Origin of the sequence: Paraburkholderia sp. BR13439, assembly GCF_040948805.1 — a bacterium.
GTDB lineage: Bacteria > Pseudomonadota > Gammaproteobacteria > Burkholderiales > Burkholderiaceae > Paraburkholderia > Paraburkholderia youngii.
This window is the reverse complement of the sequence record NZ_JBFPKN010000011.1, coordinates 168,662-226,332: the sequence shown is the minus strand read 5'-3', so window position 1 is coordinate 226,332 and position 57,671 is coordinate 168,662. Positions and strand designations below refer to the sequence as shown.

Here is a 57,671-nt window from a genome sequence, read left to right as displayed (position 1 = left end):
GCGCAACCCGTTCCGCTACTTCGAACTTCACGCATTCCGAACTCTTCAGCCATTTGGCCATGGTCGATTCTCTCCAAATGAGGCGATTGCCGTTCACTGGGCAAACTGCTGGCGCAAGCTCACCTTGCTGATCTTGCCGGTCGGCAGTCTCGGCAGCTCGTCGACGAAGGCGATGGCCTTCGGACATTTGTAGCTCGCGATCAGGCCGCGGCAGAACTCGATCAGCTCGGCTTCGCCCGCTTGCTCGCCCCGGCGCAACACGACGATCGCTTTCACGCACTCTCCCCACTTCTCGTGCGGCACGCCGATCACCGCCACGTCGATGACCGCCGGATGCTGCCCCAGCGCATCTTCGACTTCACGGCTATAAATGTTTTCGCCGCCGGAAATGATCATGTCCTTCTTGCGGTCGACGAGGAAGATGTAGCCGTCCTTGTCCTGGTAGCCCATGTCGCCCGAGCGGTACCAGCCGTCGCGCAGTGCTTCCACCGTCGCCACGCTGTTGTTCCAGTAGCCGCTCAACTGCGTCTGCGAGCGCAGCCAGACCTCGCCTGTCTGACCTTGCGGCAGATCGTTGCCGTGATCGTCGACGATGCGCAGGTCGATGCCGGGACACGGACGTCCGACCGATGCGAGGCGCCGTACCTGTTCCGGCGACCCTTGAGGCTTCACCTCGTGCGCCGGCAGCCAGCAGGCGTTGCTCTCGGTCATCCCGTACTGCACCGAAAACACGGGGCCGAGCACCTGAATGCCACGCGCAAGCAGTGGCGGCGGCACCGGTGCAGCCGCGGTGACGATGTTTTCGATGCTCGACACGTCATAGCTCGCCAGCTCCGGCACGTCGAGGACCGCCTGAAGCATGGCGGCAACCATGAACGTGAAGGTGATGCGCTCTTGCGCGATCGTCTCGAGCATTTGCTTTGGATCGAAGGCGCGATGTACGACCGTCGTGCCGCCCATCCACGCGACTGCATTGACGAAGCCGATCCCGCCGACATGGAATGCCGGCGTCGTCTGCAGCACACGCGTCTCGCCGGAAAACTCCGTCACGAGCGCGCAGCTTTCCGCGGTGACGCACATCGCATGGTGCGTGCGCACGACACCCTTGGGACGCCCTGTGGTGCCGCTCGTGTACATCAGATACGCGTAATCCTCGGGATTCGAGCGGATCGGCGGCCCTTCCACTGGGCCGGCTTCCATCACCGCCTCGAATGAAACGGCCCAATCAGGCGCGTCGCCGATGCAGATGTACTGCTCGATTTCGGGCAGCTGCGAACGCAGTCCGTCCACGACATCGGCATACTGAGCCTCGAAGACGAGCGCTTTGGGCGCCGCATCCTTCAGAATGTAGAGAATCTCCGCGGGCGCCAGCCGAAAATTGACGGTCGCGAGAATAAAGCCGGCCCACTCGCACGCACGGTAGCTCTCGTAGTACTCCGCGCAGTTCATTGCGAGGATCGCAACCCGATCCTGACGCCGCAGGCCACGCTGATATAGCGCGCCCGAAAAGCGTCTTGCACGCTCCGCCAACTGAGCGTGCGTCAGACGCCGTTCCGCATATACGAGCGCCGTGTGGTCGGCATGCAAGCGAGCGTTTCGCTCGATCATCTCGCCAAGGGTTCTCATCTCAATCCCGTCGTTGTTGTGTCAGATCGTCTGTTAACCTGCGAGCGTCTGCGGATCGGCCAGCACGGTGCCGATGAATGCAGCGAAGCGCGCCGCGTCGGCTCCGTTGATCACGCGATGGTCGTAGCTGAGCGACAAGGGCAGCATCTTGCGCCAGCTGACGCCGCCGTCATCCGCCGGCGCGGCCGCCAGCCGGGTTTTAGTCACACCGAGAATCGCCACTTCGGGCGCATTGACGATAGGCGTAAAGCCAGTCCCGCCGAAGCCGCCCAGCGAGCTGATCGAGAAGCAGCCCCCCGACATCTCTGCCATCGATAGTCCCTTTTCGCGGGCCTTCTGCGAAATTGCTGCAAGTTCCACCGAGAGTTCTTCGACACTCTTCCTGTCGCAATCACGCAGCACCGGCACGAGCAATCCAAAGCGCGTGTCCACGGCGACCCCGATGTGGAAGTACTTCTTCAGAACGATGTTTTTGCCGTCACCGTCGAGCGACGCGTTGAATTGCGGGAACTCCTGCAAAGCCCGCACCACGGCTTTGATCAGGAAGACGAGCGGCGTCAGCTTGACCGCCGGATTCGCGTCGTTGCGCGCCTTGCGATAGCTTTCGAGCGACGTAATATCGGCATCGTCATGATGGGTCACATGCGGAATCGTCAGCCAGTTGCGCGACAGAAAGGCTCCTGTGAGCTTCTGGATGCGCGACACCGGCTTGACCTCTACCTCGCCGAATTCGGCGAAATCGACCTGCGGCCAGGGCGGCAAATGCGCACCAAATGCTGGGGCTGCGGCCTCGCCCGAACCAGTATGCACGTTGGACTGCGCTCGGGTAGCTACGGATTCGACACTCATCGCGGATGCCTCTTCAAACGACTCTTGAATAAGGTGACCGGCCTGGGGCCAATCAGACGATTTCCGCCAGCACCGTGCCGACGGGATACACTTCGCCAACCTGGGCGACGATGCGCAGCGTGCCCGACGCCGGCGACTCGACCTCCTGAACCGATTTGTCGCTCTCGAGCGCGTAGAGAATCTGCCCTTCGCTCACGGTCGCGCCGTCTTCCGCCAGCCATTCGGCCAGCGTGCCTTCATTCATGGAAAAGCCCAGTTTGGGCAGCAGAACTTGTGTGGTCATGAGCTTGCTCTATTGATGATGGAAATTCCGGGAGCGCGTGCTTGTCATTTCAGCGTCGCGCGAACCGCCGCTTCGATGTCTGCCACGCCCGGCGCGAACGCGTCTTCGAGCGGCTTGGAGAACGGCACGGGGCAGAATTGCGCGCCCACGCGCTGCACCGGCGCCTTGAGTTCGCGAAAGAGGGCCTCGTAGATGCGAGATGCGATTTCAGCACCCACGCCGAACGGCTTGACGGCCTCGTGCACCACGACGGCGCGCCCTGTCTTGGCAACCGAAGTCAGGATGGTTTCGGTATCCAGAGGCGAGACCGTGCGCAAATCGATCACTTCGCAGGCGATCCCATCCTTGGCGAGCGCCTCCGCGGCGACCATGACCTCTTGCACGCGGCGGCTGTAACTGATCAACGTGACGTCCGTGCCTGCGCGCACGACGTTGGCCTTTCCAAGTGGAATCGCCACGCCGCGCTCCGGCGCATTGCCCGGGTTCCAGTAGGTCGGCATGTTCTCGATGAACAGACAAGGGTCGTCATCGCGGATGCAGGACAGCATCAGGCCATACGCATCGGCAGGATTCGAAGGCGCGACCACCTTGATGCCGGCGACGTGCGCGAACCACGCTTCAAGATAGTCCGCGTGCTGACCACCCGTGCCGAAGCCGGCACCGGTCATCGTGCGGATCACGATCGGCACATTGGTCTGCCCGCCCGACATGAAGCGCAGTTTCGCCGCGTGATTCACGATCATGTCCATCGCGACGGTCGTGAAGTTCATCAGCATGATTTCCGCCACCGGGCGCATGCCGACCATCGAAGCGCCGATTGCCGCACCGATGATGGCCTGCTCCGAGATCGGCGTCGAACGCACGCGCGACGTGCCGTATTTCGACGACAGTCCCTTCGTTACGCCGACAATGCCGCCTTCCTGACCGTCGGCAACGTCTTCACCCAGCACGATCACGTTGACGTCGGCGGCCATTGCATCGTCGAGCGCGAAGTTGACGGCCTGGATAGTGTTGATGTTGGTTGGCATCTGGCTCATGCAAGCACCTCGTCCTTGAAGATGTCGCGACGAAGCTCAGCGACATCGGGATATTCGCTCGACAACGTGAATTCGACCGCAGCGTCGATCTGCGCCTCGTGCCCGGCTTCCATCGCAGCCAGTTGCTCTTCGGTCGCATGCTTTGCATCGATGAGCCACTGGCGGAAGAGCGGCACGGGGTCCTTGGCGACCCAGGCCGCCTTTTCGTGCTTGTCCATGTACGCGTCCGGATCGCCAAATACATGGCCCTGAAAGCGGAACGTGTTCGCTTCGATGAGCGTCGGGCCGCCACCGTCACGCGCACGCTCGACCGCCTCGCGCGCCGCCTTGTGCATCGCGATCGGATCGTTGCCGTTCACCGTCACGCCGGGCATCTGGTACGCGACCGCGCGTTGCGCGATATTGGACACGGAGGTGCCGTAAGCGTATTTGGTGTGCTCGGCGTAGCCGTTGTTCTGGCAGACGAAAATCACCGGCAGTTTCCAGACGGACGCCATGTTCAGTGACTCGTGGAACGCGCCGATGTTGGATGCGCCATCGCCGAAATAAGCGACTGCCACGTGCCGTTCACCGCGAATCTGCGCGGCAAGCGCCAGGCCATTCGCAATTGGCATCGAACTGCCGACGATGCCGGTCGTGACCATCACGCCGGAAGCGGGATGGGTAACGTGCATCGGACCGCCCTTGCCCTTGCAGGTCCCGGTCACTCGTCCACCGAGTTCGGCCCAGAGTTCCTTGAGCGGCACACCTTTGGCGATCATGTCGTGAACACCGCGGTAGATCGTGCAGATGTAGTCGTCATCGGTGAGACACACCGACATCGCCGACGGAATCACTTCCTGCCCGCGCGGCGAGTAGTACGGCATGACCAGCTTGCCGGCCTTGATCACGGCGCGAAAGCGCTCATCGTTCTGCTTGATGAGTGTCATGCGCCTGTAGATGTCGACCAGGACTTCGCTGCTGGGCGGCTGATAGGCATTCATTCGTCACTCTCCTGTGTCACCAGATCTTTTGCGCGCCGCTCGAATGCAGCGCCGCGATGTAACCGAACACAAACGATGCGCCGATGCTGCTGCCGGCGCCCGGATAACACCGGCCAACCACGGATGCCGTGCAGTTGCCGGTGGCGTACAGCCCAGGGATTTGCGAACCGTCGTCCTTCAGCACACGTCCGAACTCGTCGGTCACGAGACCGCCTGCAGTGCCGACATCGCCTGGATACATGCGCACCGCGTAGAACGGGCCCTCCTCGATCGGCCCGAGATTCGGGTTCGGTTTGATGGTCGGGTCACCATGGCAGCGATCGAATGCACGCGAGCCGCGGCCGTAATCTTCGTCGACGCCCGTTTTGCAGAAGCCGTTGAAGCGCTGGACCGTCTTGAGCAGACCAGTACGGTCGATGCTGCATTTCGCGGCCAGTTCTTCGAGCGTGTCAGCCTTGATCATGTATCCGCTGTCGAGCCACTTCTGCGGAATCTGGCCCGGCATCGCCGTACCCCACGGGTAGTACTTGCGCTGGCGGCTGTCCATCACGACCCACGCGGGCACCGCTTTTCCAGTCTGCTTGTGGCGCTGGTACATGCGTTGACCGATTTCCATATACGCTCCCGCTTCGTCGCAAAAGCGCTCGCCATCCTGATCGACCATGATCGAAAACGGCAGCGAGAGGTCGAGGTGATGCATGAACGGCAACGGCGAACCATCCGGAGCGCGCGCACCTTCCGGCAGTTCCTCGTTGGGGCCGAGCGACGTCACGACCCACCACGCTTCTTCCATGCAATCCACCGCGCCGCCGAGCGCGATCGCAGCTTGCAGGATTTCGCCGGTATCGCCTGGATTCGCATTGGTCCAATCCGCGGACGACGGCTGCGGCTGGTACTTGCGGCGCATTTCAGCGTTGTGTGAAAAGCCGCCCGTATTGAGCAGGACGCCCTGGCGAGCGCGCACGCGCAACTCCCGGCCGCTGCGCACTGCGACAATGCCGACCACACGTCCGTCCTCGACGATGAACTCGCGCACTGGCGTGTCCGTCCAGATCGGCACGTTCGCGCGCAGCGCCATCTGAAGCATGCGCCCCTGAATCGCCGCACCGTTGGCCACGAGCTCCTTGCCGGTGATCTTCTGGTAAAGCATGCGGCCGCCGAGCTGCATCGCCTTGCGCTTGCCGCCCCACGTCCGCTTCATCAGAAACAGTGTCGGGTACTCGTCCGAGTTGGCTGGCATCGACGGGCCTTTATAGCGCGACAAGCGCGGTGCCCATTCGCCCAGTTCCTTCACGTCGAACAACTTCGCCAATAGCGAGCGGCCACGGGGCTCCCCGCCGGGCAGCGTGTCGTAGTAATCGGACCAGCCGTCCGCGTACACGAACTGCATCCCCTGCTGCTCGAGAAACTCGGCCATCTTCGGCCCGGTGCGCAGGTAAGCCTCGCGTCGCGCATGCGAGGTGCCCGGACCTTGATACGTCACCGCGGCGTCGAAGTACTGCCGTGCGCGCTCATACGAATCGCTTACGCCGTGGCGCTTCATCACGTGATTGTTCGGCAGCCACCAGACACCGCCCGAATAGCCGGTCGAGCCACCGACCTTCGCCTGCTTCTCGATGATCAGCGCTTCCTTGCCCACCGACTTGCAGGCAAGCGCCGCACACATCGAACCACCGCCGCTGCCGACCACCACGAAGTCGTACGTTGCGTCCCAGCTCGTCGACATCACTCCTCCCGCGCGATGAAGTCGCGCAGCGCGCGATGGAAGTTCGAAACCGACGTTTCCTGCAGCGGATTCGTGCGCGAACCCTTGAAGCCGCGCGACTTCATCCCCTGCTGCACGTTGGTCATGTTCTGGAAGTCCTGCCACAGGATCAAGCCGAAGTTTTCCTGAGCGTTCTCTTTCCAGTCATCAACACCGTAGTAGAACTCGCGCTTGAGCGGCGGCTCCGCGCCCGGCGCGAAGCGCTGCAGCGACCAGATGTCGTAGATGCACGAATCGGGGTTATCGCCGTCCGGGCGTGCGCGGTAAAAGAGCGCGCCGTCGGGGTACGGAAGAAACACGAGGTTCGGGAAGACATGCCAGTCCGCTCCCGCGCGACCGAGTTGCTCGAACGTGATCTCCGGCCAGCCGGCGCCCTCGGCGATCGCCGCTTCGCGCTGGAAATCCATTGCCTTTGCGAGGACTTCGAACTGGTTACCCGAGGGCGACATTTCCGTCATCAGACGCTTCGCCGCTTCGTAGTCGCGCGCGGTATTGATTGCTTTCAGGGTCTCTTCCATCACACGGAAGAAGTTGACGAGACCCTGACGCACGTCCTCCGGCATCGGCTTGCCGGTTCGCGGTGACGGCGCGCCGATCATGCGCGTGGCCGTCGAGTAGCCGAACATGCCGTGGCGGCCGTAGGCGAAGCTTCGCGTTACGTCATCTCCCGCGACATCCAGCAACTGAGGATGTGTTGCCGCGACGTGATAACCCTCGGTGAACGCTTCGAGTGCAACCTTCCAGTTGCACGGAAGACGAATCGACTTGTACCAGCGGTAGCGCATCTTCTCGAACTCGAAGCAGTTCGTGATCTCCGGTACCGGATCGAGGAATTTAGCGAGCGGCTCCGCGTTCGGGTCCATGTTGATGAACACGAAGCCGCCCCACGTGTCCACCAGAACATCGGTGAGACGCAGATCACCGTCAGTCATTTCCTCGCAGCCCGCCCAGTCGTCACGATCGAGCACGCGCGCGATGCTGCCATCCAGATTCCACTGCCATCCGTGATAGGCACAGTGAAATTTCGAGGCCTTGCCGCTGCCGTTGGTCAAGCGACGGCCACGATGCTGACAGACGTTGAAAAAGGCCTTGATCTGATCGGCCGCCGTTCGCACCACGATGATCGATTCGCCGGCCACGTCGAAGGTGACGTAGTCGCCGACGTTGGGAATTTCTTCCAGCCGACATGCAACCTGCCACACGTGCGGCCACAGGCGCTCGTTCTCCCGCTCGAGAAATTGCTTCGACAGGTAACTGTCCTTCGGCACAAAATCGAGACGGACCGTGTGTTCACCCGAATCGGGACCTCTGTTACCCATTGCTATCTCCTTCGTGATGTGGCCGGCGTAGGCGCCGGTTCCGACTCTTTATGTTGTGGCCGGGTGGTTCGCAATCGATATGCAACGACCGGTTCAATTGTTGTGAACGGCGTTCAGATGCTAGGCTGACGCCCGGATTGCTGTCAATCCGGGCGAACGTCAATCGAGCGCTGCGGTCAGCGCCGGAACAGCTTCGAACAGGTCCGCGCTGAGACCGTAGTCGGCCACCTGAAAGATCGGTGCCTCTGCGTCTTTATTGATCGCGACGATGACCTTCGAATCCTTCATGCCGGCGAGGTGCTGAATCGCTCCCGAGATGCCCACCGCGATATACAACTGAGGCGCGACGATCTTGCCCGTCTGACCGACCTGATAATCGTTCGGCACGAAGCCGGCGTCGACCGCCGCACGCGACGCGCCCACGGCCGCACCAAGCTTGTCCGCAAGCGCGTCGAGGAGCTTGAAGTTGTCACCGTTCTGCATGCCACGGCCGCCCGACACCACGATGTTTGCCGCCGCAAGCTCCGGCCGGCTCGATTTCGTGAGTTCCTGCCCGACAAAACGGGCCTTATCGAAAGCCGGCGCCGATGCAACAGCGCGTGACGGCGCGGTGGTCGAACCGGTCGCTGCAGCATCGAACGCGGTCGGCCGAATCGTGATGACTTTGATCGGGTCGGACGATTGCACTGTTGCTAGTGCATTGCCGGCATAGATCGGACGCACGAAGACATCGGCAGCCTTGAAGGCAACGACATCGGAAATCTGCGCGCTATCGAGCAGCGCGGCCACACGGGGCATGAAGTTTTTGCCCACCGCCGTGGACGCTGCGATCACGTGTGTATAAGCGCGGGCCAACGAGACCACGAGTGCGGCGAGGTTTTCCGGTAACCCGTGCGCGTATTCGGGTGCTTCCGCGACGAGCACTTCGGCGACACCGGCTACGTTCGCGGCTTGCTCGACGACGGCCGATGCGCCGTGGCCCGCCACCAGCACATGAATGTCGCCACCCACTGCGCCCGCCGCCGCGATGGCGTTGAGCGTGGCGCGCTTCAGGGTCGCATTGTCGTGTTCGGCGATAACGAGAATAGTCATGGTCAGATCACCTTCGCTTCGTTTCGAAGCTTTTCAATCAGCGCTGCAACATCCGGAACCATCACACCGCCTTTGCGCGCCGGTGGCTCGGTCACTTCGAGAACCTTCAGGCGAGGCGCGACGTCAACCCCCAGCGCTTCAGGATTCAGCGTATCGAGAGGCTTCTTCTTCGCTTTCATGATATTGGGCAGCGTCACATAGCGTGGACTGTTCAGGCGCAGATCCGTCGTGATCACCGCAGGCAGATCGAGAGCGACGCGTTCGAGACCGCCATCGATTTCACGCGTGACGAGCAGTTGCTGACCATCCACTTCCGTCTTGAACGCAAACGTCGCTTGCGGCCAGCCGAGCAATGCGGCGAGCTTCTGCCCGGTTTGGCCAGCGTCGTTGTCGATGGCCTGCTTGCCGAGCAAGAACAGTTGCGGGTTTTCCCGCGCGGCTACGGCGGCCAGCAGCTTTGCGACCGCGAGCGGCTGCAGATCCGTATCGCTCTCCACTAGCACCGCACGATCCGCCCCCATGGCGAGTGCCGTACGCAGTACCTCCTGCGATTGCGCGGTGCCCGCCGATACCACGACGACTTCAGTCGCAACGCCTGCTTCCTTGAGGCGCACCGCCTCCTCCACCGCGATCTCGTCGAACGGGTTCATGGCCATTTTTACGTTGGCCAGATCGACGCCCGAGCCGTCGGACTTGACCCGAGGTTTCACGTTGTAGTCGATCACGCGCTTCACCGCGACCAGTATCTTCAATTTGACGCTCCGAACGCTTTGTTGAACAATGTTCTATATTCTGAACCGTTCTTTTTGTAGCTGTCAACGAGAAGAATGAGGAAAGCGTCACTCGGCGATCAATTCGACGCCCTCGTTCAACACCAGGGAGACGACAAATGAAGCTCTATCGATGTGAGCGTTTCGAAGGCATTGCGGGACTGGCGTTATGCGAGGAACCCGATCCGGCGCCACCTGGCGCTCATCAGGTATCGGTGCAGGTCAACGCGAGTTCGCTAAATTTCCGTGAGTTGCTGCTGATGAATGGAGCGTTTCGCGACTGGATGGCACCGAACTTCATTCCGGCCTCGGACGGCGCGGGGGTCGTGCTCGCGGTCGGCGCAAGTGTACGGCGCTTCAAACCGGGCGACCGGGTGATGGCCAATTTCGCGGAGAACTGGCACGGCGGAGCGCGCCCGCAACACGCAGATACTTTGGGCCGCGGCGCGATCGTCGAAGGGATGCTTCGCGACAAAGTCGTACTGAGTGAGGAAGAGCTGATTGGTGTTCCCGAGCACCTTTCCGACGAGGAAGCCGCGACACTGCCGTGCGCCGCCGTCACCGCATGGAACGCACTGTGTCAGCATGCGCCCCTGCTGCCGGGCCAGACCGTCCTCGTGCAAGGTTCCGGCGGCGTATCGATCTTTGCTCTTCAGCTAGCACGTCTTTTCGGCGCCCGCGTGATCGCCACTTCGTCCAGCGAATCGAAACTGAAACGCCTGGCCGAACTGGGCGCAGACGCGACCATCACCTACCGCGACACGCCCAATTGGGAAGACGCCGTGCTGCGCCTGACCAATGGCCTTGGGGTCGATCTCGTCGTCGAGGTGGGCGGGGCTCAAACGTTCGGCAAGTCGGTTGCTTGCACACGGGACGGCGGCCGGATCAGCGTCGTCGGACTGCTGACCGGTGCCCCCTCCACTGGCGAGGGATTCTTCACGCGCGGACTGACGATCGCACCGATCCGCGTCGGCTCGCGCCAGGACTTCGAATCGATGAACCGCGCAATCGCGTTGCACAAACTGCGGCCGGTGATCGACTCGGTCTATGACTTCGCGCATGTACCGGATGCGCTTCGGCACCTCGAAAGCCAGAAACATTTCGGCAAGATCGTCATTCGCCACCAGTAATCAGCCTTCCCATCATCCACGGGAGTCAGACAATGAAACTCTTTTCACTGGAAGGACAAGTCGCGCTCGTCACGGGCGCATCGCGCGGTCTCGGCTTTGCGATGGCGAGCGCCCTGGCGTCTGCGGGCGCGCGCGTGATTCTTTGTGCGCGATCGCGCGGGAGCCTCGAGACCGCGGCGGAGTCGATTCGCAAAACGGGCGGCACCGTCGATATTGAACCGTTCGATCTCACCGATCACAATGCGATCAGAAACGGCGTGCGCAACGTTCTCGCTCGTCACGGCCGCATCGACGTACTGCTCAACAATGCGGGCATTTGCGAGTGGAGCGATTTTCTCCAGTCAAGCGTCGATATGTGGCAAAGAACGATGGATACCAATGTCACGGCCGCATACCTGCTCGCGCAGGAAGTGGCGCGCCCGATGATCGAACGCGGACACGGACGCATCATCAACGTCGGGTCTTATGTGTCGGTGCTCGGCCGCGAGAAGCTTCAGGCGTACGTGGCCAGTAAGCACGCGGTTGTCGGACTCACGAAATCGCTCGGTGCGGAGCTGGGGCGACACGGCATTCGTTGCAACGGGATCTGCCCCGGCTACTTCCTCACGGATATGGCTGAGCCCGTCACATCGAATCCGCAAATGAAGGAGATCGTGCGCTCGCACATTTCGGTTGGCCGTTGGGGCAATCCCGAGGAACTAGGCGGCGTCGCCGTGTTTCTCGCGTCGCAGGCCAGCTCTTACATGAATGGCCAAATGCTGATGGTCGACGGCGGAGTCTCGGAGATCCTGAGCTTTTCGATGTCCGTGGTGTAGGGCCGAGCGGCCAGCGGGCCAACTTATTTGTGCTGCGAGGCGGTGCCGCGCGCAACGCGCGGCACCGCCACATACTCGCTACCGCAGCGTGACCTCGCCGCTACAAGCTTCGACGTTCGCCGAACCAGCCGCTACGCCCCTCGCCACCGCCTTGCGCGAAATTCCCTGCAGAAGAAAATGCGACAGCGCCGGGATCAAGATCAGCGCACCGATCATGTTCCACAGGAACATGAACGTTAGCAGGATGCCCATGTCGGCCTGAAACTTGATCGGTGAAAAGGCCCATGTCACAACGCCGGCAGCCAGCGTCACGCCGACCAGCGCCACGACCTTGCCCGTGAACTGCACCGCATGACGATAAGCTACGCGCAGCGGCTGCCCCGCACGCTGATACGCGAGCTGCACGCTCAGCAGATAGAGCGCATAGTCGACGCCAATCCCCACGCCCAGCGCGATCACCGGCAGCGTCGCCACCTTCACGCCGATGCCGAGCTTGACCATCAGCGCCTCGCACAGCACCGAGGTGATTCCGAGCGGCACGACGGCCACCACGACCGCGCGCCAGCTGCGGAATGTGATGAAGCACAGCAGGATCACCGCCGCATACACCATGAACAGCATGGTGCGGTTCGCTTTTGCGACAACCACGTTCGTCACTGCATCGATGCCAGCCGAGCCGGCAACCATCAGGAACTGGTGGTCGGCGTCGCTATGTTCTTTCGCGAATGCCTCCGCCGCCTCCATGACACGCGAGAGCGTCGCGGCTTTGTGATCGGTCAGATAGGCGATCACGGGCGCCGTGCCGCAAGTTTGGCTCAGTAGGTCCGGATGATCGAGCAGGATCTGCCACACCGTCTTGTTGACGATCGAAGGCACGCGGTCGACCGTGTACCACTTCGGGTAGCCCTCGTAGAAGCCCGCCGTCACCCAGCGCGCGAGGCCACCGACCGAAGTCGTCGTCTGCACGCCCGGCACGTTGCGCAGTGTGGCTTCGAGTCGGTCAGCCTCGAGAACGAGCGGGAAATTGTTGGCGTCGCAAGTGCCGTGCGACGACTTGCCAACCACGACGAAAAGATCGCTCGACAGGCCGAAATGCGCATTGACGTAGGCGTTGTCGAGGTTGTAGCGCGAGTCTGGACGAAGCTCAGGCGCGCCCGAATCGAGGTCGCCGATCTGCAGATGCTGACTGATCGACCAGCCGAACGCCGTGAGTGCCGCCGCGCAAACGATCGCACCCACGGCCCAGCGGCGTTCGGTGAAGCGGTCGAGCAGGTTCCACAGCGCGCCTGCCGACGAGGTTCCGCGCGCCTCGTTCTGTTCGCCGCGCACGCTGCGTCGTGCCGCTGACGGACTGACGCCAATGTATGAAAGCAGTACCGGCAGCAGCAGCAGATTGGTGAACACGAGCACGCCCACGCCAACGCTCGCCGTGAACGCCAGATCCTTGATCACCGGAATGTCGATGACCATCAGCACCGCGAAGCCAACCACGTCCGCGAGCAACGCCGTGAGACCGGCGAGGAAAAGCCGCCGGAACGTGTAGCGTGCCGCCACGTAGCGATGTGTGCCGCGCCCGATGTCCTGCGTGATCCCGTTCATCTTCTGTGCGCCATGCGATACCCCGATGGCGAAGACGAGGAACGGGACCAGTACCGAATAGGGATCGAGCACATAGCCGAGCGAGCGAATGATGCCGAGCTGCCAGACGACGGCAATCAGCGAACATGCCACCACCAGCAGCGTGCTGCGATAGCAGCGCGTGTACAGAAAGATCACGCCGAGCGCAATCGCCGCGGCCACGCCGAAGTACATCGCCACCAGCTTGAGGCCGTCGATCAGGTCGCCGATCAGCTTCGCGAAGCCCACCACGTGCACGTGCACCTCGCCGTGACCCTCCTTCTTGATGACCTCGTCGATCTGGTGCGAGAGCTTCGCGTAGTCGAGCGCCTTGCCGGTATCGGCATAGTGACCGAGCAGCGGCAACTGGATCATGCTCGAATGCAGATCATTCGACACGATGCTGCCCACGATGTTTGCGCGCGCCACGTTCGTGCGCAGCTGTGCGATGGCCCGCGCGGACGCGTCGAAGCCGTCAGGCATCACCGGGCCGCCCGCGAAGCCATTCTCCGTGACCACGTTCCAGCGCACGATCGGCATCCAGATCGACTTCACGCCAGGACGGTCGACGCCCGGAATCAGGAACAACGCATCATTGACGCGTCGCAGCGCGGCAAGATACTTCGGATCGTAGATGTCGCCCGAGGGGTTCTCGACGACGATCCGCAGGGAATTGCCGAGCCCTTTAAGGTCCGCCTTGTTGGCGAGATAGTTCTTGATGTACGGATGCGACAGCGGAATCATCTTCTCGAAGCTCGCATTCACATCGAGACGCAGCGCCTGAAACCCTAGCACCGCCGTGATGATCGCGCAGATGACGATGAGCCAGGGACGGCGGTTGAAGATCAACCGTTCAAGCGCGTTGCCCGAACGTGAATCGAACTGGGCAAGATCCGCCACAACGGGCATCTTGTCGAATTGGGCATTGTTGCCGCCAGCCATGTCTGCTCCCTTTTAGTTCGACTTCGACAATGTGATCCGCGACAGGCCGGCCGCACCAGCCAGCACCGCGGTGTCGCCGCGCAACGCCATCGCGAAGATGCCGCCCGGCTGGCTCGCGTGAAGTTTTTGAAACGTTGCCCCCTGATCGGCGCTCTCGAGCAGCTCACCCGCCTGGGTCGCGAGAAGAAGGTGACCGTTCGGCAGTTCAGCCGACGCCAGGATGCTCGCGCCGGTCGGCAGCGTGATCTTGTCCCAGGTCGCGCCGCTGTCGATGGAGCGATATGCGTTGCCGAGCAGACCGTAGACGATCAACGCGTTGCCCGTGGAAGCGAGACCGAAGAGGCTGCCCTTCGAGGGCGTAGGCACCGCGACGAAACGCTGCTTGCCCGGATCGAGCTTGAGCAGCCGCCCCTGTTCGCCCACGATATAAAGCGTTCCGTTGATACGGCGCATTGCATGCAGGTTCAACGCGTTGGGATTGTCGACGCGATCGAACCAGGGCACCCAGTTCTTGCCGCCGTCGTCGGTGTGAAAAATGATGTTGAACGAGCCGATGACCCAGCCCGAACGCTCATCATCAAACCAGACGTCGAGGAAAGGACGTCCCCCCTGGTCTGCTTCGAAGCGCTCTGCCTCTTCGCGCGACGCCTTCAGATCGGGGGAATCGCCCTGCTGCTTCGCGTAGTAAGCGCTCATCAGCTTCGCCGCCTGTTGGCCGTCGAGCTGCCGCGTCCAGGTATTGCCGCCGTCGGTGGTGTGCAGCACCTCGCCGTCGTGTCCGACCGCCCAACCGAGCGCGGCCGACTTGAACGTGACAGCGACCAGATCCGAACTCACCGGCACCTGGACCTGGCGCCAGTGCATGGCCATGTCGTCCGAAACCAGAATCGCCCCGCGCGGGCCTACCGCGACCAGACGCTGTCCGGCCTGGGCCAACGCGATCAGCGGTTCATGCGCGGCCTGCAGGTTGATCACGGCAGGCGAACGCATCGGATCGGCGAATTCGGCATGGACCGACCCGCTGGCGGCGCATGCCGCCGCGACGAGTGCCAGCCAACGAAACAGGGTATTGCGCATTGTGTCTCCTTCACAGTAACTGGCGATCGGTCACGCGAACAGTCCTGGATTTTTATGAAACTTCTCTGTGCGCCATGCGATACCCGGCATAGCGCACGTACTGCGCCCTTCCTTGCACCTGTATCGGCTATCGCACGCCGGTCGACTGCATATGCTCAGGTGTAAAGAAGTCCTTCGTGAAGCTCGTGTTGAACATGATCCCAGGCGAGTCCGCCGGATGGCTGCCGAAAATATAGATGCCGCTGTTGAAGTCGTAGAACCAGTTGCCCAGCGAATACGGCACCTTGTAGTCGTACGCAGGCGCCGTGGTCTCGAAGCCACCCCGATACAGCTTGCCCGACTGGTCATAGGCGTCCATCATTCCGCCGCCACCGTCCTCGTCGAAATAGAGCGTCTTTTTGCCATACACGTGACGCGAGCCCTGCTTGAGCGTCAAGTCGACGACCCACACACGGTGCAGTTCCCAGCGCACATGATCCGGGCTGACGAAATGCGGCGTCAGGATCTTGCTCGCCGGCGTTTCGTACTGTTGCTTGTAGTCGTTGTACGGGATGTACATCTCTTTCTTGCCGACGAGCTTCGCGTCCCAGCGATCGATGCGTCCGTAGAACAACTGGATGTCGTCCATCGTGATCGCGCCCGAATAGCCGGGGTTCGGCGTGTCGTAGGCAAGGTCGGGCGCCACCCGCACGCGGCGCTGACCGGGGTTGTATTCCCACGATTGCTGGTTGTGATCGGCCGTGTCGGTGAAGAACCAGTAGAGCGTGGTGTCGCCGATCATTCGCGCCGGTGCAACGAAATCGTTGTTGATGTATTGCCAGATCGCGAGACCGCCCTTCTTCCTGAATTCGCCTTCCTGTTTCAGATCGAAATATGGGTAGTACAGTGAGCTCTTGAATTGCGCGGCGAGGATCGGCGTGCCTCTCGAATCAACCAGCCACGTCTTGACGTTGTTGCGCTGGGCCGTACCCACGTAGCGCAGTTCCCAGTTCCACAATGCTTCCTGACCGTTCTTCGGCACCGGGAACGGCTTGCCGCCGAACGCACCGGAAACGAACAGGCCATTCTTTTCGAGCTTCGCGTTCTGCGCGTTCTTTTCCGAATTCTCGAGATACCAGTCCGGATACGACACCGAGCGATGCGTCGGATAGACGTCCATCCGATAGGTCGGATAACGCTTGAACAGCTCGATCGAACTCGCGCTCAGCTTGTCCGCGTACTGCTGATAGTTCTGGTTAGTGATTTGCAGCACTGCCTTCTCATCCGGGAACGGGTCTGCCCACTTTCCAGAATCTGCCTGGAATCCGGTCGGAAACTGTGTGATACCGCCTGTGTAGGCGGGAATCGTCCCGTCCTTGTTCCCGGCGATTTCGGCCCCGAAAGGCGTGATCCCGTTTTCGATCGCATTCGACATCGGCGCGGCGCAAATTGCTGCAGCAAGCGCGAACGCGTTAATCAACAGCCGGTGCTTCTTCAAAACTGTCTCCATCACTTTCCAGATTGGTCCAATACCAAAAGCAACCACACTACTTTCGATGCGTGCGACTCGATCCAGCCACTGCTGGTGAGACGTCCCGCCAGGCAGGCCGGGCGGGACGTCTCACTCAATACCTTATCCTCGACTCAGCGCGCAATTAGCGCACACCCGCAGATTGCATACGCTCCGGCGTGAAGTAGTCGTTCGGGAAGCTCACGTTGAACATGATCCCCGGCGACTCCGCCGGATGGCTGCCAAAAATATAGATGCCGCTGTTGAAGTCGTAGAACCAGTTACCGAGCGAATACGGAACCTTGTAGTCGTAGGCGGGCACCGTGGTTTCGAAGCCACCGCGATACAGCTTGCCCGACTGGTCATAGGCGTCCATCATTCCGCCACCGCCGTCCTCGTCGAAATACAGCGTCTTCTTGCTGTAGATATGACGCGCGCCCTGCTTGAGCGTCAGGTCCACGACCCACACGCGGTGCAGTTCCCAGCGCACATGATCCGGATTCACGAAATTCGGCGTGAGGATCTTGCTTGCAGGCGTATCGTACTGCTGCTTGTAGTCGTTGTACGGGATGTACATTTCCTTCTTTCCGACCAGTTTTGCGTCCCAGCGGTCGATCTTCCCGTAGAACAACTGGATGTCATCCATCGTGATCGCGCCGGAATAGCCGGGGTTCGGGGTGTCATAGGCGAGATCGGGCGCCACGCGCACGCGGCGTTGGCCCGGGTTGTATGCCCACGATTGCTGATCGTGATCGGCCGAATCCGTGAAGTACCAGAAGAGCGACGTCTCGCCGATCAGACGGGACGGTGCAGCGTAGTCGTTATAGACCTGATACCAGATCGCAAGGGGACCCTTCTTGCGAAACTCCGCTTCATACTTAGGCTCGAAATACGGATAGAGCAGCGAACTCTTGAACTGTGCAGCAAGAATCGGAGTGCCTCTCGAATCGACGAGCCACGTCTTCACGTTGTTTTTCTGGGCCGTGCCCACATAACGCAATTCCCAGTCCCACAACGCTTCCTGACCGTTCTTCGGGACCGGGAACGGCTTACCGCCGAACGCGCCCGAAATATAAAGGCCATTCTTTTCGAGCTTGGCGCTTTGCGCGTTCTTCTCCGAGTTCTCGAGGTACCAATCCGGATACGAAACGGAGCGGTGCGTCGGGTAGATGTCCATCCGGTAAGTCGGATAGCGCTTGAACAGTTCGATCGAAGCGGCGCTCAGCTTGTCCGCGTATTGCTGATAGTTCTGGGCCGTGATTTGCAGAACAGGCTTTTCACCGGCAAAAGGGTCCGCCCATTTCCCGGAGTCGGGCTTGAAGCCGGCCGGGAAGTCCTTGATGCCGCCCGCGTAGGCGGGAATCGTGCCGTCCTTGTTGCCGGCAATTTCCGCTCCGAACGGGGTAATCCCGCTCTCGATTGCCAGCGTATAGGGTGAAGCCCAAACGGCGGCGAGTATCGCCAGCGCCTTAAGAAGCTTTGGGAGTCTTTTCACAGGTGCCTCCATCATCAAAACGTTGTCTGATAGGTGATGCCGATCCACGACTTGTCGCTATACGGTGCGCCTAGTGCAGTCGCGGCTCCCGTCGTAGAGTACCCCTTCTTGTTCATGTAATAGGTGTAGGTCACGTTCACCTGATGCTTGTTGTAAATCGTGAAATCAAGCCCGACCACGAACGTGTTCTGCCCTTGTGCTTCGGCCGCTGGCGTAATGACCGAAGAGTAGCCCTTCAGATTCAGATTGACGAACAGTGGCATCGTCAGATCGACCCCCGGGAACACCTGATACCACTGCGGGCTCGCACCAATGCCGATTCCAGCCCAGAAGCGCGTCGAGCAGTTGTTGAAGGGGTTGTTCCCCGATGCTGAGCATTGGCCGGTCGTGTCATAGCTGGAATTCGCAAAGTTGCCCGCGTTGTGTGTCACGCTCAGCAGCTGGTTGAACGCGAATTCAGCCTGAAGGAACATGTTGTCCCACAAGGGCGTCTTGCCGAACGACTGCGTGACGTTCAGCAGACCGTGCAGCGTGCGACCCGTCGGTGCGTCGTTGACCGTCGTGGTATTGACGGCTGTGAGCGGCATGTTCCAGCGATACGACAGTTCGCCCGCCACTGCCGCGTTGCCGATCGCGCTGTTGAAGCCAGCGCCGATCAGGTTCACGTTGTTGCCGTACTTCGCCGTAACACCGGGCAGGTTGAAGCCAGGGAAGAGTTCCGGTCCGGCACCCGGGAGCAGCACCGCCGCCCATGGCATCTTCATGGCGAAGTGGCGATACGTGAATTCATAGGTCGTTGCGAGCGAATCGACTCGCCACTTGCCGTTCAGGCCGATGTCGCCTATCTGACCTTTGGTCGGCGCGATGCGCGGAATCCCGAACGTGCCCAGCCCCGGAATGGTTTCGTAGCTGGCGATCGGAGGGCCGTAGAGGATCGGATCCGCACCGCCGAAATAGGTGCCGCCTTCAGGCAGCCGGTCGTGATTCCATTCGAACGTGTACTGTGCCCCGAGGGAAATCGTGTCGGTAATGTTCGCCGTCACGGCGGCCTGAGCCGTCGGCAACACGATTTCCTTGAGCGAAGCGCTCGGGCTCTGCGTCAGCTTCATCAGGTCGAGCGGCTGTTGACCGATCGCCACCGAGTTCGCACCACCCAGCGTAGCGAACGCCGACTGCCCCCAGGTAATCGCCGTCCGGCCGAGCTTGACGTTTACAGAGTGGCCACCGAGGTCGAAGGTGTTGAACACGAACGCATCACGCAGTTCGGCGCTCGGCCCCTGATAGTACTTCTTGATGTAGCTCGTGTACTCGTTGTTCGGATAGTTCGGCAGAAACGCCGGATTGCTCGTATTGTGATTCTTGAACGTCGGGTCGTACCACGCGTCCATGCTGATGCGGAAGCCGGAGGTTTCCTTGTACTTGAAATCGAACTCGCTGTAGAGGTTCAGCATCGCCTGGATCGTGCTGAACTTCGGCGTCGACAGATTGCCTTCATCGAACGTCGGACTGCTCGTGTAGAACTGGTCCGGGTTCTGCAGCCGGATGCCGTAGTCCGCGCGCACCGTGTTGTCCCATTGCATGTCGATGTCCGGGTTCGGCACATCGAAGTGAAATGCATTGGCGTTCGCGCTCCACAACCCGCATGCCGCGGCGATACAGGCGGCGTGTACGCCAAGGCTGATCGCCCTTGGCTTAAGACTCTTCTGTTTCATGCGTCTCCTCTTGTCTTTGTCGAACTGCCGCAGAAAAGGCCAAGGCCGTTGGATTCCCGCAGACTTAGCAATGAAGCGAAACCGGCCTCCTCCACCTCATCAGCATCGCGTTTCAGATACCTCCCACCACGTCACCAGAATACGAATGCTGTTCGCAAAGATAAACGCTCGAAACTCGACTGTCAACGCTCGCCCACCCCTACGCGATGCATTTTTTCGAACGCCGTTCGAAATTCGGGGTAAACGTGGGTTTGCGATTGGTGACGAATTCGAAGCGATGCGCGCATGACCGGAGCACGCATCGGTGCCAGATGCGTGGCCGAGCGCGTCGCGCAATCGAGATGCCGGCGACGCTTGCATTGACAAGGCATCCGCCTCGCCTGCGAGGAATGGCGATGCAAACCATGGGTGGCTTCCTGGCAATCCGCGAGAGCGGATCATGAATCGATCTGCAGGCCGTACGCGGTACAGATCAGGGACGAGGTAGTCTTTCGTCTCTCACTTCGAACGCGAAAGGAGGACGAATCGCGGAAGCAGCCGAAAACGCTTGTGCGATTGGGTCAGTTTCCTTGGCAGTGCATGTATTTATCCTGACCATGAATCGACAAGACAAATCCCTTATCCCGCTCCCGGGCAGGAGTGCATTTCTGGTTTTCGGGGAGGCGGTGGGAACACTCGCCAAGCTCCGTCGTCGTGCCGAAAGAAGAATATCGCGAGGGACCTCTCCGAGGCAGACGACCGCGCGAGCACACACCTCGTCTGACTCGAATTTGCGAAAGTACATCGGGTTACATGCACCGGTGTGGTCGCAGTTGGCGCGAGCCACTTTTCGATGAGCGAACGCAAAGAACTTTCTCCAAGCTTCATGTCCTGCTCCTTCAACCGCCCCGTGTGCGCCGCTGGCAATCACTGCCACGAACGCAAAGATTGGCGACCTTCACCGGCTCGGCCCGACACCTGCGCATCACCGCTCCGGCTCCCGGCACTGCGAGAAAAATCTGGTTCTACCGTAATGTGTCGTTTGACTAAATACTAGTAGTCAGCCGACCCATTATCAAGCCCAGATGGCACCAGGGGAAATGCTGGTATGGACAAAACCACGCTTCAGTGGAGTACGATATGTGACGTAGCAATTAAATGGATGAGACGCTATCTGAAAGTAATTAGTCGATGGACGAATATTTATTCGTCAGCTGACTATCATCAGATCAAAGAGTCGCGCCTGGCCGATCAGGATCGAACGATGCACGCATCAGGGTGGGGAATGGTCTGCAGATTTGCGCATCCGGGACTCACAACGCGCGCGCGACAGGCAGCAGACGCCAAGGAGAGCACAACAGATGAAAGACCTGACCATCTCATCGGCAGACCTCGACAACACGGCGGAAGACGGACCCAAACGGCGAGGAAATAGAACCACCCGTGTGCCCGCCATCATCGAAGCGGCGATCGAGGTCTTTGCATCGGAAGGTAACGCTGGGTTCACTCAACGCCGCATTGCCAGCGACGCGGGAATCCGACTGAGAACCTTGCAGCACTATTTCAGCACTCGAGAAGAACTACTGCGGGCCACGATCGAGGCTTTTACAAGTCGCTATTTCGAGCACTATCGGACGATCGCAGAAGACAAACGGCGGCCACCGGAGGCCCGGCTGGAAGTCATCGTCGACGAGGCGTTCTCCGTACTGACGGCCCCCGGCGGCAAGCGCGTTAGCGCCTTTGTTCTGGAGTCCTGGAGTCTGGCGGAGCACGAGCCCGCCTTGCATGCCTTGATGGCGAAAACCACTGCGGATTTCCAGGCTCTGCTGGCGGAACTGATCGCACAGGTAAACCCCGCCGTGGCGGCGGGAGAATGTACGCTGCGCGGTGCCCTGCTCCTTTCACATCTACAGGGCCTCGTCGTCTATCTTCGCCGGGCCGACACGAACACACTCGATGTCGACTCGTTCCGTCACGCCATGAAGGTTGTCTGGCGCGCGTTGAGCAAGGCATCTCCATAGAACGAGGGGCGCGCCATATGACGGGCGTACCGAGCCGTAGATAGTCTTCTACAGACCCACATGGTCACCATGGCCTGCTCAGGCCATCGCGACCGACCTTCAACGGGCCACGTCCCAGACAAGAGGCAAGTGGTACAGCGTGCCGTTCACACCTCCGTGGACACCCGCCTTCTCGCCAGGCTTGATCTGGAAATCGGGAATCCGCTTCAGCCACTCCTGAAGGAAAACTTTCAACTCCACGCGCGCCAGGAACGAGCCGGGACAACGATGCGCGCCATTGCCGAACGTCGAATGAATCGGCGTGGGCCGAGTGAAATCCACCGTCAGCGGATCGTCGAACTTTCGCTCGTCCAGACCGTGCAGCGTGGTCGGCATGACGATCATGTCGCCCGCCTTCATCTGCACGCCCTTGTATTCGAAGTCGTGTGTGATCCGCCGCCCCTGATTGACCACCGGGAAGCGCCGCAGAAGCTCGTCCACGGCCTTCTGCGTCAGTTCGGGGTTGTCGATCAGCTGCTTGCGGTGGGCCGGGCTGCCGGCGAGGAATCGCGCGATAAAACCCATTGCCGAGGCAACCGTGTCGAGGCCGCCAATCAGCACGAGACCGCAAAGCCCGCGCACTTCATCGTCGGTGAGCGCACGCCCGTCGATCTTCGAATGGACGATCTTGCTGATGAGGTCGTCACCCGGATTCGCGCGGCGCTCCGCGATCTTCACCCCCAGGTACTGGAAAATCGCACCGAGCGCCTTGAGCTTCTCGTTGGCATCGACGGGGCGGACCATCTTGTCGGCGAGGCCGAGCAAGTACTCGCGATCTTCGGCGGGCAGCGCCACCATGTTCATGAAGATGCCGATTGGCAGATGCTGCGCAAACCCCGATACGAATTCCACTTCGCCCTTGGGATAAAAACCCTCGATCAGTTCGATCGCCATTTCGCGCGCCTTCTCCTCGAGCTTGCCGATTGCCTGCGGCATGAACGCAGGCGCGATCAGCGCGCGATAGGCGGTGTGCTGCGGAGGATCGAAGAAGATCGGCGGCAACGGTTGATGCTCGACCAGCGGCACCGTCAGCTGCTTCGACGAGAAATTCTCGTAGTCCTTGAGGATGTGATAGATGTCATCGCCGCGCGTCGCGATCCAGTGTCCGCCGTTTCGCGGTGTCCACAGAATGTCGGGAATGCCTTCGGCGTGCAACTGCTTGAGCGACAGATGATAGTCGTCTTCGGCACCCGGCGGATTGTAGATATCGATGTCGAACACACGTTCGGGCAATACGTGCGCGGGAATCGGCGCGAGCTCCGGAGCCGCGCCATGAGCAGCTACTGACATCTGTTGTCTCCTTTTTCGAATCGACCGGTATCGGCGGTCGGGACCATTCTGGGTCGTCGGGCAAACTGCGATTACAGGAACGCGCCGTACAGTTCGAGATGGTGTTCGGTGTTTCCCCAGGTCATATCGATGCAGGTGAGCCGCTTCACGTACCACCCCACCGCCAGTTCGTCGGTCATGCCCATCCCGCCGTGCAGTTGCACCGCTTGCTGTGCCACGAAGCGCGCACTACGGCCGATCAGCGCCTTGGCGGCTGTAACGGCACGATGGGCTTCGCGGTCGTCGTCCTCGCCGAGCTTGGCGGCGGCAAAGTAGACGATCGATTTCGCCTGCTCTACCGCGGTCAAAATATCGGCGGCGCGATGCTGCAGCGCCTGGAACTTACCGATCGGCGAACCGAACTGCTTTCGCGTGCGCAGGTATTCAAAGGTCAGTTCGCTCAACCGCGACATCGCGCCGACCGCTTCCGCGCACAGCGCAAAAATGCCTTGATCGACCGCCCACTCGAGCAGTGGGTAGCCCTGATCGACCGCGCCGATGACAGCCTTTGCATCGACGCGCACGTCCTCCAGCACCACCTCGGCGACTCGCTGGCCATCGAGTGCGGGAAATCCTCTGACGCGGACGCCTTGGGTTCGCGCATCGACGGCGAAGAGTGTGATGCCGTGCTGATCGGTCTGCTCGCCCGCGGTACGCGCCGAAACCAGCAGAATGTCCGCACTGTCGCCGTGCAATACGACGCCCTTTCGTCCGTTCAGGACGAACCCGTCACGCGCGGTCTCGGCCCTCGTCGCAACATTCCACAAATCGAAACGCGCACCGGGTTCAAGCGTCGCCACCGCGGTCTTCAGGCTGCCGTCGGCGATGCCGGTCAGCAACTCGGCCTTGCGCGCCTCGTGTCCTGCGCGCCCGATCAGCTTCGCGCCGAGCACCGCGGTCGAAACAAACGGCTCCAATACGAGTCCACGGCCGAAGGCTTCCATCACGAGCATGGTCTCGATCGGCCCCGTGCCAAGGCCGCCATGATCCTGCGGCACGTTCAGTGCCAGCACGCCCATTTCGGCCAGCGTAGTCCAGTGCGCAGCCGACCAGCCCTCGGGCGTAGCGGCGAGACGGCGTCGCGCCTCGAAGTCGTATTCCTTTTCGACGAAACGGCCGACCACGTCGGCCAGCATCTGTTCCTCTTCAACCAGCGTGAAGTCCATGGCGTGTCCTCAGATGCCGAGCGCCTGCTTGGCGATGATGTTTTTCTGCACTTCAGTCGAGCCGCCGTAGATCGAAATCTTGCGCCAGTCCAGGTAGTGCGCGGCCAGCGCGTTGAGCAACTCGCCATTCGGGGTTTCGCCCTGCCAGTCCGCCTCCAGCGCCTCGCTTACAAAAGGCACCGCATAGGGACCTGCGCACTCCATGATCAGCTCCGTAAGCTCCTGCTGAATCTCCGAACCGCGGATTTTCAGCACCGAAGCCTCCGGTCCGATCGGACGTCCGGCGGTTTCGGCCGAGACGACGCGCAGCAGCGACCATTCGTGCGCGATCACATCGATTTCCACCCTGGCGATGCGATCGCGAAAGCGGACGTCCTCGATGAGCGGCTTGCCGTGCTTACGCTCGGCGCTGGCGATCTCCTTCAGACGTCGCATGAAACGCTTGCAGTTGCCAAGCCCCGCGATGTTGGTCCGCTCATGGCCGAGCAGATACTTTGCGATCGACCAGCCGCGATGCTCTTCACCGACGAGATTGCTCACCGGCACTTCCACGTTATCGAAAAACACTTCGTTGACGTCGTGGCCGCCGTCGAGCGTGCGGATCGGTCTGACCGTGATGCCGGGCGTCGACATATCGATCAGCAGGAACGAGATGCCTTCCTGCGGACGGCCGCTCCCATCCGTGCGAACCAGGCAGAAAATCCAGTTCGCCCACTGGGCAAACGAAGTCCAGATCTTTTGGCCGTTGACCACGTAGAACGACTGACCGTCGCGCTGGACGCGGTCCGCACGCGTCTTGAGCGACGCCAGATCGGAACCCGCCCCCGGCTCGGAGTAACCCTGACACCACCAGTCCTCCATCGAGACGATGCGCGGCAGAAACCGTTCGCGCTGCGCGTCGGTGCCGAACTTCTGGATCACAGGTCCGACCATCGAAAGGCCAAACGGCATCTGGCGCGGCGCGCCGGCGGTAAAGCATTCCTCGTCGAAAATGTTGCGCTGCGTGGCATTCCAGGCGGCGCCGCCAAATTGGACGGGCCATGCAGGTGCGCCCCATCCGTTCCCGGCCAGAATGCGTTGCCAGCGCACATAGTCTTCGCGCGGCACATGGCGGAAGTTCAGCACCCGTCCACGAATGTCGTCGGGCAAATGCGTCGCTACGAATTCGCGCACCGTGGCGCGAAATTCCTTGTCGGCGGAACTCTCTTTCAGATCCATTTCAGCCTCCCGCCGAGCCGCCCCAAGGGAGGCTGAAGCCCTCCCGGGGGGCCGCGAACAACAGTGAGCATGGGGGTCGTTTCATTTCAGGCTCCAGTCGCTGCCCGGCAAAGCACGTTGGCGTTGCCGGGCGCGGTTTCAGGCAATTTCCACGATGCCGTTGTTCAGCACCACCGCGTCGCGCGCGTCGACGCGCGCGCGCAAATGCAGGCGCGTGTCATTGTCCCGCCAGAACTGGAAGCGCACTTCTTCGCCGGGGTACACCGGCGAAGTCAGGCGCAACGCCAGTCGCTTCAAGCGCGATGCGTCGTTGCCCGCGAACCTGCGAATCGCCGCGTAACCCGCCATACCGTAGGTCGCGAGGCCGTGAAGAATGGGACGGCTGAAGCCGGCCTTTGACGCAACCTCCGGGTCCGCGTGCAGCGGGTTCGCATCGCCCGAAAGGCGGTAGATCAACGCAGCATGGGCACCGGTCGGGAACACATATTCCGCATCGGGTGCACGCTCCGGCACCGCCGGAAGCGCTTCGGGCGGCGCGTCGCTCGCGCCCGACTCGGCGCTGAACCCGCCGTCGCCACGCAGAAAGGACACCTGCCGGACTTCGGCAAGCTGTTCGCCCGTCGAGGCGTCGATGATGTCGCGCTTGAGTTCGACGATCGCGCCTTTGCCCGCGCCCTTGTCCGAGATGCGGCTCACCCGCGTCTTGCTGACGATGGTCGCGGCCACCGGCATCGGGCGCATGAAACGCACGTCCTGCTCACCATGCACGAGCTTCAGGTAGTCGATGCCGGTGCGCGGGTCGCGCATCCACGATTTCGGCCACGCGAACGCGGCCGCGCAGGTCGGCATCGCTTGCAGGTCCTTTTCGTACACGTAGCGCAGCTGTTCGGTGTCGAGCGGGTCTCCGCCCAGCCCGAGACCCAGCGAATACAGCATCACGTCGCGCTCGCTGTACGTCTGCGTAACATCCTCGATCGGCCAGTTCTTGACGACTTCGTAGTTCAGCATGAGGTGATAGTCCTATGTGTGCTCAGTGGTCCGTGAAGTTGGGCTTGCGCTTTTCGAGGAAGCTGGCCATGCCTTCCTTGTAGTCATCGCACTGGTTGGCGATCGGCATGTCCAGTCCGGCGTACATCACCGCCTCGTGGGGCGTCTGGAATGGCACCTCCCAGACCTGCTCCTTCATGATGCGCATCGAGCGCGGCGAGCAGTACTCGGCCATTTCGCGCGCGTAGGCATAGGTCTCCTCGACGAGCTTGTCGGCCGGGATTGCCCGATTCACGAGTCCCATCCGTTCGGCTTCACGTCCCTTGATCTTGCGTCCCGACATCAGCAGGTCGAGCGCGTGCGCCTGGCCGACGTGGCGCGCGAGTATCCAGGCCATGCCGTATTCCGCGGTCAGGCCCCGGCGCGCGAACGCCGTCGTGATGGTGGCGTCTTCCGACGCAAAGCGGATGTCGCAAAAGAGCGCGTGGATCAGGCCAATGCCGACCGTCGCACCGTTGAGCATCGCGATCACCGGTTTCGGGATGGCCGGATAGTACGAGCAGCGCGTCTGCCAGTCGGCGCGCTTGCGCATGTCGAACGGGCGCGGCAGCTTCGTCATCAGCGCGGCCGGGTCGCCGCCAAAGCTGTGAATATCACCGCCCGCGCAGAACGCCTTGCCAGCACCGGTGAAAACGATGACGCGCACGCCATGATCCGCGCCCGCCGCCTGCATCGCCTCGTACACCTCGGTCGCCACCTGGTCGTTCCAGGTGTTCATGTGTTCAGGACGGTTCAGCGTAATCGTTGCAATACGGTCCTTGACGTCGTACAAAATGGTCTCGAAGCGCATGAGATCCCTCCAAAGCTCAGAATGAACGCGGCAGGTCGAGCACGTGCTCGGCGACGTAGGACAGAATCAGGTTCGTCGATATCGGCGCCACCTGATAGAGGCGCGTTTCGCGGAACTTGCGTTCGACGTCGTATTCGCAGGCGAACCCGAAACCGCCATGTGTCTGCAGACAGGCATTGGCGGCCTTCCACGAAGCCGTGGCCGCGAGATGCTTCGCCATGTTCGCTTCCGCGCCGCACGGCTGATGATTGTCGAACAGCTCGCAGGCCTTGTAGCGCATGAGGTCGGCCGCGCGCACGTCGATGTATGACTCGGCAATCGGAAACTGAATACCCTGATTCATGCCGATCGGCCGGTCGAACACGATGCGCTCGCTCGCGTACTTCGATGCGCGATCGACGAACCAGTAGCCGTCGCCGATACACTCGGCGGCGATCAGTGCGCGCTCGGCATTGAGTCCGTCGAGGATGTACTTGAAACCTTTGCCTTCCTCGCCGATCAGGTTCTCTTCAGGGATTTCCAGATTATCGAAGAACAGTTCGTTCGTCTCGTGGTTGACCATGTTCGGAATCGGTCGCACGGTCAGGCCATTGCCGATCGCCTGATGCAGGTCCACGAGGAAGCACGACAGCCCATCCGACTTCTTCTTCACGTCCGACAGCGGCGTGGTGCGCGCGAGCAGGATCATCATGTCCGAGTGCTGCACGCGTGATATCCACACCTTCTGGCCGTTGACCACGTAACGGCCATCTTTTTTTACAGCGTTGGTCTTCAGCTTTGTCGTGTCCGTTCCGGTGGTCGGCTCGGTCACGGCCATCGATTGCAGACGCAACTCTCCGCTCGCGATCTTCGGCAGGTATTTGCGCTTTTGCGCTTCCGAGCCATTACGCAGCAGCGTATTCATGTTGTACATCTGGCCGTGGCAGAACCCGGAGTTGCCGCCGTTGCGGTTGATCTCCTCCATGATCACGGACGCCTCGGTCAACCCGAGGCCGGAACCGCCATACTCCTGGGGAATCAGCGCAGCCATCCAGCCGGCCTTCGTCAGTGCGTCGACGAAGGCCTCCGGATAGACGCGCTCATGATCGATACGGCGCCAGTACTCGTCCGGGTACTCCTTCGAGAGGTCGCGCAACGCGTCGCGCAGTTCCTGATATTGATCGGGTTTGGAAATTCGGCTCATGAATGGATTCCGTTTGCTTGGCTGGACGCGCGGCTCACGCTGCCGCATCGATCAGCCCGCCGGCATTGGCGAGCTGGGTCAGATGATGTTCGGTCGATCCGAACTGGATATCGATCACGCTCAGGCGTCTCAGGTAGTGGCCGATCTTGCACTCCTCGGTCATCCCGATGCCGCCGTGAAGTTGCACGCCTTGCTGACCGACGAAACGGCCCGAGCGTCCGATCTGCACTTTCGCCGCGGACATACTGCGATCGCGTTCGGCCGCATCCGGCTCCTCGCTCATCATGGTCGCGAACAGCGCCATGCTGCGCGCCTGCTCCACCATGACGAGCATGTCGACCGCGCGATGCTGGAGCGCCTGAAACGATCCGATAGGCACGCCAAACTGCTTGCGGACCTTCAGATACTCGACCGTTTCTTCGTGCGCGGCGGCCATTGCGCCCACGGCTTCCGCGCTCACCGCCGCGATGGCGTGCGCAACGACCGCTTCGATCAGCGGCAACGCGGCGCCCGCCACGCCCAGCACGTCGCTATCCGCAATGCGCACGCCTAACAATTCGATATCTGCCGCACGCAACCGGTCTTGCGTCGGATACGAGTGGCGCGTCACGCCCGCCGCGTCGCCCCTGACCACGAACAGACCGATGCCGTCGCGCTCGCGTCTGCCGCCCGACACGCGCGCCGACACCACCAGAAGATCGGCGCTGCCGCCGTGCAGCACCACGCGCTTGGCGCCGTCGAGCACCCAGCCGTCGGCGTCGCGCCGTGCGGTGGTCGCAACGTCCGCAAGGTCGTAGCGCGACTGCGCCTCGCTGTGGGCGAACGCCATCTGCAGCTCACCCTGCGCAATCTGCGGCAGAATCGCCGCACGTTGCGCCGCGTTGCCGCCGAGGCGCACGAAGCCGCCGCCCAGCACGACCGTCGCAAGATACGGTTCGACTGCGAGCCCACGGCCCAACGCCTCCATCACGATCATCGTTTCGACCGGGCCGCAGTTACTGCCGCCGTATTCCTCGTCGAACGAAAGGCCCAGCAGACCCATGTCGGCGTAACGCGCCCAGAGCTCCCGGCTGAAACCGTCAGGCTCAGCGAGATACTTCGCGCGCTGCTCGAAGCCGTATTCGTCCTTGAGGAGCCGCTCGACGCTGTCCTTGAGCATGCGTTGCTCATCGGTGAAATCAAAGTCCATATCTGATGCTTCTCCGCAGTTCGCCGGTCGCTCAAAGTCCGAGTACGGACTTGGCGAGAATGTTCTTCTGAATCTCGTTGGAGCCGCCCACGATCGAGACGTGGCGCGCGAAGTAGTGATTCGGCGCGATCGTGAGCCCCCATTCGGGTTCACGAACCGGATCGCCAAGCCCGCGCAGGAAGTCGAGATCGAGCGGCAAGGCGTCCGGCCCTGCGACCTCGAGGAGCAATTCAGCCGCGAGTTGCTGCAGTTCCGAACCCTTGATCTTCAGGATCGAAGTCTTTGGGTCGGGCACGTGGCTGTCCTGCGCGCTGCTTTCGGCGATCACGCGCATCTGCGTCATTTCCAGGGCCTTCAGCTCCACCTCGACGGCCGCGACACGTTCGCGAAAACGCGGGTCGTCCCACAGCACGCCGTCGCCGCAGGGCACGCGCTTCGCTAGCTCCTTCGCATGACGCACGCGCATCTTCGAAACGCCCACGCGCGCGATGCCGCTGCGCTCGTTGCCAAGCAGATATTTCGCGTAATCCCAGCCCTTGTTTTCCTCGCCGATCCGGTTCGCAACCGGCACGCGCACGTTGTCGAAGAACACCTCGTTGGTTTCATGGTGGCCGTCGATCGTGATGATCGGACGCACGGTCAGGCCCGGTGTCTTCATGTCGATCAGCAGGTACGTGATGCCCTGCTGCTTCTTGCCGCTCGAATCCGTGCGCACGAGACAGAACATCCAGTCGGCGTGATGCGCGGTCGAAGTCCACAGCTTCTGCCCGTTGATCATGTAGTGGTCGCCGTCGCGGACCGCCTGGGTTCGCAGCGCGGCCAGGTCCGAACCGGCGCCGGGCTCGGAAAACCCCTGGCAGAACCAGTATTCGAGGCTCGCGATGCGAGGAAGGAAATGGCGCTTCTGCTCTTCGCTGCCGAACGCGATCAAAACCGGACCGATCATGTTCACGTTGAACGACAGCGTCTCGGGCGCCGGCGCCATGTGCAGCTCTTCCTTGAAGATGTACTGCTGCACCGCGCTCCAGCCCGTCCCGCCCCACGCCTTGTCCCACGCGGGAGTCGCCCAGCCGCGCTCGTACAGAATGCGCTGCCAGCGGCGCAGGTCGGCCGCCGAATAACGCTGCCCCAAGGTCGCCTTGCGTCGAATGTCGGCGGGCAGCGCCTCCTTGAAGAAGGCTCTCACCTCATTGCGGAACGCCAGCTCTTTGTCGGTATATCGCAGATCCATGAGTGTCTCGTTTCGTCTTGATGGGTCGCCTGACGGTGCGGATCAGGCCAGCGTTCCCGCTTCTTTCAGCTCGCCGATGCGGCCCGGATCGAGCCATGCGGCCAGCGCGGCCTCGACCGTGGACGCGTCGGGGGCCTCGGGCGGCGTCGGCTTCGCGGGCACGGTGGTGGAAAAGCGTGGCGCCGGCGCGGGCTGCACGATGCCGTCGACTTCGATGAACGTGCCGCGCGCCTTCAGATGCGCGTGCTCGGGTGCCTCGGTCCACGACAGCACGGGAGCAAAGCACGCGTCCGTATGCTCGAGCAGAGTCGACCACTGCTCGCGCGTGCGGCTCTTGAACTTGAGCGCGAACAGCGCGCGTGCCGCGGGCCAGTTGCTCGCGTCGAGCTGCGTTCCCAGCGTTTGCGGATCGATGTCGAGCAGGCGAAGCAGTTCGGCATAGAACTTGTCCTCGATAGGGCCGACCGTGATCCACTTACCATCCGCGCATTCATACACGTCGTAGAAGTGCGATCCCGAGTCGGTGACATTCGTCCCGCGGCCGTCACGCCAGATGCCGGCGGCCTGCATGCCGAAGAACGTGGTGGCGAGATTGGCGGTGCCATCGACGATTGCGGCATCCACGACCTGCCCGGCGCCGCCGTTGCGCGCATGCAGAATCGCCGAGAGCAGTCCCATTGCCAGGTACAGCGACCCGCCCGCATAGTCGCCAATCAGATTCAGCGGTATCGACGGTGGCTGGTCGCAGCGGCCAATTGCGTTGAGTACGCCGGTGATCGCGATGTAGTTCAGGTCGTGCCCGGCGTACCGCGCGAGCGGACCTTCCTGGCCCCACCCGGTGATGCGTCCGTAAGCGAGCTTCGGATTACGTTCGAGGCAGACCTGCGGGCCCAGCCCGAGTCGTTCGGTCACGCCCGGCCGGAAACCTTCTATCAGTGCGTCGGCGCGCTCCACCAGACCGAGCACGAGCTCGACGGCCTGCGGGTCCTTCAGGTCTAGCGCAATTGTCTTTCGGTTGCGCAGCAACAGGTTGTAGCGCAGCGGACGCTCGATACCGAGCTTGACCGGCTGGCGACGCTCGATGCGCAACACCGTCGCGCCGAGATCGGCGAGCAGCATCGCCGCCATGGGCCCCGGCCCGATGCCCGCCAGCTCGACGATTCGAACTCCTGCAAGCGGCCCCATCGTTCACCCCTTGCGAGCGTGGGCGCGCATCGCGTCCCATTGCTCGTCGGTCCAGTCCTGCATGGCGCGGAAGGTCGGACCGCCCACACCCTGCATCCAGCGGCCGCCGTCGATCACGATCATGTCGCCGGTGATGTAGCCGGAGCCATCCGACGCCAGATAAGCGTAGAGATCGGCAAGTTCGGTGTGATCGCCGAAGCGCCGCAGTGGCACCGAGCGCTCCTGCGGCTCGACCTGCGAGCCGGGCGGGTACAACTGCTCCCATGCGCCCGGTGTCGGGAAGAGTCCGGGCGCCACCGCGTTCAGGCGAATGCCCTTCGGGCCCCACTCGACCGCGAGGCTGCGGGTCATCGCCAGAACACCCGCCTTCGCCGCGGCGGACGGCACGGTAAAGGCCGAGCCCGTCATCGTGGGCGTCGATACCGTGCTGATCACGTTGCCCGGGTGACCCGCGTCGATCCAGCGCTTGCCCGCCGCGATCGTGCAATAGAAGCTGCCGTGCAGCACGATGTCGAGCACCGCATCCACTGCCCGCGCCGACAGGCTTTCCGTGCGCGCGATGAAGTTGGCCGCCGCGTTGTTCAGCAACACGTCGAGCGGACCGTCCCGCCAGATCGTGTCCATCATCGACTCGACGGACTCCGCGCTGCGCACGTCCGCCTGCACCGTCGTGACACGGGCGCCCGGCACCACGCCGCGAAACTCGTCGGCCGTCGCGTCCAGCACTTCCTTGCGGCGACCACAGATGACGAGTTCGGCGCCCAATTCGAGGTAGCGTCGGCCGATACTCTTGCCAAGGCCAGTGCCGCCTCCGGTGATGAGAATTCGTTTGTTCTTCAGCAGGTCGGGCGTAAACATATGCGTTGAACTTCCAGTAGAGACAGCAACGGAGAATGGCAGCGTCAGGCGCCCGTGAAAACCGGCTTGCGTTTTTCGATGAAGGCCTTTACCGCCTCCGTGTGGTCGCTCGTTTGACGGGTCAGCGGATTGAGGTCGGTTTCGAGGCGGCATGCGTCTTCGATCGAATTGCCTGCGTTGACGAGGCTCGCCTTCAGGAGCGCCAGCGTCACTGGCGGATAACTCGCGAAGCGCGCCGCGCTCCCGATCGCCGCATCGAGCACGCCGCCGCTTGCGGCCACCTCGCTGACGAGGCCGAGGCGGCGCGCCTCGGCGGCGTCGATCACATTGCCCCTGAGCATCAGCTCACGCGCCTTGCCGCCGCCGATCTTTTGCGGCAGCGTCCACAGAATGCCGGTATCGGGCAACAGTCCAACCTTGCTAAAGGCACACGAATATTTCGCTGTATCGGCGCTTACGACGACATCGCATGCGGCAGCCAGTGACACTCCCGCCCCGTAGCACGTGCCCTCTACCGCCGCAACGACGGGTTTCGTGCCCGTATAGATCAGCTTGAAAAGACGCACGCCCACTGCGATGCGCTCACGAAGCGCCAGCAGCGGTGGCGTGGCCGCGTGCATTTCGGACAGGTCGCCGCCCGCGCAAAAATGGCCGCCCGCGCCCGTCAGCACGATCGCGCGGGTATCCGGGTCGTCGTGCATCAGCCGCTGGAACACCTCGGTCAGCGCGAGACGCATCTTCATGGAGAACGCGTTGCGGCGCTCGGGATAGTTCATCGTGACGATGGTCACGTCGCCTTCACAGCGTAGCTGCACGATCTCGTCCGCAGCGTTTTCTTTCTGCTCGATAGTCATCGCATTGCTCCCCGCGCTCACTCGCCCGTGAAGACCGGTGTGGTCTTTTCCATAAACGCCTTGCAGGCAGCCTGATGGTCTTTCGACTGACGCAGGATGGGCTGAAAATCGATCTCGGCTCTCAGCGCGCCTTCCATGGTCGTCGCGGCGTTGGTCAGCGCGTCCTTCAGCAGCGCCACGCCGAGCGGCGGCAGCTCGGCGAGGCCGCGCGCCACTTCGATTGCCTTCGCGCGCGCAGTACCCGGCTCGACGACTTCGTTCGCAAGGTGAATCTTTGCGGCCTTGTCTCCGTCGATCTCGGTGGCGAGCGAGAGCATCTCGCGCGCGCGAGCCATGCCGATGCGTTTCGGCAGAGTCCACAGAATGCCGGTATCCGGAATCAGACCTACGCGCAGAAACGCCGCACAAAACCGCGCAGTCGAAGCCGCGACGACATGGTCGGTCGCCACCGCGAGCGACAGCCCGGCGCCGAAGGCCACGCCTTCCACCGCCGCCACGACCGGCTTCGGTCCAGCCTGCATTTCCCGCACCACGACGCACGACTCCGCCAGAATCTCGCGGCTTTGCAGGATCGTGCGCTTCGTCATCTCGGAGATGTCCGCGCCCGCGCAAAAGTGCTCGCCCGCGCCCGTGAGGACGATTGCGTGCGAATCCGGATCGTCGACCATCAGCCGATGCATGGTGTCGCGCAGCAACTGGCGCATCTGGCGTCCCATCGCGTTGCGGCGCCTGGGATTGTTCAGCGTCACGATCGCGACCGGTCCCTCGCGGGTCACCTCGATCAGCGACGTCACTTCGTTTTCTGCCGTTTGTTTTTCGCTCATATCGCCTTCCCTCAGTCGGCCACGAATACCGGCTTGCGCTTTTCCATGAAGGCGCTCACCGCCTCCTGGTGTTCGCGGCTGCGGCGCAGGATGGGCTGCAGGTTGACTTCGGCTTCGATCGCATCGTCGAGCGTGCGGATGCCCGTCGCGAGCGCGGCCTTCAGGTGCGCGGTGGCCACCGACGGCAGTTCCGCGTACTGTTGCGCCACCTTCAATGCGGCGTTCAGCGCCTCGCCGGGCTCTACGACCTGATTCGCAAAACCGCTCTCGCCTGCTTCGACGCCATTGAACTCGCGCGCACTCAGCATCAGTTCGCGTGCAAGACCGCCGCCCACGCGCTGCGACAGCGACCAATAGAGCCCCGTATCGGGCAGCAGCCCCACCTTGACGAACGCGCTCGCATATCGCGCGGCCGAGGACGTGACGACGTAGTCGCAAGCGGCGGCGAGCGAGAGGCCGGCGCCGAACGCAAACCCCTCGACGGCGGCGACAACCGCTTTCGGTCCTTCGACCATCAGCCTGAAAATATCGAGTGGCAGTTCATTGCGCTGGCGGTATTCGAGTACCTTGCGCGCCTGCATCTCCGAGATGTCTCCGCCTGCGCAAAACGTATTGCCTGCGCCCGTCAATACGATCGCACGGCAGGTTTCCTCGTGATGCATCAGGCGATAAAGCTGTGCGTACAATGTCTCACGCATCTTCAGCGAAAACGCGTTGCGCCGTTGTGGATAGTTCAATGTGACGATCGCGATCGCACCGTCTTGCCGGACCTGTACGATCTCTGCTGCATCGTTGCTGGTCTCTTCGCTCATCTGTCCGTCTCCTGTCGATCAGAGTCGGCGCTTTAGCTGTCGATCGGAGTTGGCGCTTTAGCGCCTACTCCGATCCCATGCAAGCACTTACTCTGATCCCATGCAAAGCTGTTGACAGCGACCCTGGCGGGTGGCGTGTCTTACAGCGTTTCCTGTGTTCCGAGAATCACCGTGGCCTGGCTCGACAGCACGCCGCCGTTGCCGTGCGCGATCGCCAGCTTCGCGCCGGGGATCTGGCGCTCGCCGGCACGGCCCGTCAATTGCCGCATCGATTCTTCCATCAGAAAGAGCCCATACATGCCGGGGTGAACGCAGGACAGACCGCCGCCGTTGGTGTTCACCGCGAGCCGGCCGCCCGGCGCGATGCCGCCGTCCGCGACGAAGTGGCCGCCTTCGCCTTTAGCGCAAAAGCCGAGGTCTTCGAGAAACAGAATGGTGTTGATCGTGAAAGCGTCGTAGAGCATCGCGACGTCGATATCGCCTGCTTTCACGCCCGCCATCTCATACGCACGCCGGCCTGATTCCGCTGCGGCGGTCACCGTGAGGTCCGGCATGTTCGCGATTTCGCGGTGCGAGGTGGCCGAAGCCGCGCCGAGCAGATACACCGGTTTGTCCGTCAGATCGCGCGCCCGATCGGCGCGCACCATGACGACCGCCGCCGCGCCATCGGTCACGAGGCAGCAATCACGCACGGAAAGCGGGTCGGACACGAGGCGTGCGCCCATCACATCTTCGATCGACAACGGCGTACGCATGTACGCTTCGGAATTGAGCTGGGCCCACTTGCGCGCGGCTACGGCCACTTCGGCGAGATGCTCGCGCTTCGTGCCGTACTGGTGCATATGCCGCGCCGCCGCAAGTGCATACGACGAAACCGGATTCATCGGCTTGTACGGGCTCTCCCACGGCGAGGGGCGCGACGATTGCACCAGCTTGCCCGCCGCGCTGCGCTGATTGCTTCCATATGCGATCAACGCAACGTCGATCTGTCCCGTACACAACGCCATGGCCGCGGTGTGCGCGTAAATTTCGAACGCCGAGCCGCCGCTCCGATTGTTGTCGGTGAACCTCGGGTTAATACCGAGGTATTCGGCAAACGTGAGGCCCGAGAGCATGTCGTCCGGCGTACACACGAAAAGCCCGTCGACATCGCCAGGCGTCAGCCCTACCTGAGCCAGCGCGTCAACGGAGGCACGCGCAGCAAGATCCAGCGACGACAAGCCAGGTGCTTCCCCAATGCCATGGGTGGCGCCTGCCACCAGTGCGGTACGCCCGCGCAAGTTAAATTCCATCGATCTACCTTTCATCGGTGCGACCGGCTCTTGACGGCCGGTTGCGGTTAGCGGGCGTCAGGCTGGTTCGAACACAAGCAGTGCCGCATCTCCCCGGTACACGATCTTCGCCTGCACGGGCATACCAATGCGCACGGCCTCTGGCTCGATGCCCTCTACACAGCTGAGCATGCGCACACCTTCTTCCAGATCGATCACGGCGACGTTGTAGCTTGGCGTGGGCGATTTCTGGCGCACCACGGTGGTGGAATAAACCGTGCCCTTCCCGCAGGCTTCGACCCACTCGAGGTCGCGCATCCCGGTAACCGGCTCAGCTACGCGCGGGTAGAACACATAGCGACCGCTGCTGCGGCTACGCTGGATCATCAAGCGGCCCTCGGCCAGAAACTTCTGATAATCGACTTCAGGACAAAGAGAGTCCATTCCCCGCTCCTCCAAATCGTTTTGCCACGGGCTCGCGCCGAATCGAGCCACTCTGTCGGGTCAAAATGGAACACATAACCGAACACTGTTCCAAATCTTAAACGCATTGGAAGGATGCTGTCAACGCCGGGAAACCCCTGCCACGCCCCGCCGCGCAAGGCTGCCACTACATCCCGACCAAATTCCTGGCGCACCTCGGAGAAACCCGCGGCCGCAGGTTTCAGCGCTTGACGACCTACAAGCGATTCGTTTAATTTATCGAACATTGTTCAATTACGTGAAGAGACCGGGCGAGATTCGGAAGAGGTCGGCGGGGGCGACGTGTCTCCTGTCCGGTGACGAATCCGGGGCCGCCCCAGAAAAACCGCTAGCAAGAGAGCTCGAAGTGACATACGAACTAACAGACGACCAGGTTCAGATCCGCGACCTCATCCGCCGCGTCGCAAGGGAGCGCTTGGCGACACGCGCCGACGAGATCGACCGTACGGCCGAGTATCCGCACGACATGTACGCTCTGCTCAAGGAACTGGGCCTCTTCACGCTGCCGTTTCCCGAAGCGTATGGCGGCGCCGGCAGTTTGATGTCGGCCTGTGTCGCCGTCGAGGAATTCGGGCGGGTTTGCTACAACACGGGTTATCTGCTGGTCGTGCAATGGACCCCGTTCGGAGCCATTCTTGAAGGCGGCACCGAAGAGCAGAAGGCTCGCCTTCTGCCTGGACTCGCCTCCGGTGACTTGCGCGGTGCGCTGTCGATTACCGAAGCGCAAAGCGGCTCCGACGTCTCGGGCATTCGCACCACGGCACGCCGCAAGAACGGCGGATATGTGCTCAACGGCTCGAAGATCTGGTGCACCAATTCGCATATCGCCGACTTCATTCTGGTCGCCGCCAAGACGCTCGATGAAGAAGGACAGCCGCTCGGCATCAATCTATTTATCGTCGATCGCAACACGCCGGGTCTGACGATCGGCAACGAAGAAGACAAGATGGGCGCGCGCGGCGTCCCGTCATGCCCTCTTTATTTCGACGACGCTTTCATCCGCACGGAAGATCGTCTCGGGCCCGAAGGCGGCCAGGGGTTCAAAGTGGCAATGGAGACGCTCAACACCAGCCGCCCCATCGTGGCCGCGCGCGCGGTAGGCATCGCGCAGGGCGCGATCGATCACACCGTCAAATTCATTCAGGACCGCGTTGCATTCGGTCAGAGCATCAGCAACTTTCAGGGCGTGCGCTGGATGATCGCTGACATGGTCACCCAGACCGAGGCTGCGCGCCAGCTCGTCTATCGCACGGCGTCGCTCGTCGACGCGGGCGTCAGAGGCCGTGAACTCGCCCCCATGGCGGCGATGGCGAAGATGTTCGCATCGGATGTCGCGATGAAGGTCGCGACCGACGCCGTACAGCTTTTCGGCGCCGCGGGCATCTCCAATGAGTACCCGATCAATCGATATTTCCGCGACGCGAAGGTGGTGCAGATCATCGAGGGCACCAACCAGATTCAGCGCAACATCGTCGCGGACAACGTGCTGGGCCGCATCAAGAAGAACTGACGACGACAGCTGATCTAACAATCGAGCGACAACAACAGAGGACAGGCAATGGTAGAAATCGAAACGGTTGGTCTGGGGATTCACTGGGAGGATCTGCCCGTTGGACGCAAGTTCAAGACCGTAGGCCGGACGGTCACGGAAACGGATGTCGTGAATTTTGTTTCGGTGACCGGCATGCTGGAAGTCCTGTTCACCAACACCGAGTTCTTGCGCGAGCAATCCGCCATCAAGGGCCGTGTCGCACCGGGGGCGCTGGTGTTTACGCTCATGGAAGGGCTACTCACGCAGGCCACCATGCAGGGCGTCGGCTTTGCGTTCCTGAACATGGAGCTCGACATCAAAGGCCCGACCTACGTGGGCGACACGATCCATGTCGAATGCGAAGTGATCGAATGCCGGCCTAGCAAGGGGCGTCCCGGCCTCGGGCTCGTGCGCACCCGCAACCGCGTGGTCAAGCAGGACGGCACCGAAGTGATGGTGTACACGCCGCTCAGGCTCGTTAAGGGCAAGGAGTACAAGGCCTGAGCATGGAAAATCCACAACAACCTCTCGAACAGGCGACCGGCCCGCTAGCCGGTGTCCGCGTGATCGATCTGACCATCAACGTGCTCGGTCCGGTCGCCACGCAGTTGCTCGGCGACATGGGCGCGGACGTCATCAAGATCGAACCGCCCGAAGGCGACCAGAACCGCAAGAACGGTCCCGGCCGCAATCCCGACATGGCCGTGTTCTATACGATCATGAACCGCAACAAGCGGAGCGTGATCCTGAACCTCAAGCTGGCCGAATGCCGCGAAGCGCTGCTCAAGCTCGTCGAGACCGCCGACGTGATCGTGCACAGCATGCGCCCGAGCGCGGCCGAGCGCCTCGGCATCGACTATGAGACGGTGCGGGCGCGCAATCCGCGCATCGTCTATGCGTCGGGCGCGGGCTATCGAATCGACGGTCCCTACAAGGACCGCCCCGCTTTCGATGACGTGATCCAGGGCGAGAGCGGCATTGCCTCGATGAACCGCGACACGGATGGCTCGCCGCGCTACTTCCCCACCGTGATCGTCGACAAGTTCTGCGGCTACGTGCTGGCGTCGTCGATCGGCATGGCGCTCTATCACCGCGAGCGGACCGGTGTCGGCCAACTCGTGCATGTGCCGATGTTCGAAACGATGCTGCAATTCAATCTGTTCGAGCATCTTTGGGAAGGTGCGCTGGGCTCCAATGACGGAACCGGTCTCGGCTATCCGCGCATGTTCTCGCCGCACCGCCGACCCTACGCGACAAAAGACGGGCATATCTGCGTGCTCGCCGTGAACAACGAGCAATGGCGCCGCGTGCTGTGCGCAATCGATGCCGCGCATCTGCTCGACGACCCGCGCTTCTGTCACATGACCGAGCGCATGCGCAACATCAACGAGCTGTACCGCATCGTCGGCGACGCGATCCGCAACAAGACGACCGCGGAATGGAACGCGATCTTCGCCTCCGCCGACGTGCCGCACGGCCCGGTACGCGACCTGAAAGACCTGATGCACGATGCGTACATCAAGGAGACCGGCTTCTTCCAGCGCTTCGAGCACCCAACCGAAGGCGACATGGTAATGACCTCGATACCGGTGCACTTCTCCGAGTCGCCCGGCAACGTTCGCTATCTGCCGCCGAATCTCGGCGAGCACAGCATCCAGGTTCTGATCGAAGCGGGTTACAGCGAAGACGAGGCCAGCTCGCTGCTCGCCCGGGCCACGGGAAAAGCCGACGAAGTTTCCGAAGCGCTGAGCAAGGATTAACTGGCGCGAAAGCGCCTCGCATATTACGGAGGGAATCAATGAAGGGGCTCAAGGAGAAGGTCGTCATCGTAACCGGCGCCGCAGGCGGGATCGGAACAGCCATCAGCAAGCGATTCGGCGAGGAAGGCTCGACCGTTGCGCTGTTCGATCTGAACGAAGAGGGCGCGGCGCGTGTTGCGGCGGAGATCGAAGCAGCGGGCGGCAAGGCGCGCGCGTACCGCGTCGACATCACGGACCACGAAGGCGTGCATGCCGCGGTGGCGAGAGTCGAAGAAGAACTGGGACCGATCGAGGTTCTCGTGAACAACGCCGGCTGGGACATGGGCGCATTTTTCCTGCAAACGGAGAAGCCGTTCTGGGACAAGGTGGTTGCGATCAACCTGTACGGACCGCTGAACATGCACCATGCCGTGCTGCGACGGATGTCCGAGCGCGGCCGCGGCCGTGTCGTCAATATCTCGTCGGATGCGGGGCGCGTGGGCTCCTCGATGGAAGCGGTGTACTCGTTTTGCAAGGGCGGCCTGATCGCATTCACGAAGACGATGGCGCGCGAAATGGCTCGCCAGATGATTCCCGTCAACGTGGTTTGCCCGGGTCCCACCGCGACCCCTCTTCTCGACAACCTCGCGCAAGGCGAGAAAGGCGAGCGCATCAAGGCGGCCCTCGTGAAGGCCGTACCGTTCGGCCGCATGGGCGACCCGAGCGACATCCCGGGCGTGGTTGCCTTCCTCGCGAGTGACGACGCCGCCTTCATCAGCGGCCAGGTCATCAGCGTGTCTGGCGGTTTGACGATGGCCGGCTAAAAGGCACCGCTGCCGCAAACGACCAACAACATTGGACTACGACATGGAATTCAAGGACATCAGCTATCACGAGGCGGATGGGATCGCGACGATCACCATCAATCGCCCGAAGGTCTACAACGCATTCAGCGCCAACACCGTCGAAGAGCTCATCAAGGCTTTCGGCCTCGCGGGATGGAACAAGGATATCGGCGTCGTCGTGCTCACGGGTGCCGGCGACAAGGCATTCTGTACGGGCGGCGACCAGTCCGGCGACGGCTACAACGGGCGCGGCACCGTCGGTCTGCCGATCGAGGAACTGCAAAGCATCATCCGCGACATTCCGAAGCCCGTGATTGCCCGGGTGAACGGCTACGCAATCGGCGGCGGCAATGTGCTCGTGACCATATGCGATCTCGCCATCGCTTCCGAGAGCGCGGTGTTCGGCCAGGTCGGACCGAAGGTCGGGTCGGTCGATCCCGGTTTCGGTACCGCCTACCTCGCGCGCATCGTCGGCGAGAAGCGCGCGCGGGAAATCTGGTATCTGTGCCGCAAATACAGCGCGAAACAGGCGCTCGACTGGGGTCTAATCAATGCCGTCGTGCCGCCCGAACAGCTCGACGCCGAAACGAAGAAGATGTGTGACGAGATTCTGCAGATGAGTCCCACCGCTATTGCGCTGGCGAAGCGTTCGTTCAATATCGACACCGAGAATATCCGCGGTATCGGTGCGTTCGCAATGCAGGCGCTCGCGCTGTACTACGACACGGATGAATCGAAGGAAGGCGGCAATGCATTCCGCGAAAAGCGCAAGCCGGAGTTCCGCAAGTACGTGAAGTAAGAGAAAGAAGAAGCGTGGGCGACGGGCGTGCGAGCCGCCGCCCGTCCACCTGGCTCGAGTAGTGAGGGGCCACGCTGGCCGCTTCAACGATTGCCGATCTCGATCCATCGTCCGCTGCGGCCGGACTCGATCACCGCCTCCACTACCCGGTGCGCGTGGGCAGCCTCTTCGAAGCTCGGCGATGGTGTGCGCTCGTGCTTGATCGCTTCGAGCATGTCGTGAAACATCCAGCCCATCGACACCATGTACGACGGAGCATTCTGTTTCGAGAACCCCGTTCCCGGCACGGCGAAATAGTGCTCCGGGGTTTCGAGCCATTCGCCTGCGGCCGTGCCGAACTCGAACGGCTCCGGCTTGCCCGCATAGAGACGCGATGAAATGCCATCGCCGAACGTAGGATCGACGTAGAGCAGGCGTCCTTTCGTTCCCCACAATTCGGCACGAATGCCGGGGCCGTCGGCGACTGCCCAGCTTGTCTGGATCGTGCCCAACGCGCCGTTTTCCATGCGCAACACGCCGCAGCCGAGATCGGCGGTGTCTGGCGCGTACGTGCTACCGTCCGGCAAACGCCATTGCTTGATGCCCGTCGTGTCCGACCCGGTCGCCGCCTTCACCCGGCCGAGCAATGGCATCAGAAACAGGACCATGTGGCTGCCGAAATTGCGCCATGCGCTGCCGCCGCTTGTGGATTCGGCTAACCACTTGTACGGCGACACGCCACCACCAGGATAGGAAGCATGGGGATAAATGAAACCATCGTGGTTACGCAATGGCTGAAGAAGCTGAAAATTGAAACCGAGTGGCTCGCCAAGGAAGCCCTCTGAAACAAGCTTCAGCATGTGCATCGCCGCGGGCACCCAGCGGAACTGCGCATCGACCACACCGACCAGCCCTTTTTTCGCGGCCAGTTCGCTCTGCGCGAGCGCATGTTCAGTATCGACCGCGAACGGCAGCGCGTCATAGACGTGCTTGCCCGCGTTGAGCGCGGCCATCACCATGCCATAGCGATACGAAGGCCGGCTGCCGACATCGATGATGTCGAGAGTGGGATCGGCGACGAGATCCGCGACGTCCCAATAGGCGCGCGGCACGCCGAAGGCTTTCGCCGCTGCTTCGGCGGTCTCGCGGTGCGCGGTGCAGACTGCCGCCACCTCCACATCCGGCAATAGCCGCCAGGCGCTGCCATGCACTTTCAGGCTCCAGTTGGCGCCGATGATGCCGATTCTGCGTGTCACGATCGTTTCTCCATGTCTCGTTGCTCCCTGTCGTTGGTCAAAGTCCTGTCGGGTCCAGTCGCCGCTTTGCCTCGGCGCGATAGCCGCTGATGATCGATTCGAACTCTCCCCATACGCTTTGCGGCTGGTCGAAGTGCGTCGTGTCATCGATTTCGGCCAGATGTCGCTCGATGTCTTCCGGCGTAGGAGGACGGCCGTGCTGGCTCAACCACCCATCGGCCTCGCCGACGAAAACGCGTGCGAACCGCCCGCCCGTTGCCGTGTAGAGCGCGCGATTGGCCTTGCACCGTTCACTTGCCAGCCATATCGCCATCGGCACGACAAATTCGTTGCGGATGCCCGGCGCGACCAGTGCGAAATCTTCCGGCATACCGTCATGGAAATCGGCAGGCCATTCATCGCTGCCCTGACCGAGCCGGCTGGCGCCGCACGGGAGCAACGCGTTGACCTGAATGCCGTACTTCTCGCCTTCCGTGCCGATACTGTTCATCAGCCCCACCAAACCCGCTTTTGCGGCACCGTAGTTGGCTTGCCACACGGAACCAAACATCGCGGATGCGGAACTGGTCAGGACGATTCGCCCATATTTCGCGGCCTGCATCGCGCGCCACGCTGGCTGGCCCACATAAAATGCGGCCATCAGGTGAACATCCATGATCGAGCGAATCTGCTCGTCAGTGAGTTCCTCAAATGGCGCGTTGCGTAGAAATCCGGCGTTGTGAATGAGGACATCGACCCTGCCGAATGCGTTCAGCGCGGCGTCCACGATTGCAGTTCCACCGGCTCTCGTCGCGCAACTTTCATGGCAGGCGATCGCTTTGCCACCTGCGGTTCCGATTTCTTCGACGACACCCAGAGCCGCGCTCCGGGCACCGATGTCCGACAGCACATTGCCGCGCGGATCGGTTCCCAGATCGTTCACGACGACGGCGGCGCCACGCGCCGCCAACGCCTTCGCATAGTCGCGGCCCAATCCGCTTCCCGCGCCAGTCACGATCGCAACGCGGCCGTCGAAGCGAATTGTCGAATCCGCATCCAACACGTCCTGCGCGTTCATGCCGGCGCTGCGACATCGACGCGCAGTCGCTGCAGCTTCATGCTCTTGATATGCCACTGGCCGTCGATCTTCTCGTAGGTCTCGACATAGTGGCCGTAGCCGTGGAGCGAGCGATTCGGATATCCCGAGTCCGCTTCCCAGCGCAACATGTCTTCCATCGCCCAGGTGCCGCTCGCCATCGTGCCCGACGTAATCTCGATTTCCGGACAATGGCCGTGATGAACACTCACGCATTCCGCAAGAGGAACACTGACTGCCTGTTCGATTTTTTCCCTGCCGACGAGAATGCATCCGGGCACGTCATCGCTGATATCGAACCGGGCATCAGGCGCGAACACGGATTTGAATCCGTCCCAGTTCTTTGTGTCGATGCAACGGAAATAACGCGCTTTGAGTTGCTTGATCTCCTCGATTGCAAGAAGCTTTTCGATGTCGGTCACTCGGGTTCCTCCATTGATCGACGCGGTCGCATCGGAGTCTTTAGCGAAACCCGCTATCACGTGTTCCGCGGATTGCCTTGATCGTCTTGAACAACAATAGCACCGCCAGTACCATTATTCAATACATGAGATTGCGACACGCTTCGGTCGCGCACATCACCAAACGAAAGGACAAGGCGAATGGGTATTCTGGATCGCAGAGGCGCACTTGAAGGTCGCAGAGCGGTGTTGATTGGCGGCGCCGCAGGAATTGGAAAAGCGGTCGCCCTGGCACTAGGCGAGGCCGGCGTCGATATCGCTTTGTGCGACATCGATGACGAAGGCATTGCGGACACATCGGCGCAATTGCGAGCGCTCGGCCGCCGCGTGCTCGGCATGCACGCGGATGCCACACAGCCAGAGCAGCTCGCGCAGTTCTATGACGCGACTGCCGGCTTCTTCGATGCGATCGATCTACTCGTGAACGTGGTTGGCGGCACTGGTATGCAGCCGTTCATCGAACGCACGCAACGCGATTGCGCGGACGACATTCAGCGCAACTTCGGCTACGTGATTGAATCCATGCGCCACGCAGTACCGCTGCTACAGCGCAGCGGCCGTGGCGGCTCGATCGTGAACTTTACGACCATCGAAGCGCATCGCGGCGCCGGCGGCTTCGCAGTCTACGCTGGCGCGAAGGCCGCAACGACCCACTTCTCGAAGGCAATGGCCTGGGAGCTCGGTCCGCTCGGAATCCGCGTGAACCTGATTGCGCCCGACACGACGCCCAGCGCGGGCAACGCCGCCGCCATTCCCGAACCCTGGCGCTCGCTCAACGCCGATGCCCCGCCCGAGTGGTGGGCGAAGGCCTTCGAGATGTACATCCCGTTGCAAGCTCCTCCGAGTGCGGACGATCTGGCGAATGCCGTATTGTTCCTCGCGTCTGACCTTGCGAAATCGGTCACGGGTCAGGTGCTGCATGTGGATGGAGGCGCCGCGGCCGCCCTCGGCATGTTGCGCTGGCCATACGACGATGGCGCAACGCTCCCCGTTCCGATGGGCGGCACCTTGCGCAAACTGTTTGGCTAATGCCGTAACGGAAATCGCGACTACTTCCGATCCATTGCGCGCGGAAGTATGCCGTCGAGGAACAGCGTAAGTGCGAGCTCTAGCGCGGCATGCCGCTCTTTATCGCGAAGCGGCTCGCCAAGGAAGCTGGCGAGGCCGCCGCTCGTCAGCGCGCCAAAGCACGCGGCCGCCGCGCGCGGATCGGAGACCACGATCTTTCCGTTGAGTGCCAACGCAGTGAGATACTCGGCGATCGGAGCCAACGCCCTGTCTTGCTGATCGACGACGTCTTCGAGCATCTCGTCCAGTTCTTCTCGCGCCTCGCTTACCGCCCTCCACATCGCGCGTATGCTCGGGTCCGCATGGTAGGACTGGATGATTTCCCCATAGTCGCGCAGCACGGAGCGCGGCGAACGACGTGCGTCGGTGGACACGTTGGTGAGCGGATCGAGCAGCAGCGGAACGCCGCGCTCCATCGCCGCGCGCAGCAGGCCCGCCTTGCTTCCATAGCGCCGGTAGATCGTAGACTTGCTCGCGCCAAACGATGCCGCAATGCCGTCCATCGTCGCGGCTCGATAGCCGACGGCCATGAACTGTTCCAGCGTATGGTCGAGCAGTTCGTCCTGGCGCCTCTCTGCATCGGCCTTGAATGGGCGACCCCGTTTTGCGCGTGGTAAAGCCTCCCCCTTACGCGCGGCTCGCGACCTTTTCTCTGCGCTCATGACTTGTCGATAGATGATGCGTATGGTTCGCCGGTATTGGAACCACTTCGCGTCAGATTGTAGCCTGGGGGTCGCAACCGCCTTAGCCTCGTAACGCGCTGCTGCTCGCTCTATCGTCGCCGCGCTGGCCGTCTAGGTCATCAGTCTGTTCAACCGGCTCGACGCCGCCACCGCGTCGTCGATGATCTCATCGAAAATTGCCTCGACCTTCCGGACCGCGTCAGCAAAGACCGCGGCGTGCCCGTAGTCGATCATGCCTTTGCGTGTGTCGCCAGTCACATAAGCCTCGTGCGCGAGCGCGCCCATCACGTGCGGACGGAACCGCTCGAACTCGCTCACCTGCGCACGATCCAGTTCCATGACCGCCTCGGCGCTCTCGTTGCGCAGCACGCGGTGGTGATCGCGAATCGCAGACTTGACCACGACGCTTTCGCTGCCGTCGCCCGCCACGACCTTCGCTTTGACCTCGGGATGAATCCATAGCTCCTCGGCGACCATCATGCGAGTACCCATCAGGACCGCGTCGGCGCCCATCGCCAGCACCCCTGCAAGCTGCCGCCCGGTGCCGATGCCGCCGCCGATCACGACCGGCAAGCCGATTTCCCGCGGGGCCTGCGCGGCCTGCACGATGCTGCCGATCTGGTAGACGCCTGGATGGCCGCCGCATTCATTACCGACGACGATCACGCCGTCGACGCCCATCCGCGCCGCCGTATGTGCATAGCGCACGGCGGGCACCTTGTGCAAAACCTTGATGCCCGCCTCCTTGAGCAGCGGCACGACCGCTTCCGGGCTCGCACCGGCCGTCTCCACGCAGGCAACCTTCTCTTCGATCAGAATGCGGATCTGTTGCTTGACCCGCTCCACGCCACCCGCTTGCCGCGATATGTACAGATTGACGCCGAAGTTCCTGGCACCGGTGAGCTCACGGCAGGTGCGCAACTCATTGCGGAATTCGTCGGAATCGGGAAAGCCCGCGCCGACAATGAAGCCCATGCCGCCTGCGTTGACCACCGCCGCGACATACCGTGCGTCGGATACGCGCGGCCCGAGACCGCCGCAAAGAATCGGGTGGCGAATACCGAGCAGATCGGTGATTCGCGTGCTGAACGTGTGGGGGCGCACGATGCCATTTCCTCCCGCACGTCAGCGAAACGAAATCGTGTGGCCGCCATCCACCGCGATCGTCTGGCCGTTGATGTAACCGCCCGAAGGCGAAGCGAGCATCACGGCGAGCCCGGCGATCTCCTCGACCTCGCCGAAGCGCTGCGATGGATTGCGGCCACGGTACCATTCGACCATCGCCTCGTCCTCCCATTGCGATCGCGCCATCTCGGTCTTGAACGTTCCGGGCGCGATGCAATTGGCGGTGATGCCCTGTGCTGCGAATTCCATCGCGAGGTTCCTCACGAGCTGCATGTCGGCGGCTTTGGTGAGCCCGTAAGTTCCCGTCGCGGCATCACCGAACAATCCGACCACGGATGCCACCGAAATGAAGCGGCCATAGCCACGCGCGATCATGCCAGGCACGGTCAATTGCGCGAGCCAGATATTGCTCTGAACGTTGACCTGCATGAACTTGTTGAACGTTTCGTCTTGCAGATCCAGGGTGGATCCGATCCACGGATGAATCGCCGCATTGGCCATCACGATATCGACTCGGCCCCACTCGCCGTTCGCCGCGGCCACTAGTCCTTGCAGTTCGGCTTTACGGCCGATATTGCACGCGAACGGCATGGCCACGCGGCTGCCGATCTTATCGTTGATGGTTTCCGCCGCAGTTTCGCAGGCGTCGGCGTTCCGGCCGGAAATGACGACTTTCGCGCCGTGCTCCGCCATGCCCAGGGCGCTGGCGTAACCGATGCCGCGACTCGATCCGGTGACGATCGCGACCTTGTCGGTGAGGTCGAATAGTGATGAGCGCATTGGTACTCCACGAAATGAGCGGACGGATGAACACGAGACTCGGCGAGCGGAATTAGCCTTGCTTGCGTTTCTGCCGAGCGATGAAAGACGACGCGATCTGATGATGCTCGTTGCTGAGCGTCGCCGCCAACTGCCGCGCAAGCGTCGTGTCGAGCATCTGCGCCGCGCTGCGATGAAGATGCAGGTTCATCAGCTTCTTGGTTTCGCGCAGCGCATTGCGCGGTTGCTTGAGCAGTTTTTCAGCAAGCGTCAAGGCCTCGTCCATCAGCTTTTCAGGTTCGACGACGCGATTGGCAAGACCGAATTCGACTGCCTGCTGCGGTGTGATGCGGTCGCCGGTGAAGATCAGTTCTTTCGCTCGCAGCAGACTGGTGTAGAGCGGCCACGCCACGGAGATCCCATCACCGACGACCAGACCGATGTTGATATGCGGCTCGGCGAGAAACGACTTCTCCGACATCAGAACGATGTCGCACAAGGTCGCCATTGTCGCGCCCCAGCCGACCGCCGGCCCGTTGACCGCAGCGATCAGCGGAATCGGCACGTCGATGAAGCCGTGTATCGTTCGACGCGCGTTCTCCTGGACGTGCGCGGCGAACTCGGGGTCGTCGAGCGTCTTGACAAAGTGATTCATGTTTCCGCCAGCGCTGAACGCTCGTCCCGCACCGGTGAGAATGCCGACACGCGCGTCGGGGTCCGAGGCTAGCGCAGCAAAAAGCTTGGGATAGCTGAACAGCATCTCCGTGGTCGACGCGTTCAGATCGTCTGGCCGATTGAGCGTGATGATGCGCAGGCCGCCGGCGGCTGTCACCTGAATATCGTCTGGAAGATCGTAGAGATTTGCCATGCGGGTACATTACGTCCCTTGAGTTAAGCGCTTTGGTTGGGCAGCCGGTTATGTCCCCACCTGCCACGCCATGCCGCCATTCTTCTTTCTTTGCGCCAATGCAGCCTTCTCGATTCGCAAGGCCTCTTCCAGTGAAGTCAGCGCACCCTGATCGATCACGCGCTTGACCGTCGCGACGAGATCGGGCCGGCGGCTCGCGATCGTCTTCGCGAGTGAGCTTGCCCGCTCCATCAGTTGATCGTGGCCGACCACCTCGTTGACGAGGCCAATGCGCCACGCCGTGGCCGCGTCGATCGGGTCACTGGTAAAGCTGATCTGCTTGGCCCACCTCGCACCCACGATATATGGCAATCTCGCAGTCATACCGCCACCGGCGAGCGCGCCGATTTTCGTATGCGTATCGGCAAAGCGCGCGCGCTCGGACGCGATGATGAAATCGCATCCCATCGCAAGTTCCAGACCGCCGGTAACGGCAGCGCCGTTGACCGCCGCGATCACCGGCTTGGTGATGCGCGGCCACATATCGATCATTTCCGCGACCCACGAGCGCGGCGCATCGGGCGCCGAGAAGTCGTTCAGATCGAGCCCCGCGCAAAAGGCCGGATCGGCGCCGGTCACGATCAGCACACGCAGGCTTTCGTCCGCTTCGAAGCGGTTCAACGCGCCGACGAGTGCTTCGGTCAATGCAAGGTTCAGCGCGTTGCGAGCCTCGGGCCGATTCAGTGTCAGCGTAAGAACGGCGTCTTCTCGAGTCACGCCGAGCAACTCGGTTACTTTCGCGTCCATCGCAATTCCTCGATAGGGTTCACGCCAGCGCAGCCAATACCTCGCACTGAATCTGCCGTGCGTAACGATTCAGGTGATAGTCCATGTTGCCGAACAACGCGTCGAGTACCAGATGGCGGCGATAGTGATGGCCCACCTTGTATTCGTTCGTAATGCCGTAACCGCCGTGCAACTGGATGCCTTGCTGCGTCACGAACTTCGCGCTGCGAGTGGTCTGCGCCTTGCAGCCTGAAACCTCGACGCTTCTATTTGGCCCGTTCTCGCTGAGCGCGAGCAATGCGCGATCCAGTGTTGCTCGCGCCTGCATCGCATCGATCGCCATGTCGGCCATCCGGTGTTGCAGCGCCTGGAAGCTGCCGATCGCGACGCCGAACTGCTTGCGGGTCTTCAAATATTCCGAAGCGAGTTCGATGGCATCCTCCATATCGCCTACGAGTTCCGCACAGATCGCGACGATCGTTTCGTCGGCGGCGGCCTGCAGCCCTTCGAAGGCATTGCCCGCTTCGCCTAAGACATCGGATTGCGCCACCACGACGCCTTCGAGTAGCAAGTCGGCCGATGGCGTGCCGTCGAGCAACGCGCAGGTCTTGAGCGTCACGCCTGCCTGCTTCGGATCGATGACGAAAATACCGATGCCATCCTTGTCGCCGGCCGCACCGGCCGTGCGTGCGACGACGAGGAGGCGATCGGCAACAGGTGCGCCCACCACGAGCGTCTTGTAGCCATCCAGCCTCCACGCCCCGTCAGTGGTTTTCGTGGCGGTGGCCGTCACATAGTGCACCTGGCCTCGCGCCTCGCGTTCGCTGTGCGCGACCGCATAAACAGCCTGCCCCGAGACGATCTCGGCAAGCAGCGTCTCGCGCTGCCCTTCGCGCCCACAGCGCGTAACCAACGACGCGGGAAACACACCGCACATCGCATACGGTTCCAACACCAGCGCGCGGCCGATCTGCTCGGCCACAATGGCGCTTTCGACGGGCGAGAAACCGAGCCCTCCCATTTCCTCCGGAACGGCGATACCGAGCCAGCCCATTTCGCCGAGCGTGCGCCACGTGTCGCGCGAAAAGCCTCCTTCTTTCGAGGCCAGATTGCGGCGATGTTCGAACGTATAGCTCTTTTGCACAAAGCGCTGCGCGCTTTCCTGTAGCATCCGCTGTTCGTCGCTCAACTCAAAATCCATGCTGCACCCTTTTTCTGCCGGCAATTGATGCGATTCCCCCCAACGGGAATCGACAGATGTTCGTGGATCGACTCGAGCTCACAGGTCGAACATCGCCTTGGCGATGATGTTTCGCTGAATTTCGGCCGTCCCGCCATAGATCGTGCAAGCACGTCGATAGAAAACCTCTGCCGCGAGGCCCGGCGCGTACTCGGGCCCGATAAACGACGAGTCGCGCAGCGCTCGCTCTTCGTTCGGATCAGGATAGAACACGGCACCGTAGTCGCCGATTACCTCGAGCAGCATCTCGGTCAGCTTCTGATGGAGCTCCGAACCTCGCACCTTTAGCATGGAGCCGATTGCCATTCCGCCGCTGCGCTCGTCGATCCCTTGATGCAGGATCTTCTGCACCGCCATGTCGATGGCGCGAACCTCCAGCTCATACTGCGCAAGACGCGCCGCAAACGTCGGGTCCTGAATCAACGGCTTGCCGGCCGCGTGCTCGCGCGACGCGTAGTGCCGGATCTTGCGCAGATAGCGCTTGAGCGCCGGGGCCTCGGCGCCGAGGAACGCGCGCTCGTTGAAGAGCAGAAATTTCGTATACCCCCAGCCCTTGTTCACTTGGCCGATCAGGTTTTCGGCGGGCACGCGCACGTTGTCGTAGAACACCTCGGCAAGGTGGTTGCAGCCGTCGAGCGAGCCGATCGGTCGCACGGTAACACCCGGCGACCTCATGTCGAGCAGCAAAAAGGAAATGCCTTTTTGCGGCTTCGCTTCGGTATCCGTGCGCACCAGCACGAAATTCCATTGGCCAGAGGTGCCAAAGCTGGTCCAGATCTTCTGCCCGTTGACGATGTAATGGTCTCCGTCGCGAACCGCCGTCGTACGCAGCGACGCGAGATCGGAGCCCGAGCCCGGCTCCGAAAAGCCTTGTACCCAGAACACTTCCCCGCGTTGAATCGGCGGCAGAAAGCGGCGCTTCTGCTCTTCATTGCCGAACTCGCAAATCACGGGGCCAACCAGCGACACACCCGCCTGGTTCTGCGCCGGCGCACCCGCCAGATAGCACTCTTCTTCGAATATGTAGCGCTGCATCGCGCTCCAGCCTGTGCCGCCGTCCGCAACCGGCCAATGCGGCACTGACCATCCGCGCGTCTCATGCAGAATGCGGGTCCAGCGCTGCGAATCGTCATCGCCTGCGAGAAACCCCTGCTGCCCGCGAAAGGCCATATCCGCCGGCAGATGCTGCTTGAGAAACGCCCGAACTTCTTCACGGAACGCCATGTCCGCAGGGTCTACGCGAAAATCCATTGTTTAGCTTCCAGCGTTTTCAGTACGTTGAACTCGATCTGCATCCGCTGCCGCGGCAGCGCTACCGACCAGAGTGCGCGGCGTGGGCGGCACGCAATAGAGCTCGTCCACGACGCCACGACGCCGTTCGAGAACATTGCGTTGGCTGATTGCGCTCTTCGCGCTCAATTCGCCGTTATCGAGCGTCGGCTGCTCGCTTTCGAGCACGATGCGGACAATGCGGGCAGAGCTACCGCCAGCACGCGCGGCGAGCTTGTCGAGCCCCGCCTGGAAGAAGGCGCGCACCCCGCGGCTGTTGATGATCTGGTCGACGTCCGGCATCGGATCGTGAAGGTCGTCGCAAAGCGCACGGCACGCTTCGATGTCGGGGAAGACGAGCGCGCTCAGGTATTCGCGGTCGTGCCCGGCGATCACGATGTCGCGCGCATACGGGCCAAACACGTTCAGCGCGTACAGTCGCAACTCCGCGACGTTGACCCATGTACCCGTGGATAGCTTGAAGTTCTCCGCGATGCGTCCGTCGAAACGCAGTCCAAGTTCCAGACGCTGCGGGTCGATGAAGGTTGCGGCGTCACCCGAGCGGAAATAGCCCTCGTCGTCGAACGAGGTGGCGGTGCGCTCGGGATCTTTCCAGTAGCCGGGCGTAACACAGTCGCCGAAAAAGCGGATTTCCAGCTTCTCGTCCACCGGAGCCACTTTCACTTTGACGCCGGGCACGGGCAAGCCCGCAATCGCCTCGCGTCGCGGATCCCAGGCTGCCGACATTGGCGTGGGACCCGCTTCCGTCCCGCCGATGCCCGACATGATAAGAACACGCTGGCCGATGGTTCGCACCGCGAGCTCGTCGAGTTGCGCCCAGATGTGCTTCGGCAGGCTAGCGCCGCCGTAGTAGATGAGCGCAAGCTTGCTGAAGAATTTTTTGCGCAGCGCGTCGTCCGCCTTCAGATGCGGAATCAGCGAGGCCAGCCCTTGAGGCGTATTGAGGTAGACGACCGGTGCGATTTCGCGCAACGCCTGCACCGTCGGACCAATTTCCTCCGGCGTCGGCTTGCCTGGGTCCAGGTAGTACGTACCCCCGCCATACAGCACCATGCCGAAGTTGTGCGTGCCGCCAAAGGTGTGATGCCACGGCAGCCAGTCGACGAGATCCGGTGGCCCATCCTGAAGAAACGCGAACACCTGGGCGACTTGCTGTCGATTGCTGCACAACATGCGTTGCGGGTAGATGACGCCTTTCGGTGCGCCCGTCGTTCCCGAAGTAAACATGATCTTGCCCACCGTATCGGGGCCGACCGCGTTGAACGCCTTTTCGACGTCGGCCGTAACCGGCGTCTTCAGCCAGTCGGCGACCCGCGAACCGGCACACCCCTCCGGCAACGGACCGACGACGACACATTCCACGTCGCCGAACACTTCGCGCAATGCACGGCCATATTGCGCGCCGTCATCAGCGAAGACGAGGCCGGGCGTGCATACGGCAGCGAGTTGCCTGAGCTTCGAAAAGTCCTGCGACAACAGCGAATATGCGGGCGTCACCGGAATATAGGGAACCCCGACGTGCAATGCGGCGAGCGCGAACAGCGCGTGTTCGAAGCTCCGATCCGAAAGAATCATCAACGGACGGGACGGCGACAAGCCTCGGTCGAGCAACGCCTGCCCCAGCGCACGCGCACCGTCGAACGCCTGGCGATAGGTCAGGGACTCCCATGACTTGCCGTCCGGCGTCCGCCGCGCGAGCAGCGCACTCTCGGGTGTGACACTCGCCCAGTGTTCGAGCCGCTCCGTCAAGCGGACGGGATACGGTTCGAGCGGTTCCTTCAGTTCATACACCACGCTTCCATCGGGCCTTCGCTCGACGATCGCGTCCATGCTGCCGAGGCGGATCGGGCGAAACGGCACATCCATCAGGGCATCGTGCGAAGCCGTACCTGCATCCATCTGAATCGTCCTGTTGTTATCTGGCAAGTCATGTCTCGCGCGCGCTCGCATCGCCATCCGATACACGCAAATCTCGCGGATCAAGACAAACCAATAATTGAACGTCGATCATCATGTTGAACCAGCATAGCGCGAAATCGAACCCGCGTCTATCCGTTGTCACCCACAAGGAAGCCGGATATCCAACCCGCGATCCGGCGCGAATGAAGCACGAAATGCTCGGCACCATCTCATCCTTGCGCACTGCACAATTGCGTGGACATGAAAGCGAAAATGCGCTACTTTTCGAACATCATTCATATTGTTAAACACGAACCGGATCGTAACCGATTCTCGGGACCAAGGAGCCGTCATGTCGGATGAGGTCGTCGTCACCGCAGCCGTTCGCACCGCTATTGGAGATTTCGGTGGCGCGCTGTCGAGCGTTCCGCCAACGACGCTCGGCGCAACCGTCGTTCGCGCGCTGCTCGAGCGTACGAATCTGCCGGGTGAAGATGTGGGTCATGTGGTGTTCGGCAACGTGATCCATACCGAGCCTCGCGACATGTATCTCGCGCGCGTCGCCGCGATGGAAGGCGGCGTCAGCGCCGAAGCACCGGCGCTGACGCTCAACAGGCTGTGCGGTTCCGGCCTCCAGGCAATCATCTCCGCCGCCCAGTCCATCGCGCACGGCGACACCGAAATTGCGATCGGCGCAGGTGCGGAAAGCATGTCGCGCGCAGCCTACGTGGCGACCGGCGCGCGTTGGGGTTCGCGCATGGGCGACATCCGTCTGATCGACATGATGGTCGGCGCGTTGACTGATCCGTTCAGCGCTTGCCATATGGGCGTAACCGCAGAGAACGTCGCGAAGAAATACGGCATCACGCGCGACGACCAGGACTCGCTCGCCGTCGAATCGCACCGGCGCGCTCTGCAAGCCATTCACGACGGCAACTTCCGCGAGCAGATCGTGCCGGTAGCCTTGCGTACGAAAAAAGGCGAGATCGCTTTCGATACCGACGAGCATGTGCGGTCGGGCACGACCCGCGCCGATCTCGCCAAATTGCGCCCGGCTTTCCAGAAGGACGGTACGGTCACGCCCGGCAATGCGTCCGGTCTTAATGACGGCGCCGCAGCTGTCCTACTGATGGCCGGCCGCACCGCGCAACAACGTGGCCTTCGTCCTCTTGCGCGACTGGTCTCCTGGGCTCACGCGGGCGTCGACCCGCAATTCATGGGCATTGGTCCGGTGCCTGCAACACGGAAGGCGCTACAGCGCGCGGGTTTGACCGTCGCCGATCTCGATGTGATCGAAGCGAACGAGGCTTTCGCCGCGCAAGCTTGCGCGGTGGCGAAGGAACTGGAATTCGACAGCGCCAAGGTCAACCCGAACGGGTCGGGTATTTCGCTCGGTCATCCGATTGGCGCGACCGGCGCCGTCATTGCGGTCAAAGCCATTCACGAGTTGCATCGTTGCGGCGGCCGCTATGCGCTCGTGACGATGTGCATCGGCGGGGGTCAAGGCATCGCGGCCATCTTCGAGCGCATTTAAGGCTTTCCGCCGCGTTATCCGTTCAACCAGAGGGAGAGACGTGGTACGTCCCGAACAACTGCTTCACGCACAACGACAGCCGGTGGCGCCACGCCCCGCTGCGACGATGCTCCTGGTCCGCGACGCGCTGTACGAAGGTTCGCCAACCATCGAAGTGCTGATGACACGACGGTCGGCGCAGGCGAGCTTCGCGCCGGGCGCGTTCGTCTTTCCCGGCGGAGCGATCGACTGCTCCGATACACGAATCGCCGGCAGCGCACGACGGCGCGCCACGCAAGACGATACGCAGGCGGTTCAGGCCGTGGCTGCCATTCGGGAAACATTCGAAGAACTCGGCGTGCTGCTGGCATGGCGACACGACGGTGTGCTCGTCGACGACCACGATATTGCGAAGCTCGAGCGGGCAACAGCGATCGAGGACCATTGCTCGCAGCATGGGCTCACGCTCGCTGCGGATTGCGTTTATCCGTTTGCTCATTGGATCACCGACCGTGATCTGCCGCGGCGCTTTGACGTCCAGTTTTTCGTGGCGCGCATGCCGGTCGATCAAACCGCGGTCGCGGACGGCGCCGAGCAGTTCGAACCCTTGTGGGTCCGTCCCGACGAGGCGCTGGCACGCCATGCCGCTGGCGACTTCGCGATGATCTTCCCAACGGTGCGCACGCTCGAGCGCCTTCGCTCGTTCGACTCGGTTGATGCACTGCTCGCCGCGTGTAGGGCGGAAAAGTCACTCTGGAGCAGTTGTCCGCGTGGTGGGATGAAAGCAGGCAGTGTCATGCGGTGCATGGAAGGCGATACCCCATACGGCGAACTGCGCCTCGTGTGCCCCGATGGCCAGGTGCTCCACTGTCTCGATTGGCGATCCACAGAAGCGATCCCACTCCTGCGAAACGTGATGCGATTGACCGCGACGAACGGCGGGTTGATGACCGGTTCAGGCACGAATAGCTACATCGTCGGCACGGCGACGACTGGCTTCATCGTCGTCGATCCGGGACCAGGCGACCTCGCGCACCTTCAACGCATCTTCTCTGCAACGGGCGGCGACATTCGCATGATCGTCTGCACGCACTCCCACGTGGACCATGCGCCCGGAGCGAGGCCGCTGCAGTCCATGTGCCCGCACGAGCCACCCATCCTCGGCGTGCCGTCCGGACCTGCCGCCAAGGCAAGCAATCACTTCGTCCCCAACCGTGAATTGCTCGACGGCGAGGTGCTCACGCTTGAGCATGACGGAGAGACACATCGATTGCTCGTGGTCTCGACGCCGGGGCA

At 61.9% G+C, this 57,671-nt stretch carries 52 protein-coding genes (2 of these 52 running past the window's edge); 11 read left to right on the top strand and 41 right to left on the bottom strand.

Annotation, left to right across the window (positions count from 1 at the left end; genetic code table 11):
- The 10 genes from AB3X96_RS22625 to AB3X96_RS22580 all read right to left on the bottom strand — a co-directional run.
- Positions 1-61: the beginning of a crotonase/enoyl-CoA hydratase family protein gene (locus AB3X96_RS22625; RefSeq protein ID WP_176111353.1), read on the bottom strand. The gene continues 833 nt to the left of window position 1, outside the view; only the first 61 of its 894 coding nucleotides appear in the window; it begins with the start codon at positions 59-61; its stop codon lies off the left edge, out of view.
- Positions 62-93: 32 nt separating this feature from the next.
- Positions 94-1,626 carry a class I adenylate-forming enzyme family protein gene (locus AB3X96_RS22620; protein WP_368591468.1) on the bottom strand — a complete coding sequence of 511 codons (1,533 nt, stop codon included), beginning with the start codon at positions 1,624-1,626 and terminating at the stop codon, positions 94-96.
- A gap of 33 nt (positions 1,627-1,659) precedes the next feature.
- Positions 1,660-2,475: a 2-oxo acid dehydrogenase subunit E2 gene (locus AB3X96_RS22615; RefSeq protein WP_368591467.1), complete on the bottom strand. Its 816-nt coding sequence runs from the start codon at positions 2,473-2,475 to the stop codon at positions 1,660-1,662.
- A gap of 52 nt (positions 2,476-2,527) precedes the next feature.
- Positions 2,528-2,758, bottom strand: coding sequence for a biotin/lipoyl-containing protein (locus tag AB3X96_RS22610; protein WP_152851317.1), 231 nt, complete (start codon positions 2,756-2,758; stop codon positions 2,528-2,530).
- A 44-nt stretch (positions 2,759-2,802) separates the two neighbouring features.
- Complete coding sequence (locus AB3X96_RS22605) at positions 2,803-3,795, bottom strand: alpha-ketoacid dehydrogenase subunit beta (protein WP_176122696.1); 993 nt, start codon at positions 3,793-3,795, stop codon at positions 2,803-2,805.
- Complete coding sequence (locus tag AB3X96_RS22600) at positions 3,792-4,778, bottom strand: thiamine pyrophosphate-dependent dehydrogenase E1 component subunit alpha (protein WP_368591466.1); 987 nt, start codon at positions 4,776-4,778, stop codon at positions 3,792-3,794. Before AB3X96_RS22600 ends, AB3X96_RS22605 begins: the two co-directional genes overlap by 4 nt.
- A 16-nt stretch (positions 4,779-4,794) precedes the next feature.
- On the bottom strand, positions 4,795-6,504 hold the full coding sequence (locus tag AB3X96_RS22595) for an FAD-binding protein (RefSeq protein ID WP_368591465.1): 1,710 nt from the start codon (positions 6,502-6,504) through the stop codon (positions 4,795-4,797).
- Complete coding sequence (locus AB3X96_RS22590; protein ID WP_368591464.1) at positions 6,504-7,862, bottom strand: SRPBCC family protein; 1,359 nt, start codon at positions 7,860-7,862, stop codon at positions 6,504-6,506. The genes AB3X96_RS22595 and AB3X96_RS22590 overlap by 1 nt, the downstream gene beginning before the upstream one ends.
- 159 nt (positions 7,863-8,021) lie before the next feature.
- Positions 8,022-8,954, bottom strand: a complete 933-nt coding sequence (locus AB3X96_RS22585; protein WP_368591463.1) for an electron transfer flavoprotein subunit alpha/FixB family protein — start codon at positions 8,952-8,954, stop codon at positions 8,022-8,024.
- Positions 8,955-8,956: 2 nt separating this feature from the next.
- Positions 8,957-9,706, bottom strand: coding sequence for an electron transfer flavoprotein subunit beta/FixA family protein (locus tag AB3X96_RS22580; protein ID WP_368591462.1), 750 nt, complete (start codon positions 9,704-9,706; stop codon positions 8,957-8,959).
- A 137-nt stretch (positions 9,707-9,843) separates the two neighbouring features.
- On the opposite strand from AB3X96_RS22580, the gene AB3X96_RS22575 reads away from it, so the two are divergent.
- Positions 9,844-10,854, top strand: coding sequence for an NAD(P)-dependent alcohol dehydrogenase (locus AB3X96_RS22575; protein ID WP_368591461.1), 1,011 nt, complete (start codon positions 9,844-9,846; stop codon positions 10,852-10,854).
- Positions 10,855-10,886: 32 nt separating this feature from the next.
- Entirely contained in the window at positions 10,887-11,669 is a 783-nt protein-coding gene (locus tag AB3X96_RS22570; protein WP_368591460.1) for a glucose 1-dehydrogenase, read from the top strand.
- Between the two features lie 78 nt (positions 11,670-11,747).
- Here AB3X96_RS22570 and AB3X96_RS22565 read toward each other — a convergent pair whose 3' ends face one another.
- The 5 genes from AB3X96_RS22565 to AB3X96_RS22545 form a co-directional block, all read right to left on the bottom strand.
- Positions 11,748-14,228, bottom strand: coding sequence for an RND family transporter (locus AB3X96_RS22565; protein ID WP_368591459.1), 2,481 nt, complete (start codon positions 14,226-14,228; stop codon positions 11,748-11,750).
- 12 nt (positions 14,229-14,240) lie between these two features.
- The gene (locus AB3X96_RS22560; RefSeq protein ID WP_368591458.1) at positions 14,241-15,305 is read right to left on the bottom strand and encodes a WD40/YVTN/BNR-like repeat-containing protein; all 1,065 of its coding nucleotides are present in this window, start codon (positions 15,303-15,305) and stop codon (positions 14,241-14,243) included.
- Between the two features lie 127 nt (positions 15,306-15,432).
- Entirely contained in the window at positions 15,433-16,782 is a 1,350-nt protein-coding gene (locus tag AB3X96_RS22555) for a DUF1329 domain-containing protein (RefSeq protein ID WP_368591457.1), read from the bottom strand.
- Between the two features lie 157 nt (positions 16,783-16,939).
- Complete coding sequence (locus AB3X96_RS22550) at positions 16,940-18,289, bottom strand: DUF1329 domain-containing protein (protein ID WP_368591456.1); 1,350 nt, start codon at positions 18,287-18,289, stop codon at positions 16,940-16,942.
- Between the two features lie 14 nt (positions 18,290-18,303).
- Entirely contained in the window at positions 18,304-20,001 is a 1,698-nt protein-coding gene (locus tag AB3X96_RS22545) for a DUF1302 domain-containing protein (RefSeq protein ID WP_246392297.1), read from the bottom strand.
- 1,340 nt (positions 20,002-21,341) lie between these two features.
- Between AB3X96_RS22545 and AB3X96_RS22540 the strand changes: the two genes are divergently transcribed.
- A complete protein-coding gene (locus AB3X96_RS22540; protein WP_368591455.1) occupies positions 21,342-22,001 on the top strand; it encodes a TetR/AcrR family transcriptional regulator in 660 nt (219 codons plus the stop codon).
- 99 nt (positions 22,002-22,100) lie between these two features.
- Here the strand turns inward: AB3X96_RS22540 and AB3X96_RS22535 are convergent, their stop codons facing one another.
- The 15 genes from AB3X96_RS22535 to AB3X96_RS22465 all read right to left on the bottom strand — a co-directional run bounded on the left by AB3X96_RS22535 (position 22,101) and on the right by AB3X96_RS22465 (position 37,441).
- Complete coding sequence (locus tag AB3X96_RS22535) at positions 22,101-23,330, bottom strand: cytochrome P450 (RefSeq protein ID WP_176111367.1); 1,230 nt, start codon at positions 23,328-23,330, stop codon at positions 22,101-22,103.
- A gap of 71 nt (positions 23,331-23,401) precedes the next feature.
- Entirely contained in the window at positions 23,402-24,535 is a 1,134-nt protein-coding gene (locus AB3X96_RS22530) for an acyl-CoA dehydrogenase family protein (protein WP_368591454.1), read from the bottom strand.
- 9 nt (positions 24,536-24,544) lie between these two features.
- On the bottom strand, positions 24,545-25,753 hold the full coding sequence (locus tag AB3X96_RS22525; protein ID WP_368591453.1) for an acyl-CoA dehydrogenase family protein: 1,209 nt from the start codon (positions 25,751-25,753) through the stop codon (positions 24,545-24,547).
- A gap of 138 nt (positions 25,754-25,891) precedes the next feature.
- On the bottom strand, positions 25,892-26,761 hold the full coding sequence (locus AB3X96_RS22520; RefSeq protein ID WP_368591452.1) for a MaoC/PaaZ C-terminal domain-containing protein: 870 nt from the start codon (positions 26,759-26,761) through the stop codon (positions 25,892-25,894).
- Between the two features lie 22 nt (positions 26,762-26,783).
- Complete coding sequence (locus tag AB3X96_RS22515; RefSeq protein ID WP_176111371.1) at positions 26,784-27,590, bottom strand: enoyl-CoA hydratase; 807 nt, start codon at positions 27,588-27,590, stop codon at positions 26,784-26,786.
- Positions 27,591-27,606: 16 nt separating this feature from the next.
- The gene (locus tag AB3X96_RS22510) at positions 27,607-28,773 is read right to left on the bottom strand and encodes an acyl-CoA dehydrogenase family protein (RefSeq protein ID WP_176122713.1); all 1,167 of its coding nucleotides are present in this window, start codon (positions 28,771-28,773) and stop codon (positions 27,607-27,609) included.
- Positions 28,774-28,807: 34 nt separating this feature from the next.
- Complete coding sequence (locus tag AB3X96_RS22505; protein ID WP_368591451.1) at positions 28,808-29,962, bottom strand: acyl-CoA dehydrogenase family protein; 1,155 nt, start codon at positions 29,960-29,962, stop codon at positions 28,808-28,810.
- Positions 29,963-29,993: 31 nt separating this feature from the next.
- Positions 29,994-31,193, bottom strand: coding sequence for an acyl-CoA dehydrogenase family protein (locus AB3X96_RS22500; protein WP_368591450.1), 1,200 nt, complete (start codon positions 31,191-31,193; stop codon positions 29,994-29,996).
- A 42-nt stretch (positions 31,194-31,235) separates the two neighbouring features.
- Complete coding sequence (locus AB3X96_RS22495; protein ID WP_368591449.1) at positions 31,236-32,378, bottom strand: CaiB/BaiF CoA transferase family protein; 1,143 nt, start codon at positions 32,376-32,378, stop codon at positions 31,236-31,238.
- A gap of 3 nt (positions 32,379-32,381) precedes the next feature.
- On the bottom strand, positions 32,382-33,236 hold the full coding sequence (locus AB3X96_RS22490; RefSeq protein ID WP_176111376.1) for an SDR family oxidoreductase: 855 nt from the start codon (positions 33,234-33,236) through the stop codon (positions 32,382-32,384).
- A gap of 44 nt (positions 33,237-33,280) precedes the next feature.
- On the bottom strand, positions 33,281-34,090 hold the full coding sequence (locus tag AB3X96_RS22485) for an enoyl-CoA hydratase/isomerase family protein (RefSeq protein WP_368591448.1): 810 nt from the start codon (positions 34,088-34,090) through the stop codon (positions 33,281-33,283).
- A gap of 17 nt (positions 34,091-34,107) precedes the next feature.
- Positions 34,108-34,914 (bottom strand): enoyl-CoA hydratase/isomerase family protein, encoded by an 807-nt coding sequence (locus AB3X96_RS22480; protein WP_368591447.1) that lies wholly within the window; start codon positions 34,912-34,914, stop codon positions 34,108-34,110.
- 11 nt (positions 34,915-34,925) lie between these two features.
- The gene (locus AB3X96_RS22475; protein ID WP_368591446.1) at positions 34,926-35,726 is read right to left on the bottom strand and encodes an enoyl-CoA hydratase/isomerase family protein; all 801 of its coding nucleotides are present in this window, start codon (positions 35,724-35,726) and stop codon (positions 34,926-34,928) included.
- A gap of 140 nt (positions 35,727-35,866) precedes the next feature.
- Positions 35,867-37,018 (bottom strand): thiolase, encoded by a 1,152-nt coding sequence (locus AB3X96_RS22470; protein WP_368591445.1) that lies wholly within the window; start codon positions 37,016-37,018, stop codon positions 35,867-35,869.
- A 57-nt stretch (positions 37,019-37,075) separates the two neighbouring features.
- Positions 37,076-37,441 carry a Zn-ribbon domain-containing OB-fold protein gene (locus AB3X96_RS22465; RefSeq protein WP_008917696.1) on the bottom strand — a complete coding sequence of 122 codons (366 nt, stop codon included), beginning with the start codon at positions 37,439-37,441 and terminating at the stop codon, positions 37,076-37,078.
- Between the two features lie 385 nt (positions 37,442-37,826).
- Between AB3X96_RS22465 and AB3X96_RS22460 the strand changes: the two genes are divergently transcribed.
- Genes AB3X96_RS22460 through AB3X96_RS22440 form a run of 5 tightly spaced genes read left to right on the top strand, consistent with a single transcriptional unit; the run spans position 37,827 to position 42,394 of the window.
- A complete protein-coding gene (locus AB3X96_RS22460) occupies positions 37,827-38,990 on the top strand; it encodes an acyl-CoA dehydrogenase family protein (protein WP_368591444.1) in 1,164 nt (387 codons plus the stop codon).
- A gap of 48 nt (positions 38,991-39,038) precedes the next feature.
- The gene (locus AB3X96_RS22455; protein WP_176111382.1) at positions 39,039-39,515 is read left to right on the top strand and encodes a MaoC/PaaZ C-terminal domain-containing protein; all 477 of its coding nucleotides are present in this window, start codon (positions 39,039-39,041) and stop codon (positions 39,513-39,515) included.
- A gap of 2 nt (positions 39,516-39,517) precedes the next feature.
- Complete coding sequence (locus tag AB3X96_RS22450) at positions 39,518-40,771, top strand: CaiB/BaiF CoA transferase family protein (protein WP_368591443.1); 1,254 nt, start codon at positions 39,518-39,520, stop codon at positions 40,769-40,771.
- 38 nt (positions 40,772-40,809) lie between these two features.
- Positions 40,810-41,574: a glucose 1-dehydrogenase gene (locus tag AB3X96_RS22445; RefSeq protein WP_176111384.1), complete on the top strand. Its 765-nt coding sequence runs from the start codon at positions 40,810-40,812 to the stop codon at positions 41,572-41,574.
- A 43-nt stretch (positions 41,575-41,617) separates the two neighbouring features.
- Positions 41,618-42,394 (top strand): enoyl-CoA hydratase-related protein, encoded by a 777-nt coding sequence (locus AB3X96_RS22440; protein ID WP_368591442.1) that lies wholly within the window; start codon positions 41,618-41,620, stop codon positions 42,392-42,394.
- An 83-nt stretch (positions 42,395-42,477) separates the two neighbouring features.
- Here the strand turns inward: AB3X96_RS22440 and AB3X96_RS22435 are convergent, their stop codons facing one another.
- From AB3X96_RS22435 to AB3X96_RS22425, 3 genes are read right to left on the bottom strand one after another with little or no spacing between them, the layout of a single operon-like run.
- Positions 42,478-43,629: a Gfo/Idh/MocA family protein gene (locus tag AB3X96_RS22435; RefSeq protein WP_368591441.1), complete on the bottom strand. Its 1,152-nt coding sequence runs from the start codon at positions 43,627-43,629 to the stop codon at positions 42,478-42,480.
- Positions 43,630-43,666: 37 nt separating this feature from the next.
- Positions 43,667-44,686, bottom strand: a complete 1,020-nt coding sequence (locus AB3X96_RS22430; protein WP_368591440.1) for an SDR family NAD(P)-dependent oxidoreductase — start codon at positions 44,684-44,686, stop codon at positions 43,667-43,669.
- Positions 44,683-45,126 carry a nuclear transport factor 2 family protein gene (locus tag AB3X96_RS22425; RefSeq protein ID WP_368591439.1) on the bottom strand — a complete coding sequence of 148 codons (444 nt, stop codon included), beginning with the start codon at positions 45,124-45,126 and terminating at the stop codon, positions 44,683-44,685. The genes AB3X96_RS22430 and AB3X96_RS22425 overlap by 4 nt, the downstream gene beginning before the upstream one ends.
- Before the next feature lie 180 nt (positions 45,127-45,306).
- On the opposite strand from AB3X96_RS22425, the gene AB3X96_RS22420 reads away from it, so the two are divergent.
- On the top strand, positions 45,307-46,194 hold the full coding sequence (locus tag AB3X96_RS22420) for an SDR family NAD(P)-dependent oxidoreductase (protein WP_368591438.1): 888 nt from the start codon (positions 45,307-45,309) through the stop codon (positions 46,192-46,194).
- Between the two features lie 20 nt (positions 46,195-46,214).
- Here AB3X96_RS22420 and AB3X96_RS22415 read toward each other — a convergent pair whose 3' ends face one another.
- From AB3X96_RS22415 to AB3X96_RS22380, 8 genes are all read right to left on the bottom strand, one after another.
- On the bottom strand, positions 46,215-46,895 hold the full coding sequence (locus tag AB3X96_RS22415; protein ID WP_368591437.1) for a TetR/AcrR family transcriptional regulator: 681 nt from the start codon (positions 46,893-46,895) through the stop codon (positions 46,215-46,217).
- Between the two features lie 132 nt (positions 46,896-47,027).
- Positions 47,028-48,020, bottom strand: a complete 993-nt coding sequence (locus AB3X96_RS22410; protein WP_368591436.1) for an NAD(P)H-dependent flavin oxidoreductase — start codon at positions 48,018-48,020, stop codon at positions 47,028-47,030.
- 21 nt (positions 48,021-48,041) lie between these two features.
- Positions 48,042-48,821 carry an SDR family NAD(P)-dependent oxidoreductase gene (locus AB3X96_RS22405; protein WP_368591435.1) on the bottom strand — a complete coding sequence of 260 codons (780 nt, stop codon included), beginning with the start codon at positions 48,819-48,821 and terminating at the stop codon, positions 48,042-48,044.
- A 52-nt stretch (positions 48,822-48,873) separates the two neighbouring features.
- Positions 48,874-49,668, bottom strand: a complete 795-nt coding sequence (locus AB3X96_RS22400; protein ID WP_368591434.1) for an enoyl-CoA hydratase/isomerase family protein — start codon at positions 49,666-49,668, stop codon at positions 48,874-48,876.
- Between the two features lie 48 nt (positions 49,669-49,716).
- Complete coding sequence (locus AB3X96_RS22395; protein WP_368591433.1) at positions 49,717-50,454, bottom strand: enoyl-CoA hydratase; 738 nt, start codon at positions 50,452-50,454, stop codon at positions 49,717-49,719.
- 19 nt (positions 50,455-50,473) lie between these two features.
- Positions 50,474-51,622 (bottom strand): acyl-CoA dehydrogenase family protein, encoded by a 1,149-nt coding sequence (locus tag AB3X96_RS22390; RefSeq protein WP_368591432.1) that lies wholly within the window; start codon positions 51,620-51,622, stop codon positions 50,474-50,476.
- Between the two features lie 90 nt (positions 51,623-51,712).
- On the bottom strand, positions 51,713-52,924 hold the full coding sequence (locus tag AB3X96_RS22385) for an acyl-CoA dehydrogenase family protein (protein ID WP_368591431.1): 1,212 nt from the start codon (positions 52,922-52,924) through the stop codon (positions 51,713-51,715).
- 3 nt (positions 52,925-52,927) lie between these two features.
- Positions 52,928-54,862, bottom strand: a complete 1,935-nt coding sequence (locus AB3X96_RS22380) for an AMP-binding protein (RefSeq protein ID WP_368591430.1) — start codon at positions 54,860-54,862, stop codon at positions 52,928-52,930.
- A gap of 352 nt (positions 54,863-55,214) precedes the next feature.
- Here AB3X96_RS22380 and bktB point away from each other — a divergent pair, with 352 nt between their 5' ends.
- Both bktB and AB3X96_RS22370 read left to right on the top strand, forming a co-directional pair.
- On the top strand, positions 55,215-56,396 hold the full coding sequence (gene bktB / locus AB3X96_RS22375; protein ID WP_368591429.1) for a beta-ketothiolase BktB: 1,182 nt from the start codon (positions 55,215-55,217) through the stop codon (positions 56,394-56,396).
- A gap of 40 nt (positions 56,397-56,436) precedes the next feature.
- Positions 56,437-57,671: the 5' portion of an MBL fold metallo-hydrolase gene (locus AB3X96_RS22370; protein ID WP_368591428.1), read on the top strand. It continues 433 nt past the right edge of the window; 1,235 of the gene's 1,668 nt are visible here — the first part of the coding sequence; it begins with the start codon at positions 56,437-56,439; the stop codon falls past the right edge of the window.

Excerpts from the sequence above, each read along its gene's own strand:
- AB3X96_RS22620 (WP_368591468.1), bottom strand. The coding sequence starts at position 1,626 with ATGAGAACCCTTGGCGAGATGATCGAGCGAAACGCTCGCTTGCATGCC.
- AB3X96_RS22615 (WP_368591467.1), bottom strand. The coding sequence starts at position 2,475 with ATGAGTGTCGAATCCGTAGCTACCCGAGCGCAGTCCAACGTGCATACT.
- AB3X96_RS22610 (WP_152851317.1), bottom strand. The coding sequence starts at position 2,758 with ATGACCACACAAGTTCTGCTGCCCAAACTGGGCTTTTCCATGAATGAA.
- AB3X96_RS22605 (WP_176122696.1), bottom strand. The coding sequence starts at position 3,795 with ATGAGCCAGATGCCAACCAACATCAACACTATCCAGGCCGTCAACTTC.
- AB3X96_RS22600 (WP_368591466.1), bottom strand. The coding sequence starts at position 4,778 with ATGAATGCCTATCAGCCGCCCAGCAGCGAAGTCCTGGTCGACATCTAC.
- AB3X96_RS22595 (WP_368591465.1), bottom strand. The coding sequence starts at position 6,504 with ATGTCGACGAGCTGGGACGCAACGTACGACTTCGTGGTGGTCGGCAGC.
- AB3X96_RS22590 (WP_368591464.1), bottom strand. The coding sequence starts at position 7,862 with ATGGGTAACAGAGGTCCCGATTCGGGTGAACACACGGTCCGTCTCGAT.
- AB3X96_RS22585 (WP_368591463.1), bottom strand. The coding sequence starts at position 8,954 with ATGACTATTCTCGTTATCGCCGAACACGACAATGCGACCCTGAAGCGC.
- AB3X96_RS22575 (WP_368591461.1), top strand. The coding sequence starts at position 9,844 with ATGAAGCTCTATCGATGTGAGCGTTTCGAAGGCATTGCGGGACTGGCG.
- AB3X96_RS22570 (WP_368591460.1), top strand. The coding sequence starts at position 10,887 with ATGAAACTCTTTTCACTGGAAGGACAAGTCGCGCTCGTCACGGGCGCA.
- AB3X96_RS22565 (WP_368591459.1), bottom strand. The coding sequence starts at position 14,228 with ATGGCTGGCGGCAACAATGCCCAATTCGACAAGATGCCCGTTGTGGCG.
- AB3X96_RS22560 (WP_368591458.1), bottom strand. The coding sequence starts at position 15,305 with ATGCGCAATACCCTGTTTCGTTGGCTGGCACTCGTCGCGGCGGCATGC.
- AB3X96_RS22545 (WP_246392297.1), bottom strand. The coding sequence starts at position 20,001 with ATGAAACAGAAGAGTCTTAAGCCAAGGGCGATCAGCCTTGGCGTACAC.
- AB3X96_RS22540 (WP_368591455.1), top strand. The coding sequence starts at position 21,342 with ATGAAAGACCTGACCATCTCATCGGCAGACCTCGACAACACGGCGGAA.
- AB3X96_RS22535 (WP_176111367.1), bottom strand. The coding sequence starts at position 23,330 with ATGTCAGTAGCTGCTCATGGCGCGGCTCCGGAGCTCGCGCCGATTCCC.
- AB3X96_RS22530 (WP_368591454.1), bottom strand. The coding sequence starts at position 24,535 with ATGGACTTCACGCTGGTTGAAGAGGAACAGATGCTGGCCGACGTGGTC.
- AB3X96_RS22525 (WP_368591453.1), bottom strand. The coding sequence starts at position 25,753 with ATGGATCTGAAAGAGAGTTCCGCCGACAAGGAATTTCGCGCCACGGTG.
- AB3X96_RS22520 (WP_368591452.1), bottom strand. The coding sequence starts at position 26,761 with ATGCTGAACTACGAAGTCGTCAAGAACTGGCCGATCGAGGATGTTACG.
- AB3X96_RS22515 (WP_176111371.1), bottom strand. The coding sequence starts at position 27,590 with ATGCGCTTCGAGACCATTTTGTACGACGTCAAGGACCGTATTGCAACG.
- AB3X96_RS22510 (WP_176122713.1), bottom strand. The coding sequence starts at position 28,773 with ATGAGCCGAATTTCCAAACCCGATCAATATCAGGAACTGCGCGACGCG.
- AB3X96_RS22505 (WP_368591451.1), bottom strand. The coding sequence starts at position 29,962 with ATGGACTTTGATTTCACCGATGAGCAACGCATGCTCAAGGACAGCGTC.
- AB3X96_RS22500 (WP_368591450.1), bottom strand. The coding sequence starts at position 31,193 with ATGGATCTGCGATATACCGACAAAGAGCTGGCGTTCCGCAATGAGGTG.
- AB3X96_RS22495 (WP_368591449.1), bottom strand. The coding sequence starts at position 32,378 with ATGGGGCCGCTTGCAGGAGTTCGAATCGTCGAGCTGGCGGGCATCGGG.
- AB3X96_RS22490 (WP_176111376.1), bottom strand. The coding sequence starts at position 33,236 with ATGTTTACGCCCGACCTGCTGAAGAACAAACGAATTCTCATCACCGGA.
- AB3X96_RS22485 (WP_368591448.1), bottom strand. The coding sequence starts at position 34,090 with ATGACTATCGAGCAGAAAGAAAACGCTGCGGACGAGATCGTGCAGCTA.
- AB3X96_RS22480 (WP_368591447.1), bottom strand. The coding sequence starts at position 34,914 with ATGAGCGAAAAACAAACGGCAGAAAACGAAGTGACGTCGCTGATCGAG.
- AB3X96_RS22475 (WP_368591446.1), bottom strand. The coding sequence starts at position 35,726 with ATGAGCGAAGAGACCAGCAACGATGCAGCAGAGATCGTACAGGTCCGG.
- AB3X96_RS22470 (WP_368591445.1), bottom strand. The coding sequence starts at position 37,018 with ATGGAATTTAACTTGCGCGGGCGTACCGCACTGGTGGCAGGCGCCACC.
- AB3X96_RS22465 (WP_008917696.1), bottom strand. The coding sequence starts at position 37,441 with ATGGACTCTCTTTGTCCTGAAGTCGATTATCAGAAGTTTCTGGCCGAG.
- AB3X96_RS22455 (WP_176111382.1), top strand. The coding sequence starts at position 39,039 with ATGGTAGAAATCGAAACGGTTGGTCTGGGGATTCACTGGGAGGATCTG.
- AB3X96_RS22450 (WP_368591443.1), top strand. The coding sequence starts at position 39,518 with ATGGAAAATCCACAACAACCTCTCGAACAGGCGACCGGCCCGCTAGCC.
- AB3X96_RS22445 (WP_176111384.1), top strand. The coding sequence starts at position 40,810 with ATGAAGGGGCTCAAGGAGAAGGTCGTCATCGTAACCGGCGCCGCAGGC.
- AB3X96_RS22440 (WP_368591442.1), top strand. The coding sequence starts at position 41,618 with ATGGAATTCAAGGACATCAGCTATCACGAGGCGGATGGGATCGCGACG.
- AB3X96_RS22430 (WP_368591440.1), bottom strand. The coding sequence starts at position 44,686 with ATGAACGCGCAGGACGTGTTGGATGCGGATTCGACAATTCGCTTCGAC.
- AB3X96_RS22420 (WP_368591438.1), top strand. The coding sequence starts at position 45,307 with ATGGGTATTCTGGATCGCAGAGGCGCACTTGAAGGTCGCAGAGCGGTG.
- AB3X96_RS22415 (WP_368591437.1), bottom strand. The coding sequence starts at position 46,895 with ATGAGCGCAGAGAAAAGGTCGCGAGCCGCGCGTAAGGGGGAGGCTTTA.
- AB3X96_RS22405 (WP_368591435.1), bottom strand. The coding sequence starts at position 48,821 with ATGCGCTCATCACTATTCGACCTCACCGACAAGGTCGCGATCGTCACC.
- AB3X96_RS22400 (WP_368591434.1), bottom strand. The coding sequence starts at position 49,668 with ATGGCAAATCTCTACGATCTTCCAGACGATATTCAGGTGACAGCCGCC.
- AB3X96_RS22395 (WP_368591433.1), bottom strand. The coding sequence starts at position 50,454 with ATGGACGCGAAAGTAACCGAGTTGCTCGGCGTGACTCGAGAAGACGCC.
- AB3X96_RS22385 (WP_368591431.1), bottom strand. The coding sequence starts at position 52,924 with ATGGATTTTCGCGTAGACCCTGCGGACATGGCGTTCCGTGAAGAAGTT.
- AB3X96_RS22380 (WP_368591430.1), bottom strand. The coding sequence starts at position 54,862 with ATGGATGCAGGTACGGCTTCGCACGATGCCCTGATGGATGTGCCGTTT.
- bktB (WP_368591429.1), top strand. The coding sequence starts at position 55,215 with ATGTCGGATGAGGTCGTCGTCACCGCAGCCGTTCGCACCGCTATTGGA.